The sequence below is a fragment of the Inquilinus sp. CA228 genome (assembly GCF_052078665.1).
Taxonomy (GTDB): domain Bacteria; phylum Pseudomonadota; class Alphaproteobacteria; order DSM-16000; family Inquilinaceae; genus Inquilinus.
This window is the reverse complement of record NZ_JBQJIK010000073.1, coordinates 1-43,429: the sequence shown is the minus strand read 5'-3', so window position 1 is coordinate 43,429 and position 43,429 is coordinate 1. Positions and strand designations below refer to the sequence as shown.

At 68.8% G+C, this 43,429-nt stretch carries 34 protein-coding genes; 8 read left to right on the top strand and 26 right to left on the bottom strand.

Features of this window, described 5'->3' with window-relative positions:
• Positions 1-269: 269 nt before the first annotated feature.
• The 8 genes from ACTOWL_RS29200 to ACTOWL_RS29165 form a co-directional block, all read right to left on the bottom strand.
• Positions 270-899 carry an SEC-C domain-containing protein gene (locus ACTOWL_RS29200; protein WP_441324801.1) on the bottom strand — a complete coding sequence of 210 codons (630 nt, stop codon included), beginning with the start codon at positions 897-899 and terminating at the stop codon, positions 270-272.
• Positions 900-1,159: 260 nt separating this feature from the next.
• Entirely contained in the window at positions 1,160-2,128 is a 969-nt protein-coding gene (locus ACTOWL_RS29195) for a peptide ABC transporter ATP-binding protein (RefSeq protein WP_441324800.1), read from the bottom strand.
• Positions 2,125-3,096, bottom strand: coding sequence for an ABC transporter ATP-binding protein (locus ACTOWL_RS29190; RefSeq protein ID WP_441324799.1), 972 nt, complete (start codon positions 3,094-3,096; stop codon positions 2,125-2,127). Before ACTOWL_RS29190 ends, ACTOWL_RS29195 begins: the two co-directional genes overlap by 4 nt.
• Before the next feature lies 1 nt (position 3,097).
• Positions 3,098-4,012, bottom strand: a complete 915-nt coding sequence (locus ACTOWL_RS29185; RefSeq protein ID WP_441324798.1) for an ABC transporter permease subunit — start codon at positions 4,010-4,012, stop codon at positions 3,098-3,100.
• A gap of 4 nt (positions 4,013-4,016) precedes the next feature.
• Positions 4,017-5,027: an ABC transporter permease subunit gene (locus ACTOWL_RS29180; protein WP_441324797.1), complete on the bottom strand. Its 1,011-nt coding sequence runs from the start codon at positions 5,025-5,027 to the stop codon at positions 4,017-4,019.
• 90 nt (positions 5,028-5,117) lie between these two features.
• Positions 5,118-6,716: an ABC transporter substrate-binding protein gene (locus ACTOWL_RS29175; RefSeq protein WP_441324796.1), complete on the bottom strand. Its 1,599-nt coding sequence runs from the start codon at positions 6,714-6,716 to the stop codon at positions 5,118-5,120.
• A gap of 276 nt (positions 6,717-6,992) precedes the next feature.
• Positions 6,993-8,591 (bottom strand): ABC transporter substrate-binding protein, encoded by a 1,599-nt coding sequence (locus ACTOWL_RS29170; protein WP_441324795.1) that lies wholly within the window; start codon positions 8,589-8,591, stop codon positions 6,993-6,995.
• 35 nt (positions 8,592-8,626) lie between these two features.
• The gene (locus ACTOWL_RS29165; protein WP_441324794.1) at positions 8,627-10,222 is read right to left on the bottom strand and encodes an ABC transporter substrate-binding protein; all 1,596 of its coding nucleotides are present in this window, start codon (positions 10,220-10,222) and stop codon (positions 8,627-8,629) included.
• A gap of 137 nt (positions 10,223-10,359) precedes the next feature.
• Between ACTOWL_RS29165 and ACTOWL_RS29160 the strand changes: the two genes are divergently transcribed.
• On the top strand, positions 10,360-11,055 hold the full coding sequence (locus ACTOWL_RS29160) for a TetR/AcrR family transcriptional regulator (RefSeq protein ID WP_441324793.1): 696 nt from the start codon (positions 10,360-10,362) through the stop codon (positions 11,053-11,055).
• Here ACTOWL_RS29160 and ACTOWL_RS29155 read toward each other — a convergent pair.
• The 4 genes from ACTOWL_RS29155 to mtnK all read right to left on the bottom strand — a co-directional run bounded on the left by ACTOWL_RS29155 (position 11,018) and on the right by mtnK (position 16,465).
• Positions 11,018-12,619 carry a DHA2 family efflux MFS transporter permease subunit gene (locus tag ACTOWL_RS29155; RefSeq protein WP_441324792.1) on the bottom strand — a complete coding sequence of 534 codons (1,602 nt, stop codon included), beginning with the start codon at positions 12,617-12,619 and terminating at the stop codon, positions 11,018-11,020. The genes ACTOWL_RS29160 and ACTOWL_RS29155 overlap by 38 nt on opposite strands.
• The gene (locus ACTOWL_RS29150) at positions 12,616-13,722 is read right to left on the bottom strand and encodes an HlyD family secretion protein (RefSeq protein ID WP_441324791.1); all 1,107 of its coding nucleotides are present in this window, start codon (positions 13,720-13,722) and stop codon (positions 12,616-12,618) included. The genes ACTOWL_RS29155 and ACTOWL_RS29150 overlap by 4 nt, the downstream gene beginning before the upstream one ends.
• A 355-nt stretch (positions 13,723-14,077) precedes the next feature.
• Positions 14,078-15,175, bottom strand: coding sequence for an S-methyl-5-thioribose-1-phosphate isomerase (mtnA, locus tag ACTOWL_RS29145; protein ID WP_441324790.1), 1,098 nt, complete (start codon positions 15,173-15,175; stop codon positions 14,078-14,080).
• Positions 15,176-15,178: 3 nt separating this feature from the next.
• Complete coding sequence (gene mtnK, locus ACTOWL_RS29140; protein WP_441324789.1) at positions 15,179-16,465, bottom strand: S-methyl-5-thioribose kinase; 1,287 nt, start codon at positions 16,463-16,465, stop codon at positions 15,179-15,181.
• 110 nt (positions 16,466-16,575) lie between these two features.
• Between mtnK and ACTOWL_RS29135 the strand changes: the two genes are divergently transcribed.
• Positions 16,576-16,962, top strand: coding sequence for a RidA family protein (locus ACTOWL_RS29135; RefSeq protein ID WP_441324788.1), 387 nt, complete (start codon positions 16,576-16,578; stop codon positions 16,960-16,962).
• 9 nt (positions 16,963-16,971) lie between these two features.
• Here ACTOWL_RS29135 and ACTOWL_RS29130 read toward each other — a convergent pair whose 3' ends face one another.
• The 5 genes from ACTOWL_RS29130 to ACTOWL_RS29110 all read right to left on the bottom strand — a co-directional run bounded on the left by ACTOWL_RS29130 (position 16,972) and on the right by ACTOWL_RS29110 (position 22,260).
• Positions 16,972-17,994, bottom strand: coding sequence for a Gfo/Idh/MocA family oxidoreductase (locus tag ACTOWL_RS29130; protein WP_441324787.1), 1,023 nt, complete (start codon positions 17,992-17,994; stop codon positions 16,972-16,974).
• Positions 17,991-19,106, bottom strand: coding sequence for an ABC transporter ATP-binding protein (locus tag ACTOWL_RS29125; RefSeq protein WP_441324786.1), 1,116 nt, complete (start codon positions 19,104-19,106; stop codon positions 17,991-17,993). Before ACTOWL_RS29125 ends, ACTOWL_RS29130 begins: the two co-directional genes overlap by 4 nt.
• 7 nt (positions 19,107-19,113) lie before the next feature.
• Positions 19,114-19,989 (bottom strand): carbohydrate ABC transporter permease, encoded by an 876-nt coding sequence (locus tag ACTOWL_RS29120; RefSeq protein WP_441324802.1) that lies wholly within the window; start codon positions 19,987-19,989, stop codon positions 19,114-19,116.
• Positions 19,990-19,999: 10 nt separating this feature from the next.
• Complete coding sequence (locus ACTOWL_RS29115; RefSeq protein ID WP_441324785.1) at positions 20,000-20,920, bottom strand: carbohydrate ABC transporter permease; 921 nt, start codon at positions 20,918-20,920, stop codon at positions 20,000-20,002.
• A 68-nt stretch (positions 20,921-20,988) separates the two neighbouring features.
• A complete protein-coding gene (locus tag ACTOWL_RS29110) occupies positions 20,989-22,260 on the bottom strand; it encodes an ABC transporter substrate-binding protein (protein WP_441324784.1) in 1,272 nt (423 codons plus the stop codon).
• 679 nt (positions 22,261-22,939) lie between these two features.
• Between ACTOWL_RS29110 and ACTOWL_RS29105 the strand changes: the two genes are divergently transcribed.
• A complete protein-coding gene (locus tag ACTOWL_RS29105; protein WP_441324783.1) occupies positions 22,940-23,446 on the top strand; it encodes a sigma-70 family RNA polymerase sigma factor in 507 nt (168 codons plus the stop codon).
• 56 nt (positions 23,447-23,502) lie between these two features.
• Here ACTOWL_RS29105 and ACTOWL_RS29100 read toward each other — a convergent pair whose 3' ends face one another.
• From ACTOWL_RS29100 to ACTOWL_RS29090, 3 genes are all read right to left on the bottom strand, one after another.
• A complete protein-coding gene (locus ACTOWL_RS29100) occupies positions 23,503-23,754 on the bottom strand; it encodes a hypothetical protein (RefSeq protein ID WP_441324782.1) in 252 nt (83 codons plus the stop codon).
• Between the two features lie 352 nt (positions 23,755-24,106).
• Positions 24,107-25,306 carry an MFS transporter gene (locus ACTOWL_RS29095; RefSeq protein ID WP_441324781.1) on the bottom strand — a complete coding sequence of 400 codons (1,200 nt, stop codon included), beginning with the start codon at positions 25,304-25,306 and terminating at the stop codon, positions 24,107-24,109.
• Positions 25,307-26,293: 987 nt separating this feature from the next.
• Positions 26,294-26,851 (bottom strand): MucR family transcriptional regulator, encoded by a 558-nt coding sequence (locus ACTOWL_RS29090; RefSeq protein WP_441324780.1) that lies wholly within the window; start codon positions 26,849-26,851, stop codon positions 26,294-26,296.
• 780 nt (positions 26,852-27,631) lie between these two features.
• On the opposite strand from ACTOWL_RS29090, the gene ACTOWL_RS29085 reads away from it, so the two are divergent.
• On the top strand, positions 27,632-28,294 hold the full coding sequence (locus tag ACTOWL_RS29085; RefSeq protein WP_441324779.1) for a MucR family transcriptional regulator: 663 nt from the start codon (positions 27,632-27,634) through the stop codon (positions 28,292-28,294).
• A gap of 59 nt (positions 28,295-28,353) precedes the next feature.
• On the opposite strand, the gene ACTOWL_RS29080 is transcribed toward ACTOWL_RS29085, so the two are convergent.
• On the bottom strand, positions 28,354-29,496 hold the full coding sequence (locus ACTOWL_RS29080) for a hypothetical protein (protein ID WP_441324778.1): 1,143 nt from the start codon (positions 29,494-29,496) through the stop codon (positions 28,354-28,356).
• Positions 29,497-29,864: 368 nt separating this feature from the next.
• On the opposite strand from ACTOWL_RS29080, the gene ACTOWL_RS29075 reads away from it, so the two are divergent.
• The 4 genes from ACTOWL_RS29075 to ACTOWL_RS29060 are packed head-to-tail and all read left to right on the top strand — an operon-like array spanning position 29,865 to position 35,555.
• Positions 29,865-31,001: a polysaccharide pyruvyl transferase family protein gene (locus ACTOWL_RS29075; RefSeq protein ID WP_441324777.1), complete on the top strand. Its 1,137-nt coding sequence runs from the start codon at positions 29,865-29,867 to the stop codon at positions 30,999-31,001.
• A 58-nt stretch (positions 31,002-31,059) separates the two neighbouring features.
• Positions 31,060-33,375: a polysaccharide pyruvyl transferase family protein gene (locus ACTOWL_RS29070; protein WP_441324776.1), complete on the top strand. Its 2,316-nt coding sequence runs from the start codon at positions 31,060-31,062 to the stop codon at positions 33,373-33,375.
• 9 nt (positions 33,376-33,384) lie between these two features.
• Positions 33,385-34,764: a capsule biosynthesis protein gene (locus tag ACTOWL_RS29065; RefSeq protein WP_441324775.1), complete on the top strand. Its 1,380-nt coding sequence runs from the start codon at positions 33,385-33,387 to the stop codon at positions 34,762-34,764.
• 2 nt (positions 34,765-34,766) lie between these two features.
• On the top strand, positions 34,767-35,555 hold the full coding sequence (locus ACTOWL_RS29060) for an SDR family NAD(P)-dependent oxidoreductase (protein WP_441324774.1): 789 nt from the start codon (positions 34,767-34,769) through the stop codon (positions 35,553-35,555).
• Positions 35,556-35,606: 51 nt separating this feature from the next.
• Here the strand turns inward: ACTOWL_RS29060 and ACTOWL_RS29055 are convergent, their stop codons facing one another.
• The 5 genes from ACTOWL_RS29055 to ACTOWL_RS29035 form a co-directional block, all read right to left on the bottom strand.
• The gene (locus ACTOWL_RS29055; protein WP_441324773.1) at positions 35,607-36,326 is read right to left on the bottom strand and encodes a hypothetical protein; all 720 of its coding nucleotides are present in this window, start codon (positions 36,324-36,326) and stop codon (positions 35,607-35,609) included.
• Positions 36,327-36,332: 6 nt separating this feature from the next.
• On the bottom strand, positions 36,333-37,301 hold the full coding sequence (locus ACTOWL_RS29050; RefSeq protein WP_441324772.1) for a hypothetical protein: 969 nt from the start codon (positions 37,299-37,301) through the stop codon (positions 36,333-36,335).
• Between the two features lie 11 nt (positions 37,302-37,312).
• A complete protein-coding gene (locus ACTOWL_RS29045) occupies positions 37,313-38,371 on the bottom strand; it encodes a hypothetical protein (RefSeq protein ID WP_441324771.1) in 1,059 nt (352 codons plus the stop codon).
• Positions 38,355-39,704 carry an aminotransferase class I/II-fold pyridoxal phosphate-dependent enzyme gene (locus ACTOWL_RS29040; RefSeq protein WP_441324770.1) on the bottom strand — a complete coding sequence of 450 codons (1,350 nt, stop codon included), beginning with the start codon at positions 39,702-39,704 and terminating at the stop codon, positions 38,355-38,357. Before ACTOWL_RS29040 ends, ACTOWL_RS29045 begins: the two co-directional genes overlap by 17 nt.
• A partial coding sequence (locus tag ACTOWL_RS29035; protein ID WP_441324769.1) for an SDR family NAD(P)-dependent oxidoreductase occupies positions 39,701-43,429 on the bottom strand: 3,729 nt, incomplete at its 5' end. The genes ACTOWL_RS29035 and ACTOWL_RS29040, both read right to left, overlap by 4 nt.

Below are 43,429 nucleotides of genomic sequence, written 5' to 3'. Positions count from 1 at the left end.
TAGCGCTTGGTCTTCTTTGCGATCTCGGCCATCCGGCCACGGCTCTGTTCCGTCCACATCCATAGCTTGAATCATATCCTCGCTCGCCGAGAAAGCCCCCATCCGCAATTTCCAAACGGTCTCTTAGAGCCTGTTTGGAAATGCGCTGGTGTGAGTCGGCTGGCAGTGGTTTCGAGAACCGGCGCGCAGCGGACGTTTGAGTCCGTGAGCACCGGAAGCGCAGAAACCGCCGTCAGACGGCCGCACCAGTAGCATTTACAAACAGGCTCTTAGTCGACAGCTCCGTGACAGTGCTTATATCTGAGGCCGCTACCGCAGAGGCATTCCGCGTTTCGTGGATGCTGCGCATCTATATACTTTGCCGAATTCTGCTTGAATCTCCATTTCGTGTCCGAGTGGCTGATTGCGTATCCCTGATTTTGAGAGAAGAAGCAATTTTGCATACGATCTCGCCCAATCGAAGAATGTTTCGGATTGATGTCAATATTTGTATTTCCAATCCTAAGATTGAATTCGACTGCCGTTATCGGGAAGAGGATGGGAAGACTACGAGCATGCTCGTATCTATTGTGCAGATCTTCCGCGCCATCTATCTCAAAGAACTCAACGGATAGGTAGTCGCCGTTATGGTACTCCACTGCCAACTCCCTTCCTGAGGGTGGGCATCTCAGCTCTTTTGGTGTTCCGGTATTATGCCAAATATTTTCCTCGATCATGGCTCGATCTTCTGGAAGCAAGCTTGGAATGTTCGCGTTCAGAAGGATGTATCCATCGGTGTCTCTAGAAAATGATACGACATCGATATTGTTCAGCTTGATTGCACTCATCTGCTGATAGAGGAAATTGCTGCCCAATATCAGCAGAAGATCCCGCCGACGCCAATCGAAGCTGCCCTTCATCGCCGTGTCGGCGCCATTTCGCTTAAATTCCCGTAGCTGCTCAATCGTAAACGCTCCAGCATCCGCCGACGGATGATGGTCTCTACAGAGGGCCACCATGCCGGCGGGGTTATGATGATTCTCTGTATTCCATGGGGGATCGAAATGATGTAGCTCGAGATAGGGGCTGCCGCACCCGGGGACCGGACATCCGAAGCCAACCTCTTTGCGAAGTTGGTCCCTTACGGTTTTGGGCGGGGTGCGAGAGATAGGCAACTCCTCTACCCCACCTGCTCCGCATGGTGACAAGCCACCGCCCGCCCATCCACCGGCCGCAGCTCCGGCCGCTCCACCTGGCACACATCCGTCGCATACGGGCACCGCCGGTGGAACGCACACCCCGGCGGCGGGTTCAGGGGCGAGGGCAGCTCGCCCTTCAGCACCACCCGCTCGGCCCGCTTGGTCGGGTCGACGAACGGCGTCGAGGCCAGCAGCGCCTTGGTGTAGGGGTGGCGCGGATGGCGGAAGATCGCCTCCTTGGTGCCGTGCTCCACCGGCCGGCCCAGATACATCACCACCAGATCGTCGGCGATGTGCTCCACCACCGACAGGCCGTGGCTGATGAACAGATAGGCCAGGCCGAACTCGTCCTGCAGGTCCATCAGCAGGTTCAGCACCTGGGCCTGGATCGAGACGTCCAGCGCCGACACCGGCTCGTCCGCCACCACCACCTTCGGCCGCAGCATCAGCGCCCGGGCGATGGCGATGCGCTGGCGCTGCCCGCCCGAGAACATGTGCGGATAGCGGTCGTAATGCTCCGGCCTCAAGCCGACCTTCGACAGCATCGCCTCGGCCGCCTGCCGCCGCTCCGCCGACTTCATGTCGGTGTTGATCTTCAGCGGCTCCTCCAGGATCGCGCCCACCTTCTTGCGCGGGTTCAGCGATCCGTAGGGGTCCTGGAACACGATCTGCACCGCGCCGCGCAGGCGCCGGCGCTGGGCGGCGTCGGCGGTCGCCACCGGGATGCCGTCGATGGTCAGCTCGCCCTCGCTCGGCGGCTCGATCATGGTCACCACCCGGGCCAGGGTCGACTTGCCGCAGCCGCTCTCGCCGACCACGGCCAGGGTCTTGCCGGCCTCCAGCGTGAACGACATCCCGGTCAGGGCGCGCAGCGTCTTGGCGGCCTTGAAGGGCGAGGTCTTGACCTCGTAGAAGCGGCTCAGCTGCCGCGCTTCGACGACGGCCGTCACGCCCGGATCTCCTGCAGGGGGTTGAAGCAGCGCGTCCGCCCGTCCAGGTCGGGCGACAGGTCCGGATGCTGGGCCCGGCAGCGGTCCAGCACGTTGCGGCAGCGCGGGTTGAACAGGCAGCCGGACGGCCGGTCATACGGGCCGGGCACGACGCCGGGGATGGTCGGCAGCCGGCGGTGGCCGGTGCTGCGCTCCGGCAGCGCCTCCAAGAGCGCGCCGGTATAGGGGTGGCGCGGCCGGCCGAACAGCCCGCCGACCATGCGCTCCTCCACCAGCTCGCCGGCATACATCACATTCACCCGCTGCGCCGTCTCGGCCACCACGCCCATGTCGTGGGTGATCAGCACCAGCGCCATGCCCTGGTCGCGCTGCAGGTCGGCCAGCAGCTGCAGGATCTGGGCCTGGATGGTCACGTCCAGCGCCGTGGTCGGCTCGTCGGCGATCAGCAGCTTGGGCTTGCAGGCGATCGCCATGGCGATCATCACCCGCTGGTTCATGCCGCCCGACAGCTGGTGCGGGAAGGCGTCGATCCGGGTCTCCGGCGCCGGGATGCCGACCTGGGCCAGCAGCTGGATGGTGCGGTCGCGCCGGGTCCGCCGGCTGCCGCCCTCATGCACCTGCAGCGTCTCCATGATCTGGAAGCCGACCGTGAAGCACGGGTTCAGGCTGGTCATCGGCTCCTGGAAGATCATCGCCATGTCCTTGCCGATGATCTTGCGGCGCTGGCGGACCGACATCTTCAGCAGGTCGTGGCCGTCGAAGGTCAGGTGGTCGGCGGTGACCTTGCCGGGGAAGGCCACCAGCCCCATCAGCGCCAGCATGGTCACCGACTTGCCGGAGCCGGATTCGCCGACGATGCCCAGGATCTCGCCGGGATCGATGGTGAGGTCGAGGCCGGAGACGGCGCGAAACGATCCCTTGCCGGCCGGGAACTCGACCGTCAGGTTGCGGATGTCGAGCAGGGGCATGTCAGCGCTTCAGTCTCGGGTCCAGGGCGTCGCGCAGGCCGTCGCCCAGCAGGTTGAAGGCCAGCACCGTGATCAGGATGGCGAGGCCGGGGAAGGTCACCACCCACCAGGCGCGCTGCAGGAACTGCAGCGACGAGGCCAGCATGGTGCCCCATTCCGGCGTCGGCGGCTGGGCGCCGAGGCCGAGGAAGCCGAGCGCCGCGGCGTCCAGGATGGCCGAGGAGAAGCCGAGCGTCGCCTGCACGATCAGGGGGGCCATGCAGTTCGGCAGGATGGTGGCGAACATCAGCCGCCACGTGCCGGCGCCGGCGACGCGTGAGGCGGTGACATAGGGCCTTCGGATCTGGCTCAGCACCGCGGCGCGCATCAGGCGCGAGTAGTGCGGCAGGGTGACGATCGAGACCGCGATCATGGCGTTGACCAGGCCGGGACCGAGGATGGCGACGACGACGATCGCCAGCAGCAGGCTGGGCAGCGCCAGCATGATGTCGAGCAGGCGCATGATCGCCGTATCGACCAACCCGCCGAAGAAGCCGGCGGCCAGGCCCAGCAGCACGCCCACGGCCAGCGACAGTGTCACCACGATCAGGCCGATCATGATCGACAGCCTGGCGCCGTAGATCAGGCGCGAGAGGATGTCGCGGCCGATGTCGTCGGTGCCCAGCGGATAGGCCAGCGTGCCGCCATCCTGCCAGAAGGGCGGCACCAGGAAGGCGGCGCGGTCCTGGTCGATTGGCGAATGCGGCGCGACGACGTCGGCGAAGATCGCGACCAGCGCGATCACCACGATCACGATCAGCCCGGCCAGGGCGCCCTTGTTGGCGCTGAAGGAGCGCCAGAATTCGACGAACGGGCCGGGCGGCTTGGCGGGCAGGGCGGAAGGGGCCCGGGTCTCTTGCAGGCTGGGTGCGGTCATCGGCTTACTTCACATGCCGGATGCGGGGATCGAGCAGGCCATAGGCCAGGTCGACCAGCAGGTTGACGACGATGACGAGGGTGGCGACCAGCAGCACGCCGCCTTGCAGGGCAGGGTAGTCGCGGCGGTTGATCGCCTCGACCAGCCAGCTGCCGACGCCGGGCCAGGCGAACACCCTCTCGGTCAGGATGGCGCCGCCGAGCAGCGTGCCGACCTGCAGGCCGATCACGGTGACCACCGGGATCAGCGCGTTGCGCAGCGCGTGCAGCCCGATCACCCGCTTGACGCCGAGGCCCTTGGCCCGGGCGGTGCGGATATAGTCCTCGCTCAGCACCTCGAGCATGGCCGACCGGGTCATGCGCGCGATCACCGCCAGCGGGATGGTGCCCAGCACGATGGTCGGCAGGATCAGGGCGCGCAGGGCCGAGACGAAGGCGCCCTTCTCGTCCGACATCAGGCTGTCGATCAGCATGAAGCCGGTGTGCGGCTCGACGAACACCATCGCCGAGATCCGGCCGGAGACCGGGGTCCATTGCAGGCCGACCGAGAAGATCAGGATCAGCAGCAGCCCCCACCAGAAGATCGGCATCGAATAGCCGGTCAGGCTGGCGCCCATGATGCCGTGGTCGATCGGACTGGATCGGTTGGTGGCGGCCAGGATGCCGGCCGGCAGGCCCAGCACCACGGCGAAGATCATGGCGCAGATCCCGAGCTCCAGCGTCGCCGGGAACAGATTGAAGAACTCGCTCAGCACCGGCCGCTGCGTCCGTGTGGACTTGCCGAGGTCGCCCTGCAGCACCTCGCCGATATAGGAGAAGAACTGCACCGACACCGGCCGGTCCAGGCCCATCTCGTGCATCAGCTGGGCGTGGCGCTCGGGCGTGACGCCGCGCTCGCCGGCCCGCACCTGGACGGGATCGCCGGGCACCGCCCGGATCAGGAAGAAGCTGAGGGCGGTGATCCCCAGGAAGGTGATCATCGCCATGGCGACGCGGGTCAGGATGAAACGGAGCATGATGCCATCGGGTAGCGGATGCTGGGCCGGAAAAGACGCGGGCGGAGGAGCATCCCCCTGCTCCCCCGCCCGGCTCCCCCTTACCTCGCTTTATTCGGCGATGTCGACGTCGCTGAAGTCGTGGCGGCCGAACGGGCTGACCTTGTAGCCCGAGACCTCCTTGCGGGTCGGCTCATAGACCACCGAATGCGCGATCGGCAGCCACGGCGCCTGGTCGTGGAAGATCACCTGCGCCTGCTCGTACAGCTTGGTCCGCTCGGCCTGGTCCGAGATCGACTTGGCCTTCTGGATGAGCGCCTCGAAATCCTTGTCGCACCACTTTGAAATATTCGAGCCCCCCTGCCGCGCACCGTCGCAGCCCAGCAGGTTGTTCAGGAAGTTGTCCGGGTCGCCGTTGTCGCCGGTCCAGCCCAGCTGCGCCATCTGGTGCTCGCCTTCCTGGGCCCGCTTGCGGTACTCGCCCCATTCATACGAGACGATCTTGGCCTTGATCCCCAGCTTGGCGAGGTCGGACTGCATCAGCTCGGCGATGCGCTGGGCGTTCGGGTTGTACGGGCGCTGCACCGGCATCGCCCACAGGTCGGTCTCGAAGCCGTCCGGATAGCCGGCGTCGGCCAGCAGCTTCTTCGCCGCCTCGGGGTCGTACTTGTACTCCGGGACGCTGTCGTTGTAGGACCAGATGGTCGGCGGGATCGGGTTCTTCGCCGCCTGGCCGGCGCCCTGGTACACGGCGTCGAGGATCGCCTGCTTGTTCACCGCCATGTTGACGGCCTGGCGCACGCGCACGTCGTCGAACGGCTTCTTGGTGACGTTGAAGGCCAGGTAGCCGGTGTTCAGGCCCGGCTGGGTCAGCACGTTCAGCGCCGGATCCTTCATCATCGCCGGCACGTCGGCCGGGTTCGGATACGGCATGACATGGCACTCGCCGGCCTTCAGCTTGGCATAGCGCACCGCGGCGTCCGGGGTGATGGCGAAGACCAGGTTGTCGATCTTCTCCTTGCCGCTCCAGGCCCCTTCGAAGGCCTTGTAGCGGATCAGCGCGTCCGGCTGGTACTGCACGAACTGGAAGGACCCGGTGCCGATCGGCACCTGGTCGACCTGCTCCGGCGTGCCGGCCTTCATCATCGCATCGGCGTATTCGGCCGACAGGATCGACGAGAACTCCATGGCCAGGTCGGCCAGGAACGGCGCCTCCGGCTTGGTCAGGGTGATCTTCACCGTGTGGTCGTCGACCTTGTCGATCGACTTCAGCAGGGTCGGGAAGCCCATGTCGCCGAAGTAGTCGTACTGGCCGCCGGAGATCTTGTGGTAGGGATGGTCGTCCTTCCACATCCGGTTGAAGGTGAACAGCACGTCGTCGGCGTTGAACTCGCGGGTCGGCGTGAACTTGTCGTTCGAATGCCACTTCACCCCCTTGCGGAGGTGGAAGGTGTACACCGTGCCGTCATCCGAAATGTCCCAGGACTCGGCCAGGCCGGGCTCGGTCTTGGTGCTGCCCTTGGTGAACTCGACCAGATGGTCGTAGATCGGGCCGGACGCGTCGAAGCTGGTGCCGGTGGTGTTAATCTGCGGATTGAAATTCTCCGGGCTGCCCTCGGAGCAATAGACCAATGTCTTGGCCTCGGCGGACACGGCCGCCCCCGCGACGAGGACAAGCGCCATCGCCGTGGCGGACAGGAAACGCGACATGAAACTCTCCCCCAATGGTGGTCCTTCGGCCGGGCTTGCCGCATAGCTGTATTGCCCAAACCGTGGGTTGTACCGGATTACCGCAGGGGGCGGGGGTGATGTCAACTGGCCGGTTGAGGCGGCAGGACAAGAATCGTTTCACGCGATACCGCCGGATTTCCGCACAAAATCCGTGGTTTCCGGCGGCGGTCCGGCGGTTCGAAATCCCGTCGGCCGGAAAATGGACGGCCAGGAAAGCCGCGGAGGACTTTCCTGGCCGTTTCTTGCTCGGTGCGGTTATTCCGCGATATCGACGCCGCGGAAATCGTGCAGCCCGACCGGGATGATCTTGTAGCCGGTGACCTCCTTGCGGATCGGCTCATAGACCACCGAATGGGCGATCGGCAGCCACGGGGCCTGGTCGTGGAAGATCACCTGGGCCTGCTCGTACAGCTTGGTGCGCTCGGCCTGGTCGGCGGTGGATTTGGCGGTCTGGATGAGCTTCTCGAAGTCCTGATCGCACCACTTCGAGATATTGCTGCCGCCTTCCCGCGCCGCGTCGCAGCCCAGCAGGTTGGCGAAGAAGTTGTCCGGGTCGCCATTGTCGCCCGACCAGCCCAGCTGCGCCATCTGGTGCTCGCCGGCCTGGGTGCGCTTGCGGTACTCGCCCCACTCGAACGACACGATCTTGGTCTTGATCCCGACCTTGGCCAGATCCTCCTGCATCAGCTCGGCGATGCGCTGGGCGTTCGGGTTGTAGGGGCGCTGCACCGGCATCGCCCACAGGTCGCTCTCGAAGCCGTCGGCCAGGCCGGCCTCGGCCAGCAGCTTCTTGGCCGCCTCGGGGTCGTATTTGTAGTCCTGGATGCTGTCGTTGTAGGACCAGATGGTCGGCGGGATCGGGTTCTTCGCCGCCTGGCCGGTGCCCTGGTACACGGCGTCGAGGATCGCCTGCTTGTTCACCGCCATGTTGACGGCCTGGCGCACGCGGACGTCGTCGAACGGCTTCTTGGTGACGTTGAAGGCCAGATAGCCGGTGTTCAGCCCGGGCTGGCTCAGCACCGTCAGGGCCGGGTCCTTCTGCATCGCCGGCAGGTCGGCCGGGTTCGGATAGGGCATGACGTGGCATTCGCCGGCCTGCAGCTTGGCGTAGCGCACCGCGGCGTCCGGGGTGATGGCGAAGACCAGGTTGTCGATCTTCTCGCGCCCGCTCCAGGCCTGGTCGAAGGCCTTGTAGCGGATCAGCGCGTCCGGCTGGTACTGCACGAACTGGAACGGCCCGGTGCCGATCGGCACCTGGTCGACCTGCTCCGGCGTGCCGGCCTTCATCATCGCATCGGCGTATTCCGCCGACAGGATCGAGGCGAAGTTCATCGCCATGTTGGCGATGAACGGCGCCTCCGGCTTGGTCAGGGTGAACTTCACCGTGTTGTCGTCGACCTTGTCGATCGCCTTCAGCAGCGTCGGCATGCCCATGTCGCCGAAATAGTCGTACGACCCGCCGGACACCTTGTGGTACGGGCTGTCGTCCTTCCACATCCGGTCGAACGAGAACAGCACGTCGTCGGCGTTGAAGTCGCGCGTCGGCGTGAAGGTCTCGCTGGAGTGGAACTTGACGCCCTTGCGCAGGTGGAAGGTGTAGACCGTGCCGTCATCCGACACGTCCCAGGATTCGGCCAGGGCCGGCACCACCTTGGTGGTGCCCTTCTCGAAGGCGACCAGCCCGTCATAGACCGGCAGCGCCGCGTCGAAGCTGGTGCCGGTGGTGTTGATCTGCGGGTTGAAGTTCTCCGGGCTGCCCTCGGAGCAATAGACCAGCGTCTTGGCCTCGGCCGACGCGGCCATCCCCGCGGCGAGGGCCAGCGCCAGCGCCGTGGCGGACAGGAAGCGGGACATGGGGTTCTCTCCCTACGAATCGAGATGCCGCCACGCTACTCCTGGATATCGACGCCGCGGAAGTCGTGAATGCGCACCGGGGTGATGACGTAATTCAGCACCTCCTTGCGGATCGCCTGGTACTCGACGGAGTGGGCGATCGGCAGCCACGGCACCTGGTCGTGGAAGATCACCTGGGCCTGCTCGTACAGCTTGGTCCGCTCGGCCTGGTCGGCGGTGACCTTGGCCTTCTGGATCAGTCTCTCGAAATCCTGATCGCACCATTTCGCGATATTGCCGCCCCCCTCCCGCGCCGCATCGCAGCCCAGCAGGTTGGCGAAGAAATTGTCGGGGTCGCCATTGTCGCCGCCCCAGCCCAGCTGCGCCATCTGGTGCTCGCCGGCCTGGGCCCGCTTGCGGTACTCGCCCCATTCATACGACACGATCTGGGCCTTGATCCCGACCTTGGCCAGATCCTCCTGCATCAGCTCGGCGATGCGCTGGGCGTTCGGGTTGTAGGGCCGCTGCACCGGCATGGCCCACAGGTCCGTGTCGAAGCCGTTCGGATAGCCGGCCTCGGCCAGCAGCTTTTTCGCCGCCTCGGGGTCGTAGGGATAGTCCTGGACGCTGTCGTTGTAGGACCAGATGGTCGGTGGGATCGGGTTCTTCGCCGCCTGGCCGGTGCCGCGATAGACGGCGTCGAGGATGGCCTGCTTGTTCACCGCCATGTTGATGGCGCGGCGCACCCGCACGTCGTCGAACGGCTTCTTGAGGACGTTGAAGGCCAGGTAGCCGGTGTTCAGCCCGGGCTGGCCGATCACCGTCACCGCCGGGTCCTGCTGCATCGCCGCCAGGTCGGCCGGGTTCGGCGACGGGATCACCTGGCACTCATTGGCCTTCAGCTTGGCGTAGCGCACCGAGGCGTCGGGGGTGATGGCGAAGACCAGCGTGTCGATCTTCTCCTTGCCGCTCCAGGCCTGGTCGAAGGCCTTGTAGCGGATCAGCGCGTCCGGCAGGTACTGGACGAAGCGGAACGGCCCGGTGCCGATCGGGATCTGGTCGACATCCTCCGGCGTGCCGGCCTTCATCATCGCATCGGCATATTCCGCCGACAGGATCTGGGCGAAGTTCATCGCCATGTCGGCCAGGAACGGCGCCTCCGGCCTGGTCAGGGTGAAGCGGACGGTATAATCGTCCACCTTGTCGATCGCCTTCAGCAGGGTCGGCATGCCCATGTCGCCGAAATAGTCGTACGACCCGCCGGAGACCTTGTGATAGGGGCTGTCGTCCTTCCACATCCGGTTGAACGAGAACAGCACGTCGTCGGCGTTGAAGTCGCGCGTCGGCGTGAACGTCTCGTTCGAATGCCACTTCACGCCGCGCCGCAGATGGAAGGTGTAGACCATGCCGTCATCGGACACGTCCCAGGATTCGGCCAGGGCCGGCACCACCTTGGTGCCGCCGCGCTCGAACGCCACCAGCCCGTCATAGACCGGCACCGAGGCGTCCAGGCTGGTGCCGGTGGTGTTGATCTGCGGGTTGAAGTTCTCCGGGCTGCCTTCGGAGCAGTAGACCAGCGTCTTGGCCTCGGCCGACGCCGTGCCGGCCGCGAGGACAAGCGCCAGCGCCGTGGCGCTCAGGAAACGGGACATGAAGCTCTCCTTGATGGTCAGTCGTGGAGTTGATCGACTGCGATCGTCAAACGGTACGGTACCGTCTAGGCTGAGCGAACGCTCTGCTCTTGTGAATACGCCCGGCGAGCCTTGCTGTCGCGGCTCTGGGGGAAGGGATGGTCGCCATGACGGGAAATCATCGCCCGCCGGCCGGGAAGGGCAAGACGGCACCCCGTGCCGTGCGGCAGGAGGCCCGCCAGGAGGAGTTTCTGCGGGCGGCCACCGAAGTGTTCTTCGACTCCGGTTTCGCCGGGGCGAGCGTGGATGAGATCATCGCGAAGGTCGGCGGTTCGAAGCGAACCATCTACGCCTATTTCGGCAACAAGGAACAACTGTTCGCGACGGTGGTGCGGGAGATCGCCCGTCACGCCATGGGGCCGCTGGCCGAAGCCGACTTTGCCCGGGCGGATCTCGAGGCCACGTTGCAGGAGGCCGGGCAGCGCTATCTCGGCGTCATCATGTCGCCCGAGGCCCTGCAGCTCTATCGCACGGTCGTGGGCGAGGGCAGCCGCTTTCCCGATCTCGCCAAGGTGTTCTTCGACGCCGGCCCGGGCCGGACGAGCGCGAATCTCGCGCGCGTGCTGGAGGAGAAGGGGAGGGATTGGGGGATTCAAGCCGGCGACCCGAAACGGCTGGCCGAGCATTTCCTGGGAATGATCCGCGACGACCTCCATCTCCAGGTCGTGCTCGGGCTGCGGCCGCCCCCGACGCCTGCCGAAGCCCGGGCGGCCGTCGAGTCCGCGGTCGGGATGTTCGTGAACGGCGCCCGTGGACCTAGTGCGGAGCGTGCCCCAGGACGCGCGCGAGGGTGAGCTTGGTCGCGACCAGAACCGGCGCCGCGACCAGGAACAGCAGCGCGATCGCCAGGAAGCATTCGTTGAACGACAGCGTCGCCACCTGCTGCACGAAAGCGTTCTGGATGACGGCGGTCGCCGCCGCGCCGGCTTCCTCCGCGGGATAGCCCCGCGCGGTCAGCAAGGTCGTAATCGTCTCCTGCCGGTCGGTCAGCACCGGGTTTCCCGGCGCGAGATGCTGGGCCAGCACCGTGCGGTTCAGCGCGTTCTGGTGATCGAGATAGGTGGCCAGGCTGGCGACGCCGATCTGGCCGCCCATCTGGCGGCCGATGTTGAACAGCGCCACGCCCTGGGCCAGCACCTCCGGCCGCAGATCGCGCAGCGTGCCCACGGTCAGCGAGACGAAGAGGAGACCGAGGCCGAGGCCGCGCAGCAGCAGGGCCGGCACCATGTCGGGCAGGCCGCTCTCGGAGGTGGAGCCCGACAGCATCCACATCGACGTCATGAAGCAGACGATGCCGAAGGGGACCAGCTTGACCGGATCCAGCTGCCTGAACTGGATCACTGCGCCCGCGAAGAGCAGGCCGACGCAGACCAGCGCGCCGCTCGGCAGCAGCAGCAGCCCCGCATAGGTCGGCGACAGGCCCAGCACGCCGGTCGCGAAGGCCGGGATGACGAAGGCGCTGCCGAACAGCGCGCCGCCGGCGACGAAGCTGACGATGAAGCCGAAGCTGAAATGCTCGTCGCGGAAGACGGAGGCGTCGATCAGCGCCCCGCGCTTCTGCGCCACGGCCTGGCACGCCAGGAACACGGCGGCGGCGCCGAGCCCGGCGAGGCTGATATGCACGATCTCGGGTTCGTCGAACCAGTTGTAGCGGCTGCCCTCCTGCGTGACGTAGACGAAGGCGGTCATCGCCGCGCCCAGAAGCACGAGGCCGGGCCAGTCGAACCGCGCTCTCGCCTCCGGCCGCTCGCGGCGGCCGGGGGCGAGAAGCACGGCCGCCAGGCCGGCCAGGCCGAGCGGCACATTGGCCAGGAACATCCAGGACCAGGAGAGCGTGTCGACGGTCCAGCCCTGCAAGGCCGGGGACAGGGTCGTGGGCGCCACGGTCGTGGCGAAGGCGAAGACGGCCTGGACCAGCCCCTGGCGGGACCGGGGAAAAACCTCGAACAGCAGGGTCTGGCCGGCGACGAGCAGGACGGCACCGGCGACGCCCTGCGCCATCCGCCACGCGACCAGGACATCGAGGCCGCCGGCTGCGGCGGCCCCGAGGGCGCCGGCGAGCAGCACCAGGATCGCGCCCGCGAGCAGCCGGCGCGGCGCCAGGCGCAATGTCAGCCATGCCGCCAACGGCAGGGCGGTCAGCTTGGCGGCGAGATAGGCGATGTTGACCCAGGCGACCTCGTCCTGGGTGGCATGGATGCCGCCCATGACGTGGCCGCGGGTGACCACCAGAACGGTGCTGTTCACCGCATCCATCGCGGCGGCGACGGTCAGGAAGCCGAGAAGCAGCCATCGCCGAAGCGCCGGCGGCACTGCGGGGCCGGCCGGCGACAGGGCGGGATCGGCCGCCGCGGTCACGACGCTTCGTCCGCCGTCCGGAAGATCGTGGCGCCGGCCCGGGCAGGTTCGGAAGCCGCCGCCGTGCCCGGGCTGGCGCCCACCTCGACGGCGACATCGACCGACAGGCCGGGCACCAGCCGGCCGAGCAGGACATGGCCGGCGGGGAGCGTGATCTTGACGGGAACGCGCTGGACGATCTTGACGAAGTTGCCGGTGGCGTTGTCGGGCGGCAGCAGGCTGAAGGCGGCGCCGCTCGCGGGCGCCAGGCTGTCCACCCGTCCCGTGATGACCGCGTCCGAATAGCCGTCGACGCGGATCTCCACCGGCTGGCCCACCGCCATGCGGGCGACCTGGGTCTCCTTGAAATTCGCCACCACCCAGACGGCGTCGACCGGCACCACCGAGAGGAGGGCGGCGCCGGGCCGAACATACTCGCCCGCATGGACGCGGCGGTTCCCGACGACGCCGGCGACGGGCGCGCGGATCACCGTGTCCGACAGCGCGATCGCGGCCAGTTGCAGGTTGGCGCGCGCCTCCGCCAGGCGGGCGTCGATCTGCCGGGCCTCGGAGCCGAGCACCGCCAGCTGCTCGCGCGCGGCCGCCGCGACGGCCTCCGCCTGCGCCAGCGCGGCCCGGGCGCGATCGGCATTGGCGGTGGCGGTGTCGTGATTGCGCTGCGGCGTCCAGCCCTGATCCACCAGGCGGCTCGCCCGCACCAGCTCGCGGCGCGACAGCTCCACATCGGCCCGGCCGACATCGATCGCAGCCTCCGCCTCGCGGATCTTCGCCAACTGCAGGTCCTTCCGGCGGTCCAGATTCTCGGTGGCGGCCTCGGCCTGGGCGACGGTGGCCGCGGCGCGGTCCCGCTGGGCCCGATGATCCTCGTCGGCAATCCGCAGCAGCACGGCCCCGGCCTCGACCATCTGGTTGTCGTCGACCAGCACCTCGGCCACGTAGCCGGACACTTTGGGGCCGATCGCCGTGATGTCGGCGCGGACATAGGCGTTGTCGGTCCATTCCCTGGAACGGCCTTCGTCCCACCACGCCCATCCCCAGGTGCCGCCGGCAATGAGGGCGAGAAAAGCGGTCCCGGCGGCCACACGCTTGGCAATGCGCTTCATCGGAAGCTCTCGTCTCCTGGGCGCAGCTCGCGCCGCATTGGAATGGTACGATACCGTACCGTATTATTTTTGGGATAGTCAAGAAGCCGGCCGGACCGGGCTGCGTGATGCGGGACGCCGGCATTCACCTCCGCCGCGGCCAGTCCGGTCCCATCGATGGCGAACATCATGGCTTCACCTCCCGCGAACGGGCGCACGGTCGGCGCCCGGAAGCGAGGGGAAGGATCGCGGATCCCAGGCGTCCTTCGCCATTGTGCTGGGCGATGGTCCGGCACATCAAAGGATGGGCGGACCTCGCCCTTGGTACAGGTCGGCCCGTCGCGGCCGCGGGGCCGTGATCGGGTAGGGGCGCCCTTTACGCCGCCCGGTCGGGATACAGCCCGGCCAGGCCCTCGCGGCTGGCGGGGCACACGCCGCGCTCGGTGATCAGGCCGGTGACGTAGCGCGCCGGGGTGACGTCGAAGGCCCAGTTCGCCGCGGCGCTGCCCTCCGGCAGGATGCCGACCGTCTCCAGCCGGCCATCCGCGGTGCGGCCGGTGATGTGGCTCAGCTCGCGCGCGTCGCGCTGCTCGATCTCGATCTGGCGGATGCCGTCGGTCAGGGTCCAGTCGATCGTGGTGTAGGGCAGGGCGACATAGAACGGCACGCCGTTGTCATGCGCCGCCAGCGCCTTGAGGTAGGTGCCGATCTTGTTGCAGACGTCGCCGGTGGCGGTGGTGCGGTCGGTGCCGACGATGCACAGGTCGACCATGCCGTGCTGCATCAGATGGCCGCCGACATTGTCGGCGATCACGGTGTGCTTCACGCCGTGGCGGCCCAGCTCGAAGGCGGTGATGCTGGCGCCCTGGTTGCGCGGCCGGGTCTCGTCGACCCAGACGTGGACGGGCAAACCGCTGTCATGGGCCAGGTAGATCGGCGCCAGGGCGGTGCCCCAGTCGACCGTCGCCAGCCAGCCGGCATTGCAATGGGTCAGCACGTTCAGGCGGTCGGGCCGGCCCTTCCTCTCCCAGATCTCGCAGAACACGGCCAGGCCGTGCTCGCCGATGGCGCGGCAGGTGGCGACGTCGTCATCGCAGATCTCGGCGGCGCGGCGATAGGCGGCGGCGGCGCGCTCCGCCGGCCTCAGGGCCGCCACCCGGCCGCGCATATCGTCCAGCGCCCAGCGCAGGTTGACCGCGGTCGGGCGGGTCGCCAGCAGCCGGTCATAGGCGCCGGCCAGCCCGGCGTCGGACGGGTCGGCGCGCAGCGCCAGCGCCAGGCCGTAGGCGCCGGTGGCGCCGATCAGCGGCGCGCCGCGCACCTGCATGCTGCGGATGGCGTGGGCCGCCTGGTCCTCGCTCTCCAGCACCACCGTCTCGAAGCCGTGCGGCAGCTTGGTCTGGTCGATGATCTCGACGCGCCAGCCATCCTCGGCCGGCCAGATGGTGCGGTACGGAATGCCGTCGATCTTCATGGCTCAACCCTCGCGGAAGACGGATTCGGCCGCGTGGCGCAGATCGGCCGGGCCGGTGAAGCGGTCGCGCTCGACCAGGAAGGCGCGGGCCAGGCGCAGCGCCTTGGTCTCGCAGGCGGCGCGCCGGTCCGGGTCGGCGATGGTCTCGAGATCGGCGACATGGGCCAGCCCCAGGATACGGCGGACCATCTTGGCGCCGGCGAAGCCGACCGTGTCGCGGAACAGCCGGGCCATGGTGGCCTTGCGGTGGGCGTCCAGCGCCAGGGCGCCATCGCCGTCGGCGAACAGGCCGCGGTCGAAGGCGTCGCCGGTGCCCTCGGCCCGCCACAGCTCCAGAAAGCGCTTCTGGAACCCGGTCCAGATCGCCTCGGCCTGGACCAGCAGCCAGCTGCGGTAGTCGGCCCGGTCATCCGCTGCCGTCGCGTGTCCCGCCTGCGCAAAATACGCCAGGAAGAAATTGGCCAGCAGGGCGCCGATGTCGAAGCCCATCGGGCCGTAGAAGGCGAATTCCGGGTCGATGGCGCGGCTGTCGGTCTCGGTCACCATGATCGACCCGGTGTGCAGGTCGCCATGCACCAGCGCCTCGGCCCGGGTCAGGAAGGCCCATTTCAACTCCTGCGCCGCCACCTTGGCGGCGGCGTCGGCGCGGAACTCGGCGGCGATGCCGTCCAGCTGCGGCGTGGTCCAGCGGTTCAGCCTGGCGATCCGGTAGGGATCGGTGAACACCAGATCCTCGGTGATCCGGCACAGCGCCGTGTTGCCGCAGAACGGCGCCATCTTCGCCTTCTTCTCGGCGGCCGGGGCGTGCAGGTCGGAGGTCTTGAACAGGGTCTGGGCCAGGAACTCCGCCATGTGCCCGGCCAGCAGCGGATAGCGGGTGCCGGCGATCAGCCCCTTGCGCAGGATGATATGCGGCGTCAGCCACTCCATCACGATCAGCGCCATGGCCGCATCGAAATGGAAAAGCTTCGGCAGCAAATGCGGCACGTGGCTCGCCTGCTCGGACAGCGCATGCCATTCGTACCAGGCCCGGTCCAGCGGCAGCGGCCAGCTGTCACCGACCAGCCGGACATAGGGCAGGGCCTGCTTGACCACGAGGCCGCCGGCGGTGCCGCGGACGATGAACACCAGGTTCAGATTGCCGTCGCCGACCTCGGTGACGTGCCAGCCGGCCGGGTCGCCGCCCAGCCGGTCGCGGATCGCCGGCAGCGTGGCGAGATAGGGGCGGATCGAAGCCTCGTCCAGCGGCCGATAGTCCGGCCCGCCGGTCAGCCGGCTCTCCTCACTCATGCTTCAGCCTCCGCCGACTTCCTGTATTCTCCAGGCGGGCGGAGTGTCGGAAGCCGGCTCCCCTGCTGTCAAGCCATGGCCGCTCCGGGCCCAAGCGAAAGGGGGGACTCATGCAGACCGTTCCGCACAACCCGACGGACGGCATCTATCCGGCGACGCCCGACTACATCCACGCGCTGGAGGTGCGGCAGCCGAACCGGATCCTCTATGTCGCCGGCACCATGGGGCTCGACGCCCAGGGCGTCCCCGGCGCGACGCTGGAGGCGCAGCTGGTGCTGATCTGGTCGAACATCGGCACCATCCTGGCCAGCGCCGGCATGACCGTGCGCAACATCGTGCGGATCACCAGCTATCTGCGCGACCCGGCCTATGCCGAGGCCAACCAGGCCGCCCGCATCGCCGCGCTCGACGGCCATGTCGTGCCGACCACGGCCCTGGTGGCGCAGACCCTGTCGCCGGACTGGCTGGTGGAGATCGAGGTGATCGCCGCGGGCTGAGCGGGGTCGCTACCACTCCAGCCGGACGTCGCGGCCGGTGGCGGAGCTTTCGATCGCGGCCTCGATCACCCGGACCACGTCGCGGCCGTCGCGCGGATCGACCGGCGGCGGCGCGCCGTCGCGCACCGCGGCGACGACGCCGTCATAGAAGGCGCCGTAGCGGCCGGGCGCGATCGCCAGCCGCTGCGTCTCCGGCATGCCCGTCTCGCGCCCGACGGTCAGCCAGCCGGTCTCCGGCGCGGTCTGGACCGTGCCGGCGCGCAGATGGTCCTCCTGCGGGTCGATCTCCAGCTTGCGGAAGGTGGCGCGGTCGCCCTGCACCACCAGCCGGCTCCCTGGCTCCGCCACCAGGATGCGGCAGCGCAGCAGCGCCCGCGTGGGGCCGAAGCCGAGGGTGAAGATGGCGTCGTCCACCGCCTCGGCGCCGGGGCGGATGGCGCGCAGCTCGGCCCGCACGAAATCCGGCCGGCCGAACAGCACCAGCGCCTGGTCGATCAGATGCGACCCCAGGTCGTAATGCAGCCCCGATCCCGGCACCGCCTGCTCGCGCCAGCGCACCCGCACCGTCGGGCGGAACCGGTCGTAGTTGGATTCGAAGGACAGCACCCGCCCCAGCCGGCCCTCGGCGATCAGGCCCTGCAGGGCCAGGAAATCGCCGTCCCAGCGCCGGTTGTGGAACACGGTCAGCACCCGCTGCCGCTCCGCCGCCAGGGCGATCAAATCGTCGGCCTCGGCCGCCGTCACCGTGACCGGCTTGTCGACCACGACATGCTTGCCGGCCTCCAGCGCCCGCCGCGCCACGGCGTGGTGGCTGCCGCTCGGCGTCGCCACCACCACCGCCTCGACCGTGGGGTCGGCCAGCAGGGCGTCGACCGTGACGATGGGCAGGCCGGGCGGCGCGTCGGTCACGCTATCCGGGGTCCGCACCGCCGCGGCGGCCAGCTCGGCGCCGGGGCAGGCGGAAATCAGCGGGCCGTGGAACACCCGGGCGGCGGGGCCGTAGCCGATCAGTCCGATACGAACGGGCGTCATGCGATGCGGGCCTCGGTGCCGGCGTCGAACACCACGGCCTTGCCCATGTCGAACACCAGCCGGCTGCGCTGGCCGGCGCGGGCCTCGGCATCGGGGCGCAGGCGGGCCAGCACCTCCTTGCCGCCCATCTCGACCACGGCGATCAGGTCCGGGCCGGTCGGCTCGGTCACCTCGATCAGGCAGTCGGTCTCCAGCATCGGACCGGGGCCGGTCGCCATCGCGCCCTGCGGGTCGGTGATGTTCTCGGGGCGCAGGCCCAGGATGATGTCGCGCCCGGCGGCGCCGCGCAGCCCGTCATTGGCCGGCAGCGGCAGCACGATCTCGCCATCCTGCAGCCGGTCGATGGCGGCGTGCGGGCCACCATTGTGATCGACCACCTTGGCCTTGATCAGGTTCATCGGCGGCGACCCCATGAAGCCGGCGACGAAGGTGTTGGCCGGCCGGTCGTAGATCTCCCGCGGCGTGCCCAGCTGCTGCAGCTCGCCGGCCCGCATCACCGCGATCCGGGTGGCCAGCGTCATCGCCTCGATCTGGTCGTGGGTGACATAGACGATGGTCGATTTCAGGCGCTGGTGCAGCTTCTTGATCTCGGTCCGCATCTCCACCCGCAGCTTGGCGTCGAGGTTGGACAGCGGCTCGTCGAACAGGAACACCTTGGGGTCGCGCACCAGCGCCCGGCCCATCGCCACGCGCTGGCGCTGGCCGCCGGACAGCTGGCTGGGCTTGCGCTTCAGCAGATGCTCCATCTGCAGCAGCCTGGCGACATCGGCGATCGCCTTGGCCCGCTCCTCCTTCGGCACGCCGCGCATCTCCAGCCCGAAGCCGATGTTCTGCTCGACCGACATGTTCGGGTACAGCGCGTAGGACTGGAACACCATGGCGATGTCGCGGTCCTTCGGGTGCAGCTCGTTCACCCGCCTGCCGTCGATGGCGATGGTGCCGTCCGAGATGGTGTCGAGCCCGGCGATCATGTTCAGCAGCGTGGACTTGCCGCAGCCGGACGGGCCGACCAGCACCAGGAACTCGCCGTCCTCGACGCTGATGTCGATGCCCTTGAGGATCTCGATCGCGCCGTAGCGCTTGATCACATTCTGGATCGTGAGAGAGGCCATGGTGCGGTTATCCCTTCACCGCGCCCGCCATCAGACCGCGCACGAAATAGCGGCCGGCGAGCACATAGACGACGAGCGTCGGCAGCGCGGCGATGATCGCCGCGGCCATGTGGACGTTGTATTCCTTCACGCCGGTCGAGCTGTTGACGATGTTGTTCAGCGCGACCGTGACCGGCATGGCGCCGCCGCCGCCGGCGAAGGAGACCCCGAACAGGAAGTCGTTCCAGATGTTGGTGAACTGCCAGATCACCGTGACCACGATGATCGGGATCGAGTTCGGCAGCAGGATCCGCCAGAAGATGCGGAAGAAGCCGGCGCCGTCGATCATCGCCGATTTCACCAGGTCGTTCGGGAAGGCGGCGTAGTAGTTGCGGAAGAACAGCGTGGTGAAGCACAGCCCGTACACCACATGGACGAAGATCAGCCCGGGCGTGGAGGAGGCGAGGCCCAGCAGCCCCAGCGTCCGGGCCATCGGCAGCAGCACGATCTGGAACGGGATGAAGCAGCCGAACAGGATCAGGGCGAAGACGATGCCGTCGCCGCGGAACCGCCACTTGGTCAGCACGTAGCCGTTGAGGGCGCCGAGCACGGCCGAGATCGCCACCGCCGGCACCGTCATCAGGATCGAGTTGAGGAAATAGCCCTTCAGCCCCTCGCAGGTCAGGCCGACGCAGGTGGTGCTCCAGGCGCTGACCCAGGGCTCCAGGGTGGGGCTCGGCGGCAGCGACAGGATGTTGCCGGCGCGCACCTCGTCCAGCGTCTTCAGCGAGGTCACGACCATGACGAAGAGCGGGAACAGGTAGATCAGCGCGAACACGCCGAGGATGGCGAACAGCAGCCAGCGCAGCGCGATCGACAGGCCCGAGCGCGGGCCGGGGACCATGATGGAAGCTTCAGTCACGGCGGCCACCCCGCAGCTCGGAGTAGAGATAGGGCACGATGATCGCGCTGATCGTCGCCAGCATGATCACGGCGCTGGCGGCGCCCAGCCCCATCTGGTTGCGGGTGAAGGTCAGGCTGTACATGTACAGGGCCGGCATCCAGGTCGAGGTGCCGGGGCCGCCCGCGGTCAGCGCCATCACCAGGTCGAAGCTCTTGATCGCGAGATGGGCCGAGACCACGAAGGCCGACAGGAACACCGGCCGCATCAGCGGGATGATGATCCGGCGGTAGGTCTGCGGCAGGGTGGCGCCGTCGATCGCGGCGGCCTTCAGGATGTCGCTGTCGACGCCACGCAGCCCCGCCAGGAACATCGCCATGACGAAGCCGGAGGACTGCCAGACGCCGGCGATGACCACGGTGTAGATCGCCATGTCGCCGTTGATCAGCCAGTCGAAGGTGAAGCTGGTCCAGCCCAGATCGTGCATCAGCTTGTCGAGGCCGAGGCCGGGGTTGAGGATCCACTTCCAGGCCGTGCCGGTGACGATGAAGGAGATCGCCATCGGATAGAGGTAGATGGTGCGCAGCGCCCCCTCGATCCGGATCCGCTGGTCCAGCAGGATCGCCAGCAGCAGGCCGATGGCGGTGCTGATGCCGATATACAGGATGCCATAGATCGCCAGGTTGACCAGCGAGATGGTCCATTTCGGGTCGGACCACAGCTTCTCGTACTGGAGGAGGCCGACCCAGGAATCGAGGCGCGGCATCATCGTCGAGTTGGTCATCGACAGATACAGCGTGAACAGGATGAAGCCGTAGACGCAGACGATGGTCACGGCGAAGGACGGCGCCAGAACGAGCTTGGGCAGGATCGTCTGGAGCCAATCGAATGGGGATCGGCGACCCGCGGCGGCGGGCTCGGAGATCACGGCCATCGGCAGGCCTCAATATGCAGGGGCGAAAAGGCGGCGGGGGCCGGCAACCGGCCGGCCCCCGCACGGGGTTACTTGGCGAGCGCCACCGCGTCGACCAGCGCCTTCGCCGCATCGGCGGAGGACTGGGTCGAGTTGAAGAAGTTGGTGACGACGTCGTAGATCGCGCCCTTGACCGCGGCCGGGGCGGCATGGCCGTGCGCCAGGCTCGGCAGCATGCCACCGGTGGCCTTGAAGGCGTCGCGGTCGGCCATCGACTTCTGGCCGCAGCTGTCGAACTTGTCCGGCTTGACCTCGGTGTTGGCCGGGATCGACCCCTTCACCAGGTTGAAGCTCTCCTGGAAGCTCGGGCTCTCGATGGCGCTGGCCAGCTTCAACTGCGCGTCCTGCCGGGCCTTGTCGTCCAGGCTGAACATGGCGAACTGGTCGGCGTTGAACAGGAACGCCTTCTCGCTGCCCGGATAGGGCACGCAGACGATGTCCACGCCCGGCTTCAGCCCGGCCTTGATGAACTCGCCCTTGGCCCAATCGCCCATCACCTGCATGCCGGCCTCGCCGTTGATCACCATGGCCGAGGCCAGGTTCCAGTCGCGGCCGGAGAAGTTCGGGTCGACCCAGCCGCGCAGCACGCGCAACTGGTCGAACGCCTTCTGCATGGTGTCGCTGCCCAGCGCTTCGGGGTCGAGGTCGACGAACGCCTTCTTGTAGAAGTCGTTGCCGCCGACGGCGACGACGATGGCGTCGAAGGTGGTCGCCTCCTGCCAGGGCTGGCCGCCATGGGCCAGCGGCGTGACGCCGGCATCCTTGAACTGCTTGGCCAGGGCCTCGAATTCGGCCCAGTTGGTCGGCGCCTTGCCGCCGACCTTGTCGAGCAGCTTCTTGTTGATCCACAGCCAGTTGGTGCGGTGGATGTTGACCGGGGCCGCGACCCATTTGCCGTCATAGGTCGAGAAGGCCTGGATGGCCGGCGGAATATGGTCGGCCCAGTGTTCCTTCTCGGCCAGCGGGGTCAGGTCGGCCAGCACGCCTTCCGCCGCCCAGTCGTGAACCGACAGGCCGAGAAGCTGCACCGAGGTCGGCTTGTCGCCGGCCGTCACCCGCGCCCGCAGCGCAGTCATCGCGGCATCGCCGCCGCCGCCGGCCACCGGCGCGTCCTTCCAGGACACGCCTTCTTTCTGCAGCTGTTCCTTCAGAACGTTGAGGGCGGCCGCCTCGCCGCCCGAGGTCCACCAATGCATCACCTCGACCTCCTCCTTGGCCTGCGCGGCCGCGGAGGGGGCATAGGCCGCGGCGGTCAAAGCCAGCAGGCTCGCCGCCGTCGCCGTCAGATATGTCTTGAGCATTCCCTATGCCTTCTCCTGTTCGATGCCCATGCGAAACGCACAGGCACGCTCCGCCGTCGAACGCGGCGGATCTTGGTGGGGCCAGGCCCGAACCTCGACGGTCCAGCCGGACCAAACGATCCGGCGGCGTACCGACTCCATACGCCAAGCGGCCGGGGCTGCGGAAGCCGGAATCCCTTTGTCTGACGAATGTTTAGGGCCTGAAGCTCAATCAATCGGAAGGGCTTCCGCAGGCGCAGGACGCGGTTGTGCGACAACAGGGCTGCGGCAATGGCTTCGGGAGACGGCAGATCGAAGGCGTATTCGCGCCCTGCCAAGTACGGCACCCTCCAGTTCGTCTAGATCCCAGTATGCGCATTATCAAATGATGTAACCGTCAGAGACGGCAAACTATTTTCTGCCTTATCAAATGTTAGGGACGGCGAAGCGGAACGGCACTATGCAGCGTATTTGCAGGCGTATGCCGGACGAATGTCTGGCGCTGTGGCGGATCTTCGGCTGAGTTTTGGCGGAACATGGAAAGTAGTCGAGCGTTTCATCCTCAGTTCACACCGAAGCGGCAATGATCCTCCGATCATTGCCTATCGTCCGGGCGAGAGGCCGCAGGTCTCGAATCCGGTGACGGAGAGACTTTGCCCGCGTGCCGGCCGACGGCCAAGGGCAGGAAAGGGTTGGGAGAATGACGAACAGGATCGAAGGAGCCCCGTCCGCCAGCTTCACGTCCCTGGTGTCGCCGCGGATGCCGGACCTCAGGCGCTACGCGGCGTCGCTGACCCGCGATCCGGTGGACGCGGAGGATCTGCTGCAGGAGACGCTGATGCGCGCCTACTGCAAGTTCCATCTCTGGCAGCCCGGCACCAACCTGATGGCCTGGATGGTGGTGATGATGCGCCGGATCTTCCTGTCGAAATTCGTCGGCCCGGCCAAGCGCGCCACCAGCCAGTTTCAGATCGAGGAGTGCGAGATTGCGGTCCCGGTCAATCAGGAGCAGCGGGTCGAGATTGCCCGGGTCCAGGCGTCCTGGCCGCGCCTCAGCCACGATCACCGCGAGGTGCTCGAGATCGTCGCGGTGGGCGGCGCCTCCTATGACGAGGCGGCCACCACGCTCGGCGTCCCGGTCGGCACGATCCGGTCCCGCCTCGGCCGGGCGCGGCAGAGCCTGCGGCAGCTCAGCGGCGTCCATTGACGGCCGGCTGACGATCATCGTGAAAGGGCGCCCTCGCGGCGCCCTTTCACTGTCTCTCAGCCCTCCAGCTCCGCCGGCAGCTCGCCCAGGCGCGCCAGGATCACCGGCTCGTCTGCGTCCATGTCGGCGCCGAGCTCCTGCCGGGTCAGGACGACGCCGTCGGCGCGGCCGCGCGCCAGCAGCCGCGCCGCATGCTCCTCGGCCTGGCGCCGGCTGGCGAAGCCCTGCTCCGCCAGGCGGTGCCATCCGCCGCGCCGCCGCTCGCGCCCGCGCGCGAAGCCGATCACCACATAGAGGGCGGGCTTCACCGGCGCCGGCGCCGTGTCGTCGGACAGCGGCGCGGGGCGCGGCGACCGCAGCGGAGGGCGCCGCCGGTGGCGGAGGAGGGGCGGGGGGCGGAGGCTCCGGGGCGATCACGGGCTCGACCGTCGCGGCCGGCGCCGCGGAATCAGGCACCTCCAGCAGCAGCGGCTGCGCGGCCGCCGCCGCCCGGCCCGGCCGTCCGGCCGGCCGCGGCCGTGCCGGTACGGCCGGCCTGGCCTCGATCGGCCCGAGCGTGAAAGCCAGTTGCTGGATGTGCCCCATGACGGTCCAGGTCGTGTTGACGGCTCGGAACGAATATAGAACATTGGCCTGATCTGTCGAGTCCGCATTTGCCGGCTATGTCGGCGAAACGCCGGACACGCCCTTGCTCAGCCGGAGGGCTGCGGCAGCGGCCAGCAGGCCGATGCAGGAGGCCAGCAGCATCAGCCCCAGCAACAGCACGGGCGACGGCTCGCCGGACAGGGCGAGGCCTGTCAGCGTCGTCATCAGCGCCCCGCCCAGGACGGTCAGCGCGCCGGTGATGCCGGCCGCGCTTCCGGCCAGCCCAGGGCGCACCGACATCGCCGCGGCGATGCTGTTCGGCATGGTCATGCCGTTGCCCAGACCGACGAAGATGGTGCATCCGAAATACTGGGCCGGTGTCAGATGGCCCATCGCGATGACCGCCAGGCCGACCAGAAGACCCAGGCAGGCGACGATCCGGCCCATCAGCATGACCGTCGCCGGCGGATGCCGGCCGGCCAGACGGCTCGCCAGCCAGCTGCCGGCCACGAAGCCTGTGGTGATGCTGCCGACGAACACCCCCAGCTCTGCCGTGCCGATCCCGAAGACGGCGGCGGCGACAAGGGGTGCTCCGGCCAGGAAGATGTAGAAGGCGCCGGTCGAGCAGGCCGTGCACAGCGCATAGCACCAGAACACCGGCTCGCGCAGCAGCGCGGTCAGGCGCCTGCCGTCATGTCCCTCGCCGGCCGGGGGCCGGAGGGTTTCGCCGACATCCGACCATGCCAGGCCCAACAGCCCTGCTCCGGCCGCGGCATAGAGCAGGAAGACCATGCGCCAGCCGAAGGCGGCGTCCAGAACGCTGCCCAGCATCGGTCCCAGCATCGGGGCCAGCGCCATCGCCGTGCCGATGCGGCCCAGCAGCCGCGCCGCCTCGGCCTCCCCGGCGGTGTCGCGGACGATTGCGAGCGACAGGACATAGCCCGACACCACGGCCGCCTGCAGCATCCGGAACGCCAGCAGCATCCACACGGTCTGGGCGGCCGCGCAGCCGAGCGATGCGAGCGTGAAGACCGCAAGCGCCGCCAGCAGCACCGGACGCCGGCCGATCCGGTCGGCCAGAGGGCCCACGCCGAGCTGGACCGCGGCCGAAACCGCGAGATACCCGCCGAGGGCAAGGCTGACCAAAGCGTAGTCGGCATCGAGATCCCGCGCGATGTTGGCCAGCGACGGCACGATCATGTTCAGCGTCACCGTCGAGGTGGCGGTCATCAGGATCAGCGTCGCCAGGGCCGGGGGAGTGCTTGCCTTGCGCATCGGAACCTCTGAAAACAAAAAAGCCCCCGAACGAGGGTTCGGGGGCGCATGGCGAACGGATATGGCTTCCGCTACCGGACCACGCACCTTTCATCGACGGATACGAAATTTGATGGAAGCATCTGCTGTCTCCTGCGCAATGAACCTATTGCCAGACGGGATCGTCGCGCAAGTCTGTTCCGACTTCGGCCATGGGCATCAGGGCAGACAGTCCGGCACCGTGGGCGTCCGCATCGGGGACGATCCGGCCGATCGGCCGATCGGACCGAGGCTCGCATGGCGGCCGTCCGCAAGGGGCGGATTGCGGACCTTGTCACAGGATGTTCCGGCACCCTACCATTGCTATGGGGAGACAGGGTGGAGTGCGTAATCATGGACCAACCGTCCGATCAAAGCGAAATAGAGCCACCCGTTGTCTTATTGTTGCTTCTTCATTCGGTAATATATATTTGGTTCTTCGCATATTTTGAGTTGGGTGGATTTAACTCAGTTCCAGTGAGTTGGCCGAACGATATGGCCGAAATAAGACACAATGCAGCAAGGCTCCTTTTCGTCGCCCCGCAAGTTTATCCGTTGTTGTTTCTTATTATAAAGCTATTCGTAGATTGGAAGCTGCGGTTTTTCGTAAGGGCGACGATTTGGGCTTTGTCGCTAGGCAGCGCCTACACTGTTTTCATCTGGTATGCTGTCAACCATAGCTAAAAGCCCGAGCTAGGCCCCTACAGTGACCGCTTCGGGTCGATCGGCGATCGGCCCGAGACTCGCCTCGCGACCGCCCGCAAGGGGCGGTGGCGGATCAGGACTTCATCGCCAATGCCCGCCAGGACGTGCCGGCCCTCATTGGCGAAATCCGTCGGCTACAGACGCTGATCCGCTCTGCCGACGGCCAGTGATCCCGGTCGCCCTGCAGCGTTGCGGGCCGAACACCGTCCCGCCACGGAGCGGACTCCGATCAGCCGCGTCGGCTTGCGGCCGGATCGTGGCGGCTCAGCGCTTGGTCTTCTGCTCGCTCGGGCGCGCGGCGCGGTGGCGGCCGGGCCGGCTGGCGCGGGCCACGCGAGCCGGGCGGCCGGAGCCGAGGCCCTGGCGCTTGGCGTCGGCCGATTTCGCCTTGGTGTAGTTCGGCGCCGTCAGCGGATAGTCCGCCGGCAGGCCCCAGCGCTCCTTGTACTGCTCCGGGCTCAGCCCGTAGGTCGCCCGCAGCCAGCGCTTCATGGTCTTGAAGCGGCGCCCGTCCTCCAGGCAGACGATGTAGTCCGGGGTCACCGAATCCTCGATCGGCACGGCCGGAACCGGCGGCGGGGCAGGCTCCGCCTGCGCCTCGTGCTCGGCGCCGGACCCGTCGACCGCGGCGATGGCGTCGGCCCCGTCACTCGGGATGTCGCTCTCGCCGTCGACCGCCGCGCCCTGGGTGGCGCTCAGCGTCGTATAGACGTTGCGGATCAGGTCGAGAAGGCTTTCGCTGTCGAGCGTGTTCCGGGACACGTGGGCGACAACGATCTCTTTGGTGAACCTCAGGATCTCGGTCTCGCTTGGGCGGGCCATGCTGCTCTTTCTTAGTTAGCGATCCGTCCGGGGCGAGGCGCGGGTTGAATCTGCGGCTGCCGAAGGATTCGAATCGCCTCCCTCCACTGGATGGCTAAAATTCTAGGCTCAATTTTAGGGTGTTTCGCTCGATTTCCGCAAGATGATAACGCAATGCTGCTCGATCCAGGTGCTGCGGCATAAAATGTCGGTTCCGGGCCTGCAGAGCGGCCACTGAACGCCTTACGACACCCTCCGATCCTTGCGACATTGCAGCCTGTAGGTTGTACCGTGGGTTGTGGAGAGGACCGGAAATCGGCCCGATTATCGCCTGTCGTCGGGAATTCGACCGCCTGTCCGCAGAACTCAGACTCTTTATATCGAAATCTTTGCATATTTTCCCGGCTTCCGCAATGGTCGCTCTCGGAACGATCCCGGCCGGCCGGAGTTGCAGAGATTCCGGAGGGATTCCGGTGCGGCGGACCACCGGACCGGCTCTTGGCGACGGCTCGGCATCAGGGCTTTGATTTAAAATGGTCTTCCGCAATAGTTTTTAAGGATTAACCTGCCACACGCTTGCTGGTAGGCTGGTTTCGCGATTCGGATCATACAATAGCCGAATATGCGCCGCCGCTTTGCAATCAACGACAAAACGTCCAAGGGAGGGGGAACCATGTCGGTCGGTCGGCCGACCGTGGAATCATTGGGTTGGTGGGGACAGCGCCTGCACAAGCCTTCGCCGACATGTGGTTCCGATCGGGTCGAGCCGGCCTCAAAGCTGTGCGTCGGAAGGACGGATGAATGCGAATTGACCAGCTTGACGAAGCGGGCCGGAAGGCAGGCCGGAACCTGGCCGGGGCGGAGATCGAGCTCCGGCGGCCGCTGCCGCAGCACCGGGATTTCGCAGCCGAGATCGCGCGCGCCTTCCGGTCGTGCCAGCCTACCTCCATGCCCGAGGATCCGGCGCTGGTCCGGAAGATCCTGGCGGCGTTCGACGATCTCTCGGCCTCGCCGCGGCGCCCGGCCCGGCGTCGCGCCGCCGCGCCGGCCGCCGCCGCGCCGGCCCGGGTGCCGCCGGTGCCCTTGCCCGAGACCATCGGCCTCGGCTTCCTGATCTGCCTGGAGGACGGCCAGGTCTGTCGCGACCTCGGCCGCCATCTCGATCTGGCGCATCGGCTCAGCCCGGATCAGTATCGCCGGCGCTGGGGGCTGCCCGAAGCCTATCCGATGCTGCCGCCGGCCTCGCATCAGGAGCGCCAGGCCTGGCGCCGCCGGCTGGCGCCGCCGTCGGAGGGCGGCGGGCCGACGGTGCTGCGGCTGCTGGAGGAGACCCGGCGGGTCGAGGCCGGGCGGACGCGCCGCCGGCATCGCAGCGGGGCGCCGGCCGGGCTGCGGCACGACCGGGTCAAGCCGGTCCCCGGCCGCCGGTCGGAAGGCCCGCGGCCCGACGGCTTCCGGCGCTAGAGCCGTAAGTTGGAGCGCGATAGCGATCGCGCCCGAGGCACCGGAAGCCGGATCACAGGCTACTCCACCCAGAACATGTTGCTCAGCGCCTGGCCCCAGGGCGGCACTAGGCCGCCGGCCGGGTCCTTGACGATGTTGGTGTAGTCGCTGCACAGCGACATGTGCCAGGCGTGGGACTCGTCCCCCTGCGTCAGGGTCCGGCTGTAGTCGTCCTTGCTGCCGCTGTCGCTGATCGTCAGCCCCGGCACCGGGCTGCTGCGGAAGCTGTAGGGCGGGCTGCAGGTGTCGCGCTCGAACAGGGTCTTGCCCAGCGTCGCCGCGGTCTGCCGGTTGCGCGGATGCACCCAGTCGGCGCGGGCCCATTTCTCCCAGCGGGTCAGGCCGAACTCCTTGGTCCAGTAGGTGATCTCGACCTGGGTCGCCGGCCCCGGCCCCTTGCCATCCTTGCTGGAGCTGGAGAAGCGCAGCGAGATCAGGCTGTCCAGCGATTGGCCGTCCTTGTAGTCGAAGCGGTCGCGCATCCACAGGGTGAAGGGCTTGGCGAAGCGCTTCGGGCAGCCGGCCTCGGGCTCGCCGCCATCCTTGGCGGTGACCAGCTTGCTCTGGAACGTCGAGAAGCCGCCCTGGCCCTCCGGCGGCAGCGTCGCCGGGCCGATCACCCAGCCGTAGCGGAACCGGCCGGAGGTATCGGGCGCGCCTTCGCAGGACGGGGTCAGCCAGTAGGACAGGGCGACCGGGCTCCAGCTGCCCATGATGTAGCCCCAGCGCTCGTCGACCCATTGCACCGAGCCGCCCTCGCGGCCGGTGTCGAGCTTGCCGAAGCTGGGCGCGCCCGGGTCGGCGTCCGGGCAGCTGTGGTCGATGCCGCGGTCGTAGAAGCTGACGATGCGGGTGACGCCGCGCTTCTCGATCGGGATGTTGTCCTTCGACACCGTGCCCAGGCGCTGCGGGCAGGGGGCGCCGGGGCTGGGGAAGTTGTGCAGGTGATAGGGCACGGCCTCGCCGGCGCGGATGTTGCGGCGCCGGGTGCAGTCGCGGTCGCCCGGCACCAGCGCCGGGTCGATCCGGTCGTGCTGGTCGACGCAGACATCCATGACCATGAAGTCTTCCAGCTTGTCGGACTGGGCCTGGGCCCGGGCCGGCGGCGCCAGGCCGGCGGCCAGCGCCAGGGCGGCGGGGATGAGCAGGAGGCGGATCTGCATGCGCGGTCTCGTCATTGCCTGTCGGATTTGGGCCTGTCGGATTTGGGCCTTGCTCCCCCGCGGCCAGCATGGGCGAAACCGTCGCTGCGGCGTAGCGGCCGGATGTCGCACGGAAAGCTTTCGCAGGTTTTGCTTGGGCGGACTGATTCGGGATGCACCGCCCAGACCCCCGGAAAAGCCGGTTTCAGGTTTGCTCGGCACATCATATTGATCTGGAAACGGATTCTAAACCCAAACCGAAAGAAGCCTCGGCGCTACCGCAGCGCAGATTTTTGCTTCGCACTGCGATTTCGCACCGCAAAACGCATGACAGCGGCGGCGATTCCGTCTTAAAACCTTCGGGTCGAAACTGGAATCATGGACAACCGATGGCCGTGCCGGGCAACGAGACCATTCGCGCTTTGGCCGCCTCGGTCAGGCAGCGGCAGATCGTGCCGCTGACCTGGGTGGCGGCGACGCGCGAGCAGGACTACGTCAATCTCGGCGACGCCTTGAGCGCGGTGATGGTGTCGCTGCTGGCGGGCCTGCCGGTCGAGCACATCGCCCATGAATCCCGGCGCCTGCGGATGGCCGCGGTCGGCACCATCGGCCACAGCCTGAAGGAGGGCGAGGTCGTGGTCTGGGGCACCGGCAGCTCGCGCTGGCGCAACCCCTCGGCCCCGGCCGACCAGCGCGTCCTGGTGGCGCCGCTGCCCGGCACGCGGCTGCACATCACCGCCACGCGCGGGCCGGTGTCGCGCCGCATCCTGGGCGGGGAAGACGCCGCCGGCCCGGCGGTCTATGGCGACCCGGTCTGGCTGCTGCCGCGCTTCCATCCCGCACCGCGGCAGAAGAAGTGGAAGCTCGGCGTCATCATCCACCTCGCCGATCTGCAGGACCGCTCCTTCGAGGTGCGGCCGAAGGCGGAGCACATCCGCTACCAGATTCCGGCGGAGCTGGCCGGCGACGTCCGGCTGATCCACACGGTGACGCCGATCGGCCTGGACGGGATGCGGGCCCGGCTGGACGAGATCCTGGACTGCGAGCGGATCGTGTCGACCAGCCTGCACGGCATGGTCTTCGCCGAAAGCTACGGCATCCCCTGCCTGTACTTCTCGCCCCGGGCGCCGCGCGGCCTGCACATCGCCGAGCTCGACCCCGACGGCACGCTCGACCTCCGCATCGTCGACCTCTATCGCGGCCTCGGCCGCAGCAGCCTGCCGATCTATGGCCAGCCGCGCCGCGAGCGCACCGACTGGCCGGCCCTGATGGCGGCGATCGACCAGGCCTGGGCGCCGCCGCAGTTCGACACGGCGCCGCTGATGGAGGCCTTCCCGCTGGACCTCAACCCGCTGCAGCCGCGGCGCGGCGAGACCGTGTTCGACCATCCGGTGCTGCGGCAGATCCCGCTGCAGCACCGGCCGCAGATGGTGATCCGACCCGCCGCCGCCGAGGCCCGGCCGGCGGCCGGGCCGCTGCAGCGCATGGCGGCGCTGCTGCGGCGGCCCCTGCCGGACCGGGCCTGATGCGACACCCCGATTCCGCAACCACACATCGACCTGATCGAACTGGACGAGGCGCATGATGAACAGCTTGTTGCGGGCCACGCGCGACGCGGGACAGATCCCGCTCTCCTGGGCCGGCTCGACCAAGGAGATGGACTATCTGAACTTCGGCGATGCGCTCAGTCCGGTCATGGTGGCCCTGCTGTCCGGACTCGACATCGCCCGCGTCCCGACCAAGTCGAAATCCGTGCGCATGGGCGCGGTCGGCACCATCGGCCATGGATTCGAGGGCGGCGAAGTCTGGTTCTGGGGCACTGGCTGCTCGGGCTGGAAGAATCCGTCGGCGCCGATGCCGGAGCGGCTGCCCTTCACCGTGCCGCCGGACTCTACCTTCCACGTCCCGGCCAGCCGCGGCCCGGTCTCGGCCCGGCTGCTCGGCGGCAAGGCCAGGGGCGGCGTCTATGGCGACCCGGTCTGGCTGCTGCCGCGCTTCTACAAGCCGACGGTCGAGAAGAAGTGGGATGTCGGCGTCATCCTGCACCTGTCGGAGCTGGCCGACCGCTCCTTCACCCAGGCGAACCCGCGCGCCGACTACAAGCGCTTCGAGGTGCCGGCCGAGTTCGCCGGCCGGGTGCATCTGATCAGCACGGTGACGCCGATCGGCACCGGCGGCCTCAAGGACAAGGTCGATGAGATCCTGGCCTGCAAGCGCATCGTGTCGACCAGCCTGCACGGCATGGTGATCGCCGAAAGCTACGGCATCCCCTGCCTGTACTTCTCGCCGCAGGGCAACGAGCCCGGCCTGGCGCTGACCGAGCTCAGCTCCGAGGGCACGACCGACCTGCGGATCGTCGACCTCTACACCGGCATCGGCAAGGATTCGATCTGGAGCTACAGCCAGCCGCGCGGCATCGCCACCGACTGGCAGGACGTGCTCGACACCATCGACGATGTGTGGGAGCCGGTGTCGATCGACGAGGACGCGCTGATCAACGCCTTCCCGCTCGACGCCAAGCCGCTGGTCGCGCCGGCCGGCAAGACCGTGTGGGACCACCCGGTGCTGACCGGCCTCGTGCTCCAGCATTCCGTCGACGAGCTGCGCCGGGAAGACCGCAAGCGCGTCGCCCTGGCCCGGGCCGGCGAGACCAAGTCCGAAACCGCGGCTTCCGCCCCAGCTCCGGTCCCGGTCGCCAAGCCGGCCCCGGCCCTCAAGGTTGTTTCCGCCATGACCGTGCCTTCGACCCCCGCCCCGGCCAAGCCCGCCGCTGCCTCCGCCGCGCCGATGACCGCCGGCTCCGCCGCCCTCGCCCGGGCGCCGGAGCCCATGTTCGAGCCGACCCCGGCGCCGGTTGCCGCCGCCCCGGCGGTGGCCAAGCCCGAGGCGGCGTCGCGCGACCGGCTGGAGACGCTGCTGCGCTTCAATGCCAAGCGGCTGTCGGTGCCGCTGTCCTGGGTCGCCACCACCAGCGAGCATCCGCACGCCAATCTCGGCGACGCGCTCAGCGCCGTGGTGGTCGCCGCCATCGCCGGCCTGCCGGTGCGCCGCGCCGCCTTCGACGACGCGTCGGAGCGGATGGTCGCGGTCGGCACCATTGGCCATGCCCAGAAGAACGGCGTGCTGCACTTCTGGGGCACCGGCATGGATGCGACGCTGAACCCGGTCGACCGCTCGATCCGGCAGTACATGCGGCCGCAGAACACCGATTTCGTCGTGCATGGCGTGCGCGGCCGCAAGACCCAGGCGGTGCTGCGCGGCCAGGGCATCACGGTGCCCGACGTGTTCGGCGACCCGGTCTGGTTCCTGCCGCGGATCATGCCGATGCACCACGTCAAGAAGACGCATGAGCTCGGCGTCATCCTGCACATCTCCGAGCTCGCCTCGATGGACCCGCAATCGGGGGTGAAGGAGGCGCTGAAGCGCTACAACATCCCGCCCAGCCTGGCGGGCTCGATCCGGCTGATCAACACCTACACCGCGCCGAAGGTCGACGCCTTCGCCGCCAAGGTGGAGGAGATCGTGTCGTGCAAGCGGATCATCTCGACCAGCCTGCACGGCATGGTGATCGCCGAGACCTACGGCGTGCCCTGCGGCTGGTTCGGCACCTATGAGGGCGGCCGGCTGCTGCTCGACGTCGACGATCCGGAGAACCGGATCGACCACCGCATCCGCGATTTCTACTCCGGCGTCGGCAAGCCGGGCGTGATCGCCTTCTGCCGCGACCGCAGCCTGGAGACGCCGTGGGAGGACGTGATCACCTGGATCGACGAGACCTGGCAGCCGCTGCGCTATGACGGCCGCGCCCTGTTCGAGGCCTTCCCGGTGGCGCAGGGGGTGTCGTTCGACGACGCGGTGTGGCCGGTGTCGGGCGACGTCTACGCCCGCATCCCGTTCTGAGGCCGTGAGATGAACGGGCGATCCCAGCGCCCGTTCGCCGCCGCGGCGCGGCTGGCCGGTGCGCTGGCCCCGCCCGTCCCGCCGCAGCCGGTTCCTCCTCCGCCGGCTGCGGCGCGGACGATCCCGGCCGGCGCCGGGCGCCGGCGCGTCGTGCTGGTCCTGCAGGGCGCCGCCACGCCGTTCCAACGGCGCCTGGCGGCGGCGCTGGAGGCCGAGGGCGCCCGCATCGTCAAGATCAACATCTGCGGCGGCGATGTGGTGTTCTGGCGCCGCCCGGCCATCGCCTTCCGCGGCCGGTTCGAGGATTGGCGCGGCTTCATCGCCAGCATCCTCGACCGCGAGGGCGTCACCGACCTGGTGCTGTTCGGCGACTGCCGGCCGCATCACGCGGTGGCGGTCGACCTGGCCCGGCGGCGCGGCCTCAAGCTGCACCTGTTCGAGGAAGGCTATCTGCGCCCCGGCTGGGTCACCTGCGAGGCCTGGGGCGTGAACGGCCATTCCGACCTGCCGCGCGGCGCGGCCGCCTTCCAGGCCCTGGCGCGGGCGGCCGAGCCGCGGGCTGCCGAGCCCCCGGCGGCGGCGCCGGTGCCGTCCTATTTCCTGCACCGGGCGGTGTGGGACGTGCTGTGGACGGTCGGGCTGGTGGCGCTGATGCCGGCCTTCCCGCATTACCGCCACCACGCCCTCGACCACCCGCTGGTGGAATATGCCGGCTGGCTCGGCCGCTTCCTCCGCGCCCCCTGGGTCCGGCGCCGGGCGCAGCGGGTGATGCAGGGCCTGGCCGGGCAGCGCTACCACCTGCACCCGCTGCAGCTCGACACCGATTTCCAGATCCGCACCCATTCCCCGTTCCGCGACACGGTCGAAGCGGCGGAGGAGGTGATCGCCTCCTTCGCCCGCAGCGCCGATCCCGGCACCCGGCTGGTGGTGAAGCTGCACCCGCTGGATTTCCGCCCGGTCGCCAAACGCCGGCGGATCGCGGCGCTGGCGGCGCGGCACGGCGTCGCCGGCCGGGTCGACTTCATCGATGGCGGCGACCTGCAGCAACTGGTCGACGACGCCATCGGCGTGGTCGTGGTCAACTCCACCGTCGGCCTGTTCGCGTTGGAGCGCGGCAAGCCGCTGCAGACGCTCGGCAGCGCCGTGTTCGACCTGCCCGGCCTCAGCTTCCAGGGCGGGCTCGACCGCTTCTGGGCCGAGGGGCAGCCGCCGCGCGGCGAGCTGCTGGAGGCGTTCCGCCGGGTCGTGGTGGCGCGGACCCAGATCCGCGGCAGCTTCTTCTCGCTGCGCGGCATCGACCTCGCGGTCGACGGCGCCCGCCGCCGCATTCTCGACGGCGAGGTCCAGCCGCTGCGCGAGGCCGCCTGGGCGGCGCAGGCCGGAGAGTGAGCATGACCGCGCCGACGGCGGTCGTCGTGACCGGCGCATCGCACGGCCTCGGCGCGGCTTTGGCACGGCACTATGCGGCGCCGGGCGTGGCGCTGGCCCTGATCGGCCGCAACCCGGCCCGCCTGGCCGAGGTCGCCGACTCCTGCCGACAGCGCGGCGCAATGGTGGAGGCGGCGGAGATCGACGTGCGCGACGGCGCCCGGCTCGGCGAATTCCTGCGCGGCTTCGACGCCCGCCATCCGGTGGCGGTGGTGATCGCCAATGCCGGGGTCGAGGCCGGGCTGGCCCCGGGCCGCGGCTGCGAGCCGGAGGAGTCGGTCACGGCGCAGCTGCGCATCAACCTCGAAGGCGCGATCGCCACGGTGTCGCCGCTGATCGAGCCGATGCGCGCCCGCCGCTGCGGCCGCATCGTCCTGATCTCGTCCTTGGCGGCGCTGATGCCGCTGGCCGACCAGCCGGCCTATTCCGCCTCCAAGGCCGGGCTGATGGCCTGGGGCGAGGCGCTGCTGGCCTGGCTGCGGCCGGACGGCATCCGGGTGACCATCGCGTGCCCCGGCTTCATCGCCACCGGGATGAGCGACCGCTACCGCGGCGCCCGCCCGTTCCAGTGGAGCGCCGAGCGGGCGGCGAAGCACATCGCCGGCCGGGTCGCCCGCGGCCGCGCCATGGTGGCCTTCCCCTGGCCGCTGGTCTGGCTGATCCGCCTGGGTCGCCTGGCCCCACGCCCGCTCCGCGCCGCCTTCATCGACCGCTTCCTCCGCTTCGAGATCGACGCCCCGGCGGTGCTGTAGGCTGGGATCCCGCGTGGGCTCGCACCGCATCCGAAGGGAACGGCGATCGGCTCAGGCGCCACGGCTGGTTCGCCGCCCTTGTCGATCCTGCCCGGATCGTGCCCGACGCCATTCAGCGAGATCGGGCGGGCCGTCATCGGCTGTCTGGAGATTGAAGGTGAGCCGCGCCGCGGCCTCGACGTCGACGACCAGGCCCTGGCCGGGATCCATCGCGATCGCCTGATGGCCCGGCAGTCTCGACGATGGGATGCGGATCGGCTCGGCGGGCTGGCGTGGGCTTGCCTTGTTGTGCCGGGGGTCGGGATAGGTCACGGTCACGGTGCAACCGGCGCCATCGACCCGATTTGCAAGCGCATAGGTTCCTGGCCGCATCGCCAGAAAGGCGAAGACGTCGCCGGGGGCGAGACTCCGCGAATCCCACGACGAGGGCTGCTTTCCGTCGGTCCGGAGCAGGGCGAAGCGGCCCGCATCCTGTGCGCTCGACCTCAGGCAGAGATAGCCGCCCCGGCGCACGACATATTCCGCCTGGCTCGACTCCGTCCCGCCGGAACATTTGGAGTCCGCCGTCCCGAGGTCCAGGGTGATGTGCATGGGCCCCGAAGCGTCGCGAACACTGATGATGGCGGTCCACAGCGGCTGGTGCTCCTCCTGATGGACCGCAAGCCACAGCGCCTCGGCGTCGGGGAGAGGGTGGGCGATCGTCGCGGTGCCCGCGAGCGCGGCCGAATCGAGGTCGATCACGGTGAAGGCGGAAGAGATGATGCTGCGCATGTCGGTCTAGGCCCCGAAATCGAACTGGACGATCATGGTGTCCGCTTCGAACCGCACCGACGGATTCAGGATCGAGGCCGCGACCTCCGGCAGGTTGAATTTCGGTGCCGGCGGCGGGGCGGGAAATCCGCCGAAATCCGCCGTGTCGAGCTTGATCTCCGGCACGAACGGATAGGGATCGTCGATCTTGAAGAGCTCTTGCCGCTCCAGCATCGACGCGAAGATCGCCTGGTAGAGCAGGTTGTCCACCCCGATGCTGACATTGAGGACGTCCATCAGCCATTCCTCCATGTCATCATGAATGTCGAGCAGGTCGAGCAGATAGGCCGTCATCGTCGGCGCGCCCAGGAATGACAGGATGACATCGATCATCCAGGCGGCAGGCACGACGGCCAGCATCTGTGCGCTCGCCGCGGCGACCCCGGCCTGGACGATGGTGGGCAGCTTGCCGAAGGTGTCGTTGATCGAGATCGGATCGACGTCGACGGCCTGCGGATCCGCGTGGATCTTCTGGAAATCGCCGTCCTTGCGGATGCCGATGGAGAAGCGGCCGCTGATCTCGGTGACGACATAGCCGATGATCGCGTTGAGGTTGAGCTTCAACGGACCGATGTCGGGCGCGGCCGTGAACAGCGTGATCCTGGGAAACGGCAGGATGCATTCGCCGCCGATGAACGGGATGTCCCGCGGCGCCCGGACCAGGCAGAAGCCTCCGATGGTCAGGGTCGGTATGTCGATTCCCAAGCGTAGGATCAGCTTGTCCCAACCGATATCGAGTTCCTTGAGGAGGAAGGTATTGCCGTCCTCGAATTCGATGTCGCCGGCGCCTTCGATGTGGATCGCACCTTCGACGCCGTACCAGACGACACCCGCCACGGTGTTCGACCCGTCGAAGGGAAGTTGCACCGAGGGATAGATCTTGTTGAAGACCGCCTTGAAGGTCCGCTCGCTGACGGAGAAGGTCACGTCGCTCATCGTTGCCTCCCCTAGCTCATCTCGAGGTCCAGCCACACCCGCAGCTCGTTCTGCTCGGCCGCCGGGTTGTTCGGCAGCCCCAGCGTCAGATGCGGCGTGAAGGTGATGCCGAGCGTGCGGAGGATCAACTCCTCCAGGCCGAGCACGAGTTTCGGCAGGACATAGCCCTTGAGTATGGCGCGCAGGTAGCATTCGACCGCGCCCTCCAGCCCCTTCGGCGTGATGTCCACGATCTCGATGCCGTCGACCTGCAGGCGGATCTGCTGCAGGGGGTAGGGGCCGGGCTGCGCTGTCGACTGCACCGCCAGGCGTCCAGTCGCGTAGAGGTCGAGGACGAAGCACTGCAGCTCGGTCACCGGCAGCACGCTGAACTGCGGACGAAGATCGGTGAATCCGAAATGCTGTCTGGTCAGCACTTCGACGATACCATCGGGAACACAGGCCAAGCCGAACAGAAGTTGGGTTCTGAGTGCCAGAGTCTGGTCGCGAAGCGGCGGCAGGAGTTCCTCCGGCAGCGTGACCTGGTCGCCCGGATGGAAATCGATCTTTGCATCGACGATCTGGACGGAATAGGGCAGTCCGATCGGAATGCCCGGCAGCTGGAATGGCGGCATCCGCCGGTATTTCGGCACGCCGGGCAAGGGCGAGTCCGGAACCGGCGCGCATGTCAGCCAGAGATCCTGCACGCCGACCATCTTCTGGTCGGGACCCAGCACGGCCTGGACCGTCGGTGCGACGTAGTTGAACAGGAACGGGGCCCGGACATGGGCGAAGCCGACGATCCAGTTCAGTGCGGCATCCGTGATCGCGCCATAGACATCAGCCATGGTCCGATACCATCTGCCCGAGGTTGCGACCGGCGGCTCGGTAACCGCGTCACCGGCTCCGGTCAGACGCAGGGTACCGGCCCGCGGAAACCTCCGCGTCATATGAACGGATGATATCGCCGCGGGCGGACCCGTTTCCGCCCGACAGATGCGATAGGTCGGGCAGCCCGCGCTGCCGATCAGCCTTCCGGAACAGGCATTGCGATCGCAGACAAGCGGCGTCTGTTCAGGATCTGAGGGCACCCAGCCTTGCCACCGCCGGTGCCTCGTGCAGCAGCTTCTCCCGCTCCTCGGCGATGACGGCGACGGCGCGGTCGATCTGGTCGCGGGTGTGCTCGGACGTGACGAAGCAGCGCAGCCGGGCCGATTTCTCCGGCACCGCCGGATGCACGATCGGCGAGACGTTGATGCCGCGCTCCAGCAGCCGGTTCGACAGCAGCACCGCCTGCAGCGAATCCCCCAGGATGATCGGGATGATCGCATGGCCCTCGGCCAGCCCGGTGTCCAGCCCGGCGGCCCGGGCGCGCTCCAGGAAGTATCGGGAATTGGCCTGGACCCGGGCCACCCGCCCATCCGTGTCGGCGATCATCAGCTCCAGCGCCGTCAGGGCCGCCATGGTCGCCGGCGCGGGCATGCCGACGCTGTAGACGAAGCCCGACGCCATCACCTTCAGATACTCGACCAGGGCCGCCGGTCCGGCGATGTAGCCGCCGCAGGAGGCGAGCGTCTTCGACATCGTGCCCATCCAGATGTCGACCTGCCGCGGGTCGACGCCGCTGGCCTCGGCGATGCCGTGCCCGGTCGGGCCCAGCACGCCCAGCCCATGCGCCTCGTCGACCATCAGCCAGGCGCCGAAGCGCTGCTTGATCGCCACCAGCCGGGGCAGGTCGATGGTGTCGCCATCCATCGAATACAGGCTCTCGACCACGATCAGCACGCGCTGCCAGCGGTCGCGCTCGGCGGTCAGTATCGATTCCAGCGTGTCCAGGTCGTTGTGCGGGAACGACCGCCGCTGCGCGCCGGACAGCTGGGCGCCGGTGATCACGCTGCTGTGGATCAGCCCGTCATGCAGGATCAGGTCGGCCGGCCCGGTGATCTGGCCGATGGCGGCGACGTTGGTGGCGTGGCCGCTGACGAAGGCGACCGCGTCCTCGACCCCGTGCACCTCGGCCAGGCGCCGCTCCAGCGCCGCGTGGAACGGCCGCTCGCCCGCCACCAGCCGGCTGGCCGAGACCGAGGTGCCGTACTCGTCGACCGCCGCCTTCGCCGCCGCGGCCACGGCCGGGTGGCCGTTCAGCCCGAGATAGTCGTAGGAGGCGAAGTTGATCACCTCCCGCCCGGCGATCCGCGATACCGCCCCGGCCCGCTGCTCATGGGTGCGGAAGAACGGGCTGCGGATGCCCAGCAGGTCGGCCGCGGCGCGCTGCATCCGCAGCGTCTCGTAGCCCGGCAGGGTCTCGAAGGCGGTGTCGTAGGACCGCGACTCCGGTGCCGCCGGCACCGCGGCCGGGGCCTTGCCGCGGACCTCGGAGATCAGCGACCGCAGCGCGGCGTCCGACAGGCGTCCTTTACTCATCCCAGAACCCGCCTTGTGGTCTTGGCCCGGTCGCGGACGGCCTCGCGCACCAGCACGGCGGCGTCCGCCTCCAGATCGGCCTCGACATGCTTGGCGATCAGCTGCGCCGCCTCGGTCGGCGGCTGCGCCTCGGCGCCGGTGGCCGGCGCGCCGCCGCGCAGCTTGGCGACGATCCGCGTGCTCAGCTCGTTCAGCGTCAGCCCGGCGCCGATCGACAGGAAGGGCAGGTCGATGCCGTAGCGGCTCTGCATCGCCGCATCCAGCTCCAGCCCCATCAGCGAATCCATGCCCAGCTCGGCGAAGGGCCGGTCGCCGTCGATATCGGCCGGCGGCATGCGCAGGATCCGCCCGATCTCGGCCAGCATGGTCTCGGTCACGATCTGCTGCGCCTCGGCGTCGGTCCGCCCGGCGATCATGGCGGCCAGGTCGACCTCGGCCTCGGTGGTCTCGGCCCGGCGGCCATCGGCCATTCCGGCCAGCCGCGGCGTCGCCAGGATCGGCAGCTCGCGGGTCGCCGCCTGCCAGTCGATCCGGGCGCAGGCCACCACCGCCTCCGCCGGCGTCTCTGCCGGCCGGGCCAGCAGCCGGCCCAGCTGCACCAGCGCCTCGGCCGCCTTCAGCGACGACCGGCCGATCCGGCGCTTCAGCGCGTCGCCCTTGGCGGCGTCGCGGGCCAGCACCCCGGCATCGGCGATGGCGCCCCAGGACACGGCCAGCGCCGGCAGCCCCTGGGCCCGCCGGGTCCGCGCCAGCGCCTCGAGATAGGCGTTGGCGGCGACATAGTTGGCCTGGCCGGGATTGCCGATCAGCGTGGTGGCGGAGGAGAACAGCACGAAATAGTCCGGCGCCCGGGTGCGGCTGACCAGGTCGAGGTGGATCGCGCCCTTGATCTTCGGCGCCAGCACCCGCTCGATCCGCGCCGCATCCAGGTCGCGCAGCAGCCCGTCATCCAGCACCATGGCGGCGTGGATGATGCCGCGCAGCGGGCCGTGCCGGCGCTCCAGCGCCGCCAGCAGCTTCTCGCAGGCGGCCCGGTCGGTGACGTCCAGCCGCTCCGCCGCCAGGGTGACGCCCTGCTTCGCCAGCCGCTCGGCCTGGGCCTTTTCCGTGGGCCCGAGCGCGCCGCGGCGGGAGGCGACGACGATCGTCTTCGCCCCGTGCTCGGCCAGCCACAGCGCGGTGGCGAAGCCGAAGCCGCCGGTGACCAGGTGGAAGCCGGTGTCCTGCGCCTCGAACCGGGCCTCGGCGGCAGGCGCCGCCGGGATCTCGCGCGGCGGCGTGATCACGATCTTGCCGATATGGCCGGCGCCCTGCATCAGCCGGAACGCGTCCTCCGCCTGGTCGGCCGGGAACACCCGGTGCGGCAGGGGGGTCAGGCGGCGCTGCGCGAACAGCCGGTCCAGGTCGCGCAGCAGGCGCTTGGTCAGGCCTGGCTGGGCATTGAGAAGCTGGTCGGCATCGACCCCGAAATAGGAGACGTTGCGGGCGAAGGCGCGCAAGCCCACCGCGGTGTCGGCGACGAAGTCGCGCTTGCCCAGCTCGACGAAGCGGCCGAACGGCTTCAGCGCCCGCAGGCTGCGGCGCATGGCGTCGCCGAACAGCGAGTTCAGCACCACGTCGACGCCGCCCAGCTTCCAGCGGATCTCGTCGGCGAAGGCCAGCGACCGGGAATCCAGCACCAGATCGGCGCCCAGCAGCTGGGCCAAAGCGCGCTTGTCCTCGTTGCCGGCGGTGGCCACCACGGTGGCGCCGCGCAGCTTGGCGATCTGCAGCGCCGCCAGGCCGACGCCGCCGGCGGCGCCGTGGATCAGCACGCTCTCGCCGCGGCCCAGCCGGGCCTGGTGCACCAGCGCATACCAGGCGGTGATGAAGGCGACCGGCTTGGTCGCCGCGGCGGCGAAGTCGACCCCCTCCGGCACCCGCATCGCCACCTGGGCCGGCACCGTGACATGGGTGGCGAAGGCGGCCGGGGCGAAGGCCATCACCCGGTCGCCCTCGCGCAGGTCGGTCACCGCCGCGCCGACGCGGCGGACCGTGCCGGCGCATTCGAAGCCGAGCGTCGGGCCGGCGAAGCCGTCCTCGAGATAATCATCCGGCAGCAGGCCCAGCGAGAACATCACGTCGCGGAAGTTCAGCCCGCTGGCCGCGACCTCGATCTCGATCTCTTCCGGTCCGGGCGCCCGGCGCTCGGCCGCTGTCCAGCCGATCCGGCCCAGGCTGCCCGGGGCGGCCAGGGCCAGGCGGGCGGCCCGGTCCTCCGCCGGGGCGTCCTGCGGCGCCGGCCGCACCGCTTCCACCCGGCTGACGAAGAGGCCGTCGCGGTCGATCTCGACCTCGGTCTCGGCCAGGCCCACGCCCGATCCGATCAGCCCGGCCCGCGCCGCCGCCGCGGCGTCGTCGGCCAGGGCCGGGGCCAGGGTGGCGAAGCGGATGGTGATGCCGGAATACTCGTTCGCCAGGGTGCGGGCGAAGGCCGCCAGCGCCTCGGCCAGGCCGCGGCCGCCATCGGCCTTGCCGTTCAGCTTGCCGCAGCGGGCGAGCAGCCACAGGGTGGACTTCGCCGGCAGGGCCTCGGCCTCCGCCCGCACCGCCAGGATGGCCTTGGTCAGGAAGGCGACCGGGTCGCGTGCCGTGTCCAGCATCAGCGGCAGCAGCACGATGTCCCCCTCCGCCGCCGCCGCGGCCGGATCGATGCGCACCGGGTGGCCCCGCTTGCGCAGCCGGTCGGCCAGGTCGGCCAGCAGCTCGGTGTCGGCGGCCGGCGGGCGGATCAGGATCGGCCCGGCCGGTTCGGCCGGCATGTCTATGGCCGGCCGGTCCCAGACCACCAGCTGCGCCGCCGCGCCTCGGGTGCCGACGCGGTGCCGGGCCGCCGGCCGGAACCCGGCCTGCGCCAGCCCGTCCTGCGAGGTGAGGCCGTCCGCCATGCCCTCGAGCAGCAGGGCGGTCACCGTGTCCGGGATGGTGTCGATGGTGACGGCCGCGGCGCCCGGACGCAGCAGCCCGGCCACAAGCTGCCCCAGCCGCGCCGAATCCCCGGCCGGCATGGTGCCGACCGACAGGGCCAGGTCGAAGCGGCCCGGCGGGACCGTGGTCTGCTCGTCCAGGATCCGCAGGCCGGGCAGGCGCGGGCTGCGCGCGGCCAGGCCGGCCAGGGCCTTCGGCTCGGGCCGGGTCACCGCCACGGTCAGGGCGCCGTCGCGGAGCAGCGGCAGCAGCGCCGGCACCAGCTCGCCCACGGGGTCGACCAGCAGCAGCGCCAGGGGCGCCGCACGACCGGCAGCCAGGCGACCGAGCAGCGCCGCCGCCAGCGGCAGCAGCGGCGAGGCGGCGCGGGCATGCGCCTCGACGCCCTTGGAGAAGCGCAGCTTCTCCCCGCTGCGCAGCGCCGCGACCAGGTCGCGCGACAGCCGGGCGGCCATCACCGTCTCGGCGCCGCGCTCCGGATGCGCGGCCAGGATCGAGCGCAGGATCGCCTGGGGCGACGGCAGGCGGGCAGGGGCCAGGCGCCAGGCGCCATCCTCCTCCGTCGCCAGCCCGAACTCCGCCAGCACCCTCAGCAGCGCCGCGAAGCGCGGCACCGCGGCCGGGGCCAGGCGCCCGCCGCGGCACAGCCGCTCGACGGTGAAGCGGGCCGATCCCGCTACCGCCCGCACTGCGCGATGCGCCATCGACCGCGCCCAGGCGGTCAGCAGCAGCCAGTCGTCGCTGGCCTCGTGCCGGTC

Bases quoted from the DNA above. Each gene is read 5' to 3' on its own strand.
- ACTOWL_RS29110 (WP_441324784.1), bottom strand. From the start codon at position 22,260: ATGCTCAAGACATATCTGACGGCGACGGCGGCGAGCCTGCTGGCTTTG.
- ACTOWL_RS29125 (WP_441324786.1), bottom strand. From the start codon at position 19,106: ATGGCCTCTCTCACGATCCAGAATGTGATCAAGCGCTACGGCGCGATC.
- ACTOWL_RS29095 (WP_441324781.1), bottom strand. From the start codon at position 25,306: ATGCGCAAGGCAAGCACTCCCCCGGCCCTGGCGACGCTGATCCTGATG.
- ACTOWL_RS29200 (WP_441324801.1), bottom strand. From the start codon at position 899: ATGAAGGGCAGCTTCGATTGGCGTCGGCGGGATCTTCTGCTGATATTG.
- ACTOWL_RS29105 (WP_441324783.1), top strand. From the start codon at position 22,940: ATGACGAACAGGATCGAAGGAGCCCCGTCCGCCAGCTTCACGTCCCTG.
- ACTOWL_RS29080 (WP_441324778.1), bottom strand. From the start codon at position 29,496: ATGCAGATCCGCCTCCTGCTCATCCCCGCCGCCCTGGCGCTGGCCGCC.
- ACTOWL_RS29135 (WP_441324788.1), top strand. From the start codon at position 16,576: ATGCAGACCGTTCCGCACAACCCGACGGACGGCATCTATCCGGCGACG.
- ACTOWL_RS29055 (WP_441324773.1), bottom strand. From the start codon at position 36,326: ATGCGCAGCATCATCTCTTCCGCCTTCACCGTGATCGACCTCGATTCG.
- ACTOWL_RS29150 (WP_441324791.1), bottom strand. From the start codon at position 13,722: ATGAAGCGCATTGCCAAGCGTGTGGCCGCCGGGACCGCTTTTCTCGCC.
- ACTOWL_RS29040 (WP_441324770.1), bottom strand. From the start codon at position 39,704: ATGAGTAAAGGACGCCTGTCGGACGCCGCGCTGCGGTCGCTGATCTCC.
- ACTOWL_RS29090 (WP_441324780.1), bottom strand. From the start codon at position 26,851: ATGGCCCGCCCAAGCGAGACCGAGATCCTGAGGTTCACCAAAGAGATC.
- ACTOWL_RS29190 (WP_441324799.1), bottom strand. From the start codon at position 3,096: ATGCCCCTGCTCGACATCCGCAACCTGACGGTCGAGTTCCCGGCCGGC.
- mtnK (WP_441324789.1), bottom strand. From the start codon at position 16,465: ATGAGTGAGGAGAGCCGGCTGACCGGCGGGCCGGACTATCGGCCGCTG.
- mtnA (WP_441324790.1), bottom strand. From the start codon at position 15,175: ATGAAGATCGACGGCATTCCGTACCGCACCATCTGGCCGGCCGAGGAT.
- ACTOWL_RS29050 (WP_441324772.1), bottom strand. From the start codon at position 37,301: ATGAGCGACGTGACCTTCTCCGTCAGCGAGCGGACCTTCAAGGCGGTC.
- ACTOWL_RS29120 (WP_441324802.1), bottom strand. From the start codon at position 19,989: ATGGTCCCCGGCCCGCGCTCGGGCCTGTCGATCGCGCTGCGCTGGCTG.
- ACTOWL_RS29060 (WP_441324774.1), top strand. From the start codon at position 34,767: ATGACCGCGCCGACGGCGGTCGTCGTGACCGGCGCATCGCACGGCCTC.
- ACTOWL_RS29070 (WP_441324776.1), top strand. From the start codon at position 31,060: ATGAACAGCTTGTTGCGGGCCACGCGCGACGCGGGACAGATCCCGCTC.
- ACTOWL_RS29075 (WP_441324777.1), top strand. From the start codon at position 29,865: ATGGCCGTGCCGGGCAACGAGACCATTCGCGCTTTGGCCGCCTCGGTC.
- ACTOWL_RS29180 (WP_441324797.1), bottom strand. From the start codon at position 5,027: ATGCTCCGTTTCATCCTGACCCGCGTCGCCATGGCGATGATCACCTTC.
- ACTOWL_RS29160 (WP_441324793.1), top strand. From the start codon at position 10,360: ATGGTCGCCATGACGGGAAATCATCGCCCGCCGGCCGGGAAGGGCAAG.
- ACTOWL_RS29065 (WP_441324775.1), top strand. From the start codon at position 33,385: ATGAACGGGCGATCCCAGCGCCCGTTCGCCGCCGCGGCGCGGCTGGCC.
- ACTOWL_RS29165 (WP_441324794.1), bottom strand. From the start codon at position 10,222: ATGTCCCGTTTCCTGAGCGCCACGGCGCTGGCGCTTGTCCTCGCGGCC.
- ACTOWL_RS29170 (WP_441324795.1), bottom strand. From the start codon at position 8,591: ATGTCCCGCTTCCTGTCCGCCACGGCGCTGGCGCTGGCCCTCGCCGCG.
- ACTOWL_RS29085 (WP_441324779.1), top strand. From the start codon at position 27,632: ATGCGAATTGACCAGCTTGACGAAGCGGGCCGGAAGGCAGGCCGGAAC.
- ACTOWL_RS29175 (WP_441324796.1), bottom strand. From the start codon at position 6,716: ATGTCGCGTTTCCTGTCCGCCACGGCGATGGCGCTTGTCCTCGTCGCG.
- ACTOWL_RS29115 (WP_441324785.1), bottom strand. From the start codon at position 20,920: ATGGCCGTGATCTCCGAGCCCGCCGCCGCGGGTCGCCGATCCCCATTC.
- ACTOWL_RS29185 (WP_441324798.1), bottom strand. From the start codon at position 4,012: ATGACCGCACCCAGCCTGCAAGAGACCCGGGCCCCTTCCGCCCTGCCC.
- ACTOWL_RS29130 (WP_441324787.1), bottom strand. From the start codon at position 17,994: ATGACGCCCGTTCGTATCGGACTGATCGGCTACGGCCCCGCCGCCCGG.